Here is a 51,053-nt window from a genome sequence, read left to right on the forward strand (position 1 = left end):
AGATACATTTGTTTGCTTGCAAGAACTGCGGCTATCAATCAAATGATGACCGTATTGGAGCTATGAATCTGTATCGTATGGGAATAAACTATCTTGCTGATAGTCAAGTACCTGATACAGTTGCAGCAGAGTAAACTTTGCTGCAAGGGGTGCTGTCAACCACCCCATGATGTAACGCCACTTTAGATAGCAGTATCTATTGGGGTTAAAGGTCGGAGACGTAAGTCGTTAGTACGACTGGGCAGTTACAAGCCCATGACCTTTAGGTCGAGGGTAGTTGACAAGCTATTTGAAGGAGGGCATTATGAAACTGACGAAAATATTTGAACCAATCACGATCAGCAAGACGGAGTTTATAAACCGCCTGGTGGTCTCCGCTATGGTCACGAATTACTGTAACGAAGACGGAACGCCGACTGAATAATTCATGGTTTATCATGAACACAAGGCAAAGGGCGGATATGGGATCATCATCACAGAGGATTTTGCCGTAACAAGGACTGCGGGGGCATCGAAAACACTGGCAGGTCTTTAGGAAGATAGGCAGATAGAGCCGTTACGACAGCTTGGTGGAACGGTACGACAAGGCACGAAAGCAGTTTGATGAAGCAAACCGCCAGATATCGGAAAAGAACGCAAGGTCAGAACGGATCGAGGATTTCATCGGGAAGCTGAAAGAACAGAACGGTGTGATTGAGGAATTTGATCCGTGGCTGTGGGCCTGCATGGTGGATTTCGTCACAGTAGGCCGCCGGAAGGAGATGATTTTCACCTTTCGGGACGGTACCGAGATAGAGGTATAACTGAACATAAATCAGGCGACAGATACTCCGCTCCGGCGGGGTGTTTTTGTGTTGAGTGGCAGAGTGGAATCATTTTAATCGAAATGTTATAATGTTGAAATCTGATTGATGAGAACGGTATTGTCATGAAGGCCTTCGACAAAGTAAAGGCGGCAGAGATAACCCGGCACAGATGCTAGAAGAACTGGCATGAGGATAATTATCTCCCCAGCAAAACAGATGCGGGTCGATATAGATCTGCACAGAAACCTGACGCCGGCCTTGATCGCCTATGATGGAATCCAGTATACCTACATGGCTCCGGCCGTCTTTGAGGACGGTCAGTTTGATTATGTACAGGAGCATCTGCGAATACTTTCGGGTTTTTACGGAGTAGTAAAACCAATGGACGGCGTGGTCTCGTATCGGCTTGAAATGCAGGCTAAGGCAAGAGTCGCGGGATACAGGAATCTCTATGACTTCTGGGCCGATGATTTGTACCGGGAAGTGGTAAGCCGCTGGAGATTATGGCGTTATGAGTAAGCATAAGATGGTGGACGGACGTCTGCTTCAAATGAATAAGAGTTTCGGCCAGCTTAAGCAGAAGCAGAGAGAAAAAATTGCGGAGTGGATGTTTCAGGCCTACAAGAAGCAGGTAAAAGAAGGACTTTCAGAGGAGGATGCTCTGCAGCTCGTGTTTGATCAGATCGAAGAGGCACAGATCTGGATACCGGATTATGAGATTGTAAACCGTTATCACGCGAAAAAAAGCCACTTTCGGAACCGCCTTGTCGGCGAAAACGTGCCTCAGCACGTCTACCGGATGGAAAACATCTTGGATAATGCCATTCAGAAGATGGATGCCCTGGAAAAGAAGATCGAGGAATATGAAGCATTCCAGGCGGAGATACAGAAGCTGGAAGCTTATTATACGAGCCCGCAGTGGAAAGCGGACTTCGCGGCGGATGAAGCGGGGCAGTTCCCGGACAAGCTGAAGAGAGGTGTACTCTCGGAGGACGGTATCTGGAACATGCTGGAGCGCAACCGAGAACTGCTTGAGAGGATCGGAATACGGAGAACAGATGAGGAAGGGGACTGATCATGGCTATCACAGTTAATCTGTACTATACAGGAAAAGGCAGAAGTGCACGTAAATTTGCGGAGGAGATGGAATCCTCCGGGACTGCTGCAGCGATCCGCGCAGAGGCCGGAAATCTTCGATATGAGTACTTCCTGCCAATGAATGATCCGGAAACAGTTTTGCTGATCGACAGTTGGGAGGATCAGGCAGCGATCGATTTGCATCATGCTTCACCGATGATGGGAAAGATAGCGGCACTTCGGGAGAAATATGACCTGCATATGAGAACAGAACGCTATATCGACGCCGAGGCTCCGGACACAGAAGACCAGTTTATCAGGAAGTGATGGGATATGGAAGCGAGAAAAGGATATGGAGACAGCATTCCTTCCAGTGAGCTTCTGCCGAAAGAACGGATCATGAAGTATTATATCCTTATAAACCAGAAATACGGCATAGACACGGAGGACAGTCTTCGGACATATATCCATGATATGCTTAATAAAGCATCATGATCCATAATAATTGAATCCGGTTTATAAAATCAGAGCATAAGGCTCAGAAGAGTTAAATCTTCTGGGTCTTATTTTTTTGCTTTTTCTCTGAGAGGGGTTAAAAGTGAGTTTTGTGTTGAAGGAGTTTTAGATTCGCAACCAAATTTAACATTTCACCTATGTAAATGTTCGGTTTGGTTGGTGGAACATTTCTTTGCCTTACAATTACGATAATGTTAAAAATAATTGCAAAAGTGAGGTATTTATGAGAAGATACTACTTAGACAATATCAGATGGGTAACCGTAGTTCTGGTTGTCATTTATCATGTGCTTTACATGTATAATGGCGAAGATATTCTTGGTGGCTTAGGAAAGATTACTGCTCTTGATGTGCAATATTATGACATTTTCCTGTATGCAGTTTATCCGTGGTTTATGCTTCTGCTGTTCCTTATATCAGGAATATGCTCCAGATATTATTTGGATAATCATACCGCAAAGGAATTTGCAAAAAGCAGGACAAGAAAACTGTTGATTCCTTCTACTATAGGATTATTTGTATTTCAGTTCATCCAGGGATTTGTCAGTATGTCAATTAGCGACGCTTTCGATTCTATGCAGGAAGTACCTGGTGTAATCAAGTATTTTATCATGGCGTTAAGCGGAACCGGAGTTCTTTGGTACATACAGCTGTTATGGCTGTTTTCGATGGTGCTTTTGCTCGTTAGAAAAATCGAGAAGGATAGACTGTGGGAACTGGGAGGAAAGGCTAACATCATAGCAATACTTTTAATGGCTATAGTAATATGGGGAGCGGCGCAGATTTTTAATACTCCGGTTGTTGTGGTATATAGGTTCGGATATTACGGTGTTGCATATATGCTTGGTTATTTTGTGTTCTCACATGATGAAGTAATCGAGATGCTGAAGAAGTATTTCGTATTGCTGTTTGTACTTGCCGCAGGTGTGGGAATTTCATTTTGTGCCGTGTACTTTGGTAAAAACTATGCGGATGCTCCTATTAACAAATCAGTGCTATTTACAGGATTTGGATGGCTTATGAGCATGGCGATTCTTAGCGGTGCATCAAAGTATGCTGATAAGCAAAATGCTTTTACGGCATGGATGAGAAAAAATAATTTCGGGCTATATGTATTCCATTATCTTGGGATATCAACAGTTGCTTTGCTTCTGGGAAAACCCGGGAAGATTCCGGCAACAATGGTTTATACCATCAGTCTGATTGCCGGATTTGTGGCAGCATATGCTTTGAATGCCGTGATATCAAGGATTCCTTTCTTCAGATGGGCGGTACTCGGAATTAAGAAAGAGAGAAAAAACGATGTTTCATGACAATCTGGTAACTCTTAGAAAAATGAAAAAAATGACACAGGAAGATATTGCTGAGAAAATCGGTGTTTCTCGCCAATCTGTAGCAAAGTGGGAAACCGGAGAAACTGTTCCTGACTTGTATAAGTGTAAAATTCTTGCGGAAATATTTGAAGTGTCGCTTGATGATCTTGCTAATTATGAATCGGAGGACAGCATGGGTATGGCACTTCCGCCAAAAGGGAAACATCTTTTCGGAATGGTAACTGTAGGTGATAAAGGTCAGATTGTAATCCCTGCCAAGGCAAGAAAGATATTTGAGATTTCACCCGGAGATCAGCTTGTGGTACTTGGTGATGAAAGACAAGGTCTTGCTATCATGAAATCAGAAAGTTTCTTAGCCCTTGCTGATGTTGTTAGAAATGGAAAATATGTAGAGTAATAAATGACAGGGAAATATCAACCTAAGAGGAATCGGGAGACCGGTTCCTTTTTTTGATGCCGGGCAGGCGTACAAATCAGGTCTCAGCTTTGAAGGAAGGCGGATGGAATGGCACCTTACCGATGAATGGGGATATCCGCTTGAGGAGGAAGGACTGTACAAACCGTATTTTGGAGAGCGTTGCACGAATTGCAGAATGAGGCTTATCTGCAATGGATGCAGCAGATGTGGAAAGTGCGGAAGCAATTGAGATTATATACTGAATCACGAATCGTTATCGTGCCTGCGGGCATTGGGAAAACACTTGCAGGATCAGCTTAAAGGTGAAGCAGAAAAGCTGGGGCTTGAATCGGAGCAGGACGTTAACGATCTGATGAAATCTATCAGAGATGAGGATTGAGGATGAAGGTATTTATTGACAGCAACGTCCTGTTCTCAGCCGCACTTTTTCCCGGAAGCACACCTGCAAGAGCTCTTTACAAGGCACTAAAGAACCCAATGATGCGATTGTATGCGAGATTAATATTGATGAACTGAAGAAAGTATTTAAGAGAACCAACAATAAATTTGTGCATCGCGATATGTAAAGCTTTGGACAAACCATTGGATGAGTTGTTCTGGGAAGGATAATTGAGGAATTGAGAAGTTTGGAAGAGAGTCATAGCAAATATGGCTCTTTTCTTTTTAAAAATATTTTGAAATAGCTGTTGACAGAAATATGGTTCCGGATTTATACTGACCATGAAATTTAAAAATATTTTGAAATAGATTTTGAGTGAGCGTGAGTTATGAGCGATACTAATATTTTCAAAGTGTTAGCTGACAAGCAACGCAGAGACATACTCGTAATGCTGAAAAATGGTCGGATGAATGCCGGAGAAATCGCAGAACAGCTTGGAATAACGCCAGCGGCATTGTCTTATCACCTGAAACTGCTTAAAGGTGCTGACCTGATCATGGAATATAAGCAGAAGAACTTTATCTACTACGAGATCAATACATCCGTTTTTGATGAGTTGATCCTGTGGATAGGACAATTCGGAGGTGGTAAGTGATGAAAAAGATCATGTGGATTATTTCGTTTGTTTCTTTAGCTGGTACGGCAATCGTTTTACAGTTTATGCCGGATAATGTTCCGATGCATTATGACATGGCAGGAAATATAGATCGCTGGGGCTCGAAGTATGAGAACTTGTTATTCCCGGTCATTATTCTGGCAATGTCATTATTCTGGACCTTGTTTACGAGATATTATGAGAATAAAGCTGGCAAGTCCCAGGATGAAAAAGAAATTGCTGGTGCAAAATCAAACGCAAAAGTGCTTAGTATTGTTGGTTTGTGTATGTCTGTAATGTTTACAGTGATGCAGGGCTTTATTTTATATGGTTCATATACTGAGGCTGTGTCAGGTGCTGAAAAGCAATATGTTGATATTGGAAGAGTTGCATGCATTTTAATGGGCTTGGGATTTCTTATACTAGGCAATTTCATGACAAAAACACGCATTAATGGTACGGTTGGGGTGAGAGTGAGCTGGAGCATGTATAATGACAACACGTGGAGAAAAACGAATTTCTTTGGAGCCGTAACATTGATGTTTGAAGGAGTGTTTGCAATAGTAGCGGCTATTATTATGAGAAGCTCATTTGCTGCAGTGATGGCTACACTTGTGGTTGGAATAATAATTACGATTGCAACATTGATATATGCGCATAAAATTTACAAAGAGGAAATTGCCGCTGACAGATAAGTAAATACAAGCACTATAAATATCCGAGAGTCGTGTAACAGCGGCTCTCTTTTCATGTCCGGAGGGAGGTGGTCATTTGTAGGCAGGGTGATTTGCGGGTGCTGTGGAAGGATCATGCGGCACACAGCATTGCGCCGGAGGAACGTGAGCCGTGGCACTCCAGAGGCGTGCTTAAGATCAGCGCGAAGAACTTCTACATCTACTATCGCCCGGATGAAGTATCCGGAAGGGTCTATGTCCTGAATGTGATTTATGCAAAGCGTGATCAGCTTAAGGTCTTAAATAAAATGAATCTCTATGACTGACAAAAGGCAGCTCTCCATTCGAGGGCTGCTTTTTAATAGGCAGAAAAAACACGTGGACAAGTCTCTTATGCAGCGAAAAAATCCGCAAAAACATGTAACATAACTATTGACATGTTGAGCCCGTGCTGCTATGATAAACATGTAATTACAGATGTTACATGTTAGAATCAAATTTAAGGAGGATTCTATTATGAAGATTGCAGTTGTAGCAGCAAACGGAAAAGCCGGTAAGCTGATTGTCGAAGAAGCTGTGCGTCGTGGTATGGATGTTACAGCTATCGTAAGGGGAGAAAATAAGACTGTAGCGCCCAAGAACATTACAAAGGATCTTTTTGATCTTACCAGCGAAGATCTAAAAGGGTTTGAAGTTGTTGTGGATGCTTTTGGCAACTGGACGCCCGACGCCATTCACCTCATCCCGGAGGCTACCGTTCATATGGCTAAAGTGCTTTCCGGCAGCGATGCACGCCTGCTGGTTGTAGGTGGAGCAGGAAGCCTTTATGTTAATCCTGAGCATACCAAGACAGTTGTTGATGTGACACCATTCCCAGAAGCAGCTATGCCCGTTGTAAATGGTCATGGAAAAGCACTTGAGGAGCTTCGTAAGTTTGAAGATGTGAACTGGACTTATGTGAGTCCTGCCGGAGATTTTCAGGCTGATGGCGAAAGAACCGGAAAGTACATTCTGGGCGGTGAGGAACTGGTTCTCAACAGCAAGGGCGAAAGCGTGATCTCCTATGCCGATTATGCGGTTGCTATGGTCGATGAGATCGAATCCGGCACGCACATAAAAGAAAGAATCAGCGTTGTAAGTGAATAACGATTCTTGTTACCTGCATTGACTTTTCTCCTGTAATTTTATATATTACAAGATGGAGGCGATGCTATGCAAATCTCAAGTAAGTTCACAATAGGAGTCCATCTTCTTGCGGTTATAGATTATCTGGGCGAAGATGAAAAAGTGACCAGCAATATTCTGGCGAGCAGCATAGGTGTAAATCCCGTCATCGTCAGAAACGTCATGGGAAACCTCAAAGAAGAAGGACTTATAAGCATCAGTCAGGGCAAAAGCGGGATATCTTTAACAAAAACTCCTGATCAGATCACCTTCTATGATGTTTACAAGGCTGTAGACAGCGTAAAAGATGAAGGACTGTTTCACTTTCATGAGAATCCGAATCCGGAATGTCCGATAGGCAGAAATATTCATAAGGCGATGGATTCAAAATTGAAAAGAGTCCAGCGGTGCATGGAAGATGAAATGAGAAAGATTACCCTTGCCGATGTGATGACGGATATTCAAAATGAACTAAAGAATGAATAGTAAAAATGTTTCTAAGCCATCATGGTTTAGAGACATTTTTGCGTATGCGGGATTATGCCCCGATATCAATCGGGAGCCCGGGTTTGAGATGGTTGTCGAGTTTCAGTCATGGCTTCCTGTGAAATGGAACTTATAGAATGTAGCATTCAATCACAACTTGTAAAAGTGGTATTATGGGAAATTGCACAATATATAATGACAACGTATTGATAGTACACGAGTAAACGCATATTATATAGACAGAATAGAGATGAATATTATGCCGACTGCGAATTTGAATATCAGAACCGAGAAAGAAACGAGATAAAACACGCTGCGCGAGTTTTATCTCGCTATCGCGACGCTCGCCGCACACGAATACTTCGCATTCGGCTGCGGCTCACTGTTCGCGTAAATAAAAGACCAGGCCGACAGGATTTTTTCCAAGCTGGATCTGAACATGACCGCGGCGATCAATATGTTTCTCAGAACAACGATCAGGGAAAGAGGAAGAATAAATGACTGACGAACAGTACGCACAGGCTGAGTCCTTCTGGACTCGAAAAGATGAAACCGAAAAGAAGCTGGATGATGATGCTCTGTATAGCTGGATAGACGAGTTCTTATCATCCCATAAGGTTCTTGCCCTGGCAACTGCCACGAAGGGTTTTATTCGCTGCACGCCGCTTGAGTACAGTTGGTATGCGGGAGCACTTTGGATCTTCACCGAAGGCGGGCTGAAGTTCAAAGCCTTGAAGGAGAATAAGCATATTGCGGCAGCGGTCTTCGAGACGAGTGCTTCCTTTGGCGGACTTAGGTCACTGCAGATCGAAGGAACAGTGGAGTTAGTCGAGCCGTTCTCTGATGAATATAAGAATGTCGCGGAGTTCAGAAAGATACCGCTGCAAGCATTGAAGAAACTTAAAGAGCCTATGTGGCTTTTGAAGATCATACCGATAGAGATCACCTGCCTGAATTCAGATTTCAAGAAAGATGAATTTGGCAGCAGGCAGATATGGAAGAGGTGTAATTAATGAATGAGTATAAACCGCCATTTCACATGACGGATAAGATAACCAATCTTGTGGGAGATACCAGCGAGCAGATCGGCAGGATCAAAGTGCTATCGCATGGCGATCTGAATCCGGCATTAACACAAGGAGTTATCGAAATGACAATTCCCGACAAACCTAACAGCCGAAATCAGAGGTACAGGAGAAAGCAACTTGATCGGTGACCGACCAAATTAACGGTATACTGGGTTGAGACCTTGATCATAAACCGATCGAGCAGAAGAGAGCAGGTCGAGACGGTGGCCTATTTCCTGCATTCCGGTTTGTCGAACTGAAAACTTTATAGCTGATGAAACATATCAGTCTTTCACATCCAGTGAGAGGCTGATTTTTTATGCTCAAGGACAGGAGGTAAACGTATATGAATAAGGCATTAAGAATCGGCAGCCGCAGGATCCGAAAACTGCACCGCAGGAGCAAGCCCTGCGGTGCGTACATAGAAACGCCCTGCAAGTTTGTGGCTTGCAGGGCAAAAAATGTGTGTTTCCCGGAAATTTTATAGTCTTTCCAAGAGAAAAGATTGTGAAAAATCTTATCCAAGTATCGTCTTCAGATCCTCTTCCGGCGTGGTGATGGGGGCAATGTTGTAATGCTCCACCAGATTTATACTTCTTCGATGGCACCCACGGGGCAACCATCCTTGGCTTCCGCCGCGCACTTAAGCGCTTCTTCCGGGACTTCGGTTTGGATGGCGACGGCAACGCCTTCGTCGCCTATGGAGAACACTTCCGGGCAAGTACTAGCGCACAGGCCGCAGCCGATGCATCCGTCATTTACAGTATACTTCATTGTTTGATCCTCCCTGTTCTTGATTTTCTGCTCTGATTATACTAAAATCGAGACAACGCGTATGTTGTTGCAACAACGTAATGATGATTATTATGAATACTTTTTTTCTGACGAACACGCCGCTGTTTCATGGTATTAGCGAGAACGAACTTTCGGAACTACTTAGCTGCCTGGGCGCGAAAGAGCGCAAATTTAAAAAAGATGAAATAGTTTTCCGGGCGGGATCCTCTATCAGCGAGATTGGGCTTGTGGAATCCGGCAGCGTGAATATCGTCGTCAGTTTTTATTTACGCGAACAGTGAGCCGCAGCCGAATACTTCGCATTCGGCTGCGGCTCACTGTTCGCGTAAAAAAAGCCTGCGGGCATTCCAAAGAATACTCGCAGGCATGCAGATTGGATATTCAATTATTTTCGGTTTTCATTTCCCCAGTCACAGAGCTTGTCAAGCACTTTTACAAGGGAATGACCGCGCTCTGTCAAGGAGTATTCGACTTTGGGAGGAATCTGCGGATAGACATTGCGGATGATGAGATCGTCGGCTTCGAGTTCCTTTAGATTCTGGCTTAAAGTCTTATCAGCGACCTTCTTCAAATATCGCTGCATTTCATTGAAGCGGACTGGCTCATATTCCATCAAACAGTAAAGAATGATGGGCTTATACTTTCCTGCTATAAGAGAAAGGGTATAACTGTACCCGGTTGTCTCAAAATCTGCATCTGCTATGTCGTTTTTCATAAAAGCTTACCTCGAAGTAAGTACCTTACTTATATGTAGGTACTTGAAAATAATTTATGTACTTGTATTATATACATTGTCTTGCCGAAGAAGTCAAGAACGATGCAGGAGGTGCGCTATGGCGATGCAGGTGGTGCGCTGGATTTGAGGAAAGCGTGCATTGGTATGATCACCTTGAAAAGCATATCGGATGGAGGAGCCTCGGAAAAATTCTCTGTGGATATGTAACCCAGCCTGGTGACACAGATGGCAAAAAAGAACTTCAAGAGGCGTATGCCTTTGGTAACTTAATTCAATAACATGAAAGGTGGACAATCATAATGAAGAAAAATCTTGGTGTAGTACAGGCAGTGTATCCGATGCCGGTTTTGATGGTAGCGGCATACGACGAGAATGGAAAAGTGAACGTCATGAACGCAGCATGGGGTATGATCTGCAATGAGGACAGAATTGCTCTGTTTATTGATGAGGAGCACAAGACCACGCAGAATCTTCTGAAGACAAAGGCTTTCACTGTAGCACTTGCCGATAAGGAGCACATGGATGTTGCTGACTTCTTTGGAATTGCTACAGGCAATAAAATGAACGATAAGTTTGAACGCACCGGTTATACAGCAGTAAAGAGCAAATTCGTTAATGCCCCCATTATTGATGAATTCCCCGTTGTTATGGAATGTGAACTGGCAGAGGTGAGCGAAACCGAGAGCTTCTACTGTATCGTTGGAAAGATCATCAATACGGCTGCCGAGGAAAGAGTGTTATCTGAGAATGGAAATGTTGATCCGTCTAAGCTACAGGCACTTATTTTTGACCAATTCCAGCACGGCTATTATGTTTCCGGAGAACAGGTCGGAAAGGCGTGGAATGCCGGAGCGAGCTTAATGAAAAAATAAGCAAAAGCAAAACGAGATAAAACACGCTGCGCGAGTTTTATCTCGCTATCGCGACGCTCGCCGCACACGAATACTTCGCATTCGGCTGCGGCTCACTGTTCGCGTAAATAAAATGTCGTGTGCGCTGCCATCAGTAAAGATGTTAATGCACCCGTATTCAATTTCACTCTTTGCGGATGAAATTCTTTAAGTACAAAAGACTTTTTGATGCTGGTGCAATCACTCGGAAAGAATATGAAGCTGAGGAGGAAAACAACGATGAAGGTACTAATTGTAAATGCATCACCCAGACTTAAGGGCAACACAACGATAGCTCTTGGCGAGATGGTTAATGTGTTTGAGAAGGAAGGTGTGGAGGTGGAAGTCCTGAACATCGGGAATCAGGATATTAGAGGCTGTATAGCCTGCAACTCCTGCGGAACCAAGGGCAAGTGCGTCTTCGATGATGTGGTCAATCAGGCTGCACCGAAGTTCGAGGCGGCTGATGGGCTTGTGGTAGCAAGCCCGGTGTATTATGCGTCTGCAAATGCAACCTTGATAGCATTCTTAGACAGACTTTTCTACAGTACACACTTTGACAAGACGATGAAGGTAGGTGCTTCGGTCGTTGTGGCGAGACGAGGAGGCCTATCTGCTACGTTTGATGAGTTGAATAAGTACTTCACTATATCGGGTATGCCTGTGGCTTCCAGTGAATACTGGAACAGTATACACGGCATGGAGAAGGGTGAGGCTGCCTATGATAAGGAGGGACTTTACAATATGCGAGTTCTTGCCAGGAACATGACATTTTTGATGAAGAGTATAGCGCTTGGCAAGGCAGAGTATGGCATGCCTGAAAAGGAAGAACACGCATGGACAAACTTCATTAGAGATGACTTGAAATAAGTGATGAATGTATAAGCGTTACTTATTAAACATTTGGAAACGCCTAAAGGCACCGAAGGAAAGAGGCGCATTCTTCGGCCGCTTTTTGAATCTCTATGACAGACAAAGGGCAGCTCTCCATTCGAGAGCTGCCCTTTATCTGGTGGGCCCGGTTGGCGCACGTTACTAATCGGTGAACGTCCGGAGCCCACTCTGCAGTGGGAAGGATATAGCCGGAGGCAAGGACGCCCATCCTTGCTGGCTCTTCTTACAGTGAATACTCTACAGGATTTTTAGTGAAGGAATAAACCGTACCCTTACCGTTTACGAACCTGAAAACGGTCATCAGGTTGTCATCCACGGTATACATCTTGCTGAGGGAAGCATTGTTGGCGTCCATCATAGCCACACGAGCCTCGCGCCGGGTATCTTCCTCGACCTGGCCGCTGACACGGATCCACGTGCCTTTATACATGCCGGAGATTGCCACATTGGGGTTGGCCTTCATCTGTTTATAGACTTCCTTCTTGTTGTTGGTTACAATGTACAGCTTACCCTCGAACACACATACAGCGCCAAAGGGACGCATTTGTGGTTTATCACCTTCCTCAGTAGCCAGATAGAAAGTGCCGCAGTTCTTCAGATACTCGTAAATTTCCTTCATAATAAACTTTCCTGCCTGAAATTCACGTCATACAATCAGTACGAATCCTTGGTTAGTCTTTAATTAGATGTCTCATGGAGCAAAATGTCCGGATTGATCATCATGGCTCCAATAGGATGGTTGATCACGGGATTGATTTTTGGAAAAAAGTGTTTGTAGACTCCTGTATTGTGCTAATATATAAATATATCCAACAGAAATTGACACCACGGCACGTATGGATGCATGCATGAATCCAAGAATCCATGAATCCAAGAATCCAAGAATCCATGAATCCATGCATCCATGTATCCATATGTTCTTACATCCATGCATCCATGCGTATTGCAAATGTCAGGTTTCTGTTGTTCTATACAGGAGGAGTATAGGCACATCGAGAAGCATGTGTCTGATCGCAGCAAATGAGAGAAAACATAACCACGAATATCCCGCTTTTGGATCTTGATCAGGACATACCGGTACCCTTTGCGGTATTCACTCTGATCTATGACACCGCCGCCACTGTGGTAAATACGAGATATCTGTATGTCAATGATGCCTACTGCCGTATGGCAGGCTTTCAAAGGGAGAACCTGATCGGCCGGAACTTTCTGGACATCTATCCTGAGGGAGTCTCGTGGATGCCGTATTGTCAGGAGGCAAGGGAGAAGAAACTGCCGGTTCATGCCTGTGTGTACTCTAAGGAGATAGGTCGCTGGCTGGACTTTACCGTGGGCCCCGCCACGACAGAGAATGCCGTCGCCTTTATCTTCACTGATGTCGATGAGAGCGTGCGAAAGACCAGGAGGGTGACGAAAACCGACAGCATCATCCTGCGCATTTCCAAGCTTCTGAACAATGAAGAAGACTTTGAGGCAGGCATGAATCACGCACTGGAGGATCTGAGCCGGTACATTCACCCGGACCGGCTGTATGTTCTGGAGACGGATGGAATTACCGCAAGCAATACCTTTGAATGGTGTGCTCCGGGCGTGGAGCCGGAGATGGATACTCTTCAGAATCTGGACTATGACGGATATCTGAGCGGATGGGAGAAATATCTGGAGAAAAGCGATAGTGTCATCATCGCGGACATCGAGGAACTCAGGGCGGATGATCCCATTGACTATGAAAACCTCAGGCGTCAGGGAATCCGATGCCTTGCGGCTGCGCCGTTTTACAACAGAGGAAAGCTCATTGGATATCTCGGCGCGGACAACTATGAGAAGAGTGATCTGATCAATACGCAGCTCGTTCTGAATTCGATCTCGTATTTTATCGGTGCCAAGATCGTCAATCACCGGCTGATGGAGGATCTGAACCGGCTCAGCCACATGGATACCCTGACAAATGTCTTCAACCGCAACGCGATGATTGCCAGGATGAATGCGCTGGCAGAGCAGAACATTCCGATCGGTCTTGTGTATGCAGATGTCAATGGCCTTAAAATCATCAACGATGAGCAGGGGCATGAAGCCGGCGATCAGGCATTGCAGAGCGCCGCGGATCTTCTTGGGGAAAATTTTGGAAGAAGGCATGTCTACCGCGCAGGCGGCGATGAATTCGTTGTCATTCTTCCCGGAATCCGGGAAGACGTATTTACGGAGAAGATAGAAAAGCTGACGGCCGGATACTGCCAGACGATGCCGCATCTGCTCTCCATTGGCAGCTTTTGGTGCCCGGACAGCAGCAGAATCGAGGAAGCCCTCCGCGTTGCGGACCACCACATGTATGAGGAGAAGAAGCAGTATTACGAGCAGCAGGAATTTGACAGGAGAAATCCATATTGAAGAAGAGTGCAGCCGGGGCATACACGCGTTGTGTAATGCTCCCCTGAATGGCGGCGATTGGTCGGTGAATATGTCGCCGGGGTATACACACGTTGTGTGTAATGCTCCGGCTGAATTTGCATAAATTGACACCCGTCATTTTCAGTGATAATATATTTTATTATTTTTTGATATTCAGCATACCTATCAGCATACACACTTTTGAACTTAACAGTTTTGTAGAAATGGGTAATGAATTTAAGAAAACACAACTTCGTACCATTATTCTTTTTTCAACGCTGATCCTGGGGATCTCGTTGTATATTGTTCTGCTTCTTACAGGAAGATCAAATATTTTCATGCGGGAGAATGCTGCCAGTCTGATCAGCGCCAGCAACCGCCAGATGGAACTGAACATAGATTCCTATCTGACCAAGGTTGAGAAGGCTTCCGCGCTTCTTTTTTCCAACAGTACCAATTATACCTATAACCCCACGGATAAAAACGCGGATCCGTATACGCAGCTTCAAATTTCCAATGAAATCAATGACAATATCACAGATCTGAGCCTTCTGGACAATTATGCCGATTTTGCTATCATCTACAGTGATGATGAAGTCATCGGGTCACTGTCGAAGGTCACGAAGAATATGTACGCTGACGGCGGAATGTATGAGGCCTTCAGTAATATCCTGAAGCAGAATGATGAGCACAGTACCTGGTATTTCGGATTGAACGATGACATCGAACACATCTACTACTTCGAACGTTTCAATAAGTACAGTGTCATCCTGATTTCTTTCTACTCCCGTGAACTGAAGAATGTGTTTCAGATTCCTGAACAGCTGAATGGTATGAATGTGTCTCTGGTAAACGACGATAACCGGATCCTCTATTCGAATGATAGTGACGAAATCGGTTTAGAACTTCCGACATCCACTGTGTCGTACCTCGGCAGCCTCAGAAACGGCAGCGTGATGGCGGACAAGGCGCTGATCACCAGCGATGAATGCAGCAATGGATGGCGTGTGATCTGCACGGTGCCCGTGCGCCTGATCGTACAGGACAACAACCGTTTCATGGAGACCACCATGCTTGTCATTCTTGCCGTTGTTGGGCTGATCCTGATCTTCGGTATAATAGAAACAAGTCGGATCAATGTCACAGCGAATCATTATGTTGATTCGCTGCAGGAAGAAGCCCACCATGATCGAATGACCGGTCTGTACAACAACGAGGAATTTCACAGAATGGCAAACCGCTTTATTCAGGAAATGTCCGCAGACAAAATGATGAGTTTTACCATCTTCGATTTGGATAATTTCAAATCGATCAACGATCAGCACGGCCATCTGGAAGGAGATAATGTCCTTCGCCGCTTTTCCGGCCTTCTGTCGGAAACCTACGGATCCGAGTTTATACTCGGCAGACTCGGCGGCGATGAGTTCGGAGTTTTCGGCTGCATGGATATCGTGGATGAGGAAAGTGCCCGGGAAGAACTCAGAAGATATACCGATGCTTTGCGGTCTCGCTTCCAGGAGAGTCTAGGCAGGGATTATGCCGCCGACGGTCTTTCATTCTGCAGCGGTACCTCTATCGTGCTCAGCGACGATCAGGATTTCGAAAGGGTTTTCAGCAGGGCTGACACGCTCCTCTACACGGGAAAGAAGAACGGAAAAGGTCAGGATTATTTCGAAGACAAGGGAAGTGACACGATATGATGAAATTTGCGAAAAAGCATAACGCATTCCGTTTTATCATCGGGATTCTCCTTCTCCTGTTTTTCTTTGGCTTCAGCTATTATTATATCGTATATAAACCGGAGAGCCATACCGTCATAAAAAACATGAAAAAAAACACCGCCATCACCTTCGGCTGGTGGGGAAACGACGACAGGCATCTGTATACGCTGAAAGGTATCGATGTATTTCAGGAAAAATACCCGCAGATCGAGGTCAACTGCTCCTATAATGTCTGGAATGGGTATGAGAGACGAAATCGAATTTACATGCTCTCGGGCAAAGCGCCTGACGTGATGCAGATCAATTATAACTGGATCCGTGAGTACTCCGCTGACGGCTCCGGCTATTATGATCTGAATGCTCTCTCGGATTACATTGATCTCGACAACTACAGCAAAAAAGATCTGAGCTATGGCACATCGAACGGCGTACTGAACGCAATCCCGATCGCCTATAACGCTGTGGTCTTTTACTACAATCCGGACATTCTCAATAAATACGGATTGAAAGCTCCTGAGACCTGGGATGATCTGTTTCATGCAGCGTCCATTATGAGCAAGGACGGCTGCTATCCCCTTCACCTGAGCGATAAGCACCTATTTCTTTCTGTGATTGTGCGCTATGAGCAGACAACCGGGAAGACTCTTTTTGACCAGGACGGAAAATATACCGGAGGAACCGATGATGCGAGTAAGCTGTTGGATTTTTACAAGGATCTCTATGACAATCAGGTGATCTGCCTGAATGGTAAGAGCACAGACACGGATTTCAGCAACGGAACCTGTGCGGGCGTTGGCATCTGGGCGAGTGACGCAGACAATTACTGCAGTCAGCTGCAGGACAAAGGAATATCACCTGTGATGGCCAATCCACCCATTACCTCTGCAAATGAGGCACTTTACGGATGGTACGTGAAACCAGCCACGATGTATGCCATCAGCAAAAACACAAAGCATCCCAGGCAATCTGCTGAACTTCTGAACTTTCTGGTCAATGATAAAGATATGGTTCTGCTGCAGGGAACCGAGAAGGGAATTCCGGTCAGTGAAAAAGCGCGAAGTATCCTGCGTGAAAACGGGTCTCTGAATGATTATGACGCCGAGGCCGGAAATTATGTCTTGCGCAATCTGAATCGCTTCGAGACGATGGGACCGTCGAATGAAAATATGGATATCATAGATGCCTTCAATGACGAAGCCGCGAAATATGTGTACGGCGTCGCGGATCTGAACACCTGCTCAAAGGAACTTATTGATCAATGGAAGACCATACTTGATAGTGAAGACTGATGCGGCTGTTTTTCCGGCCGCATCTTTATTTACGCGAACAGTGCGCCGCAGCCGAATGCGAAGTATTCGTGTGCGGCGAGCGTCGCGATAGCGAGATAAAACTCGCGCAGCGTGTTTTATCTCGTTTTTGTACCCCTCGTTTGTTTTGGCTGATTCGGATCGTTCTACGCGCACGGATGATGCCGATGAAATGTCCATTTTTCTCTTCCTCTTCAGGATTCCTTTCTCCTGCAGCTTCCGGTGCGAAAAATAATTCTGACAGGCGGTATGCATAAAATAATTCTGACAAGAGGCCTTGACAGATTAAACGGGTCATGATAATGTATCTGCAACAGATACAAATACATATTTTCAAGAATAAAGCACAAAGCATAATGTGCGGAGAAAGAAGAGGTAATCATGAATACAGAGACCGCAGCAAATACCGTTACAACAAAGACGACAGGAATGACAATAAATACAGAGACAATCAAAAAGAGAATCAGCGTAAGAACCTACGAAGAGAAAAAAATTCCTGAGCAGGTCATGCAGCAGGTCCGGGAATATCTGGAGCAGGATGATAATCCGTTCGGCGTTCCGATTACATTCTCCATTCTGAATACGGAAAAGGACGGAGTTAGCAGTCCGGTGATTGTAGGCGCAGATACCTATGTGGCCGGGAAATATCAGAAACAGAAAAACGCGGAGATTGCATTCGGCTATTCCTTTGAAAAGCTTGTTCTGTATGCAACGTCTCTGGGGCTTGGAACAGTATGGCTGGCAGCAACCATTGACCGCAAGGCGTTTGAAAAAGCGATAAATCTCGGTGAGAAAGAAGTTATGCCCGCGGTGACACCGCTGGGCTACGCCGCACAGAAGCGTTCAATCCGGGAGAATCTGATGCGAAAGGGAATGAAATCCGATCATCGGCTGCCGGTTGAAGAGCTTTTCTTTGAAGGAGATTTTCAGCATCCTCTCAGGGAAGAGAATGCCGGTAAGTGGACAGGCCCTCTTGAACTGGTGCGCCTGGCACCTTCTGCGACAAACAAGCAGCCGTGGAGAGCGGTGACAGAGGAAGGCAGAGTACACTTCTACGAAGCAAAAACGAAGGGCTACGACAGAGAATCCACAGGGGATATTCAGAAGGTTGACCTGGGAATCGCCCTCTGTCATTTTGATATCGCTGCAAAGGAGGCCGGACTGGGCGGCAGATTTATACAGTCCGATCCCGGAATTGCAGCACCGGAGAATACAGAATATATCGCCACCTACGAACTGGAGAAATAAGTATGGATACAAAATTTTCATCTGCCATCCATGCGCTGATCCTGATCTCGGAATCGGAGACACCGATGAATTCAGATCAGATCGCGGCGAGCGTCGGAACAAATCCAAGCTACATCAGAAAGCTGACGACCAGGCTCAGCAAGGCGGGGATTATTGAGGGCCACCGCGGGATCAGCGGGTTCCGTCTGCGGCAGAAACCGGAGCAGATCTCCCTGCTTGACATTTACAAGGCAGTAATGGAAACAGATTCTCTCCATCTGTTCGATCTTCATCAGAATCCAAACGATGCCTGTATCGTCGGACACAATATTCGTCCGGTTCTGGGAAGTATGTTCCGGGGCATGGAGAGGGATGTGGAGAACCGGCTGCAGAGCATGACACTTGAAGACTGTATTACGGATATGAGCAGGTACATAGTGGAGCACAGTACAGAGAAATCGGAGGAATCGGTAAAATGAAGGCTGCTGTTTTGACACATTACGATAAAAAAGGTACGGACCTGGATGTCCGTGAAATTCCAACGCCGGTCCCGGAAGAAGATGAGATTCTGGTGAAGATTATCGCAGCGGCAGTCAATCCGCTGGATAATATGATCATCCGCGGCGAGGTCAAGCTGATCGTTCCCTATGCGATGCCTCTGGTGATGGGCAATGAATTTGCCGGGATCGTGGAGAAAACCGGGAAGAACGCTTCCCGGTTCCAACCCGGGGATCGTGTCTACGGGAGAATGCCGTTAAAGAAGATCGGTGCCTTTGCGGAGTATGCCGCTGTGAAAGAATCGGCAGTGGCTTCGATCCCGGAATATCTTTCCTTTGAGGAGGCGGCGACGGTCCCGCTGACGGCGCTGACAGCGATGCAGGCGTTTGACATCATGAATGTGCGTGCCGGTGAATCTGTTTTTATTTCCGGAGGGACGGGAAGTCTCGGCGCAATGGCCATACCGGTGGCCAAAAGCCTTGGACTGCACGTTTATACAAATGGAAGCGGTGACAATGAGGAGCGTGTCAAAAAGCTCGGGGCAGAGAAATTTATTGACTACAGGAAGGAAAACTATGCAGATGTTCTCTCGGATGTAGATCATGTTCTGGATACCCTCGGCGATCGTGAGCTTCCAAATGAATTCAAGGTTCTGAAGGAAGGCGGAAATCTGGTTTCTCTGCGCGGACTGCCAAACGGTCGATTTGCCCGAAGAAGCGGCATGCCGTTATTCAAGCGGATCCTTTTTCAGCTGGCAGGCAGCAGGTATGACCGCATGGCGGCAGCCAAAAAACAGACCTATGATTTTCTGTTTGTGCACGAGGACGGCAGCCAGCTGGACAGGATCGGCAGACTGTTTGACCGTGAACATCCGCTGGAGACTTCCATTGATACTGTTTTTACTTTGGATGAAGTCAATGCGGCACTCAACAAGGTGAAACAGGGAAAATCGAAGGGCAAGACGATCCTGAAGATCGGTGAACAGTAACAGGTATCAGGAAATATTATACTTGTCCGATGAATTGTGTGGTATAATCGAAATGTATCTGGGCTCTGGTGATGACTGCCGGAGCCTTTTCTATTTACGCGAACAGTGAGCCGCAGCCGAATGCGAAGTATTCGGGTGCGGCGAGCGTCGCGATAGCGAGATAAAACTCGCGCAGCGTGTTTTATCTCGTTGGTCAGGCGGGCATCCTATACGGAACTTGCTCTGGGCAGTGAACAGGCTGCTTGCCGGAAGGCTATAAACAGGCTGATTGCTGCAAGGATAAGATTGACCGGACCGTTCTGAAAAACTATAATAAAAAGCGGATGATTCCTTAAGTTCCAGCATCAGATCCCTGCACTTCAAGGACTTGAAGAACAACGAATCATTTCATTTCATGAACAACGAATCGATTATGTTTCTAGAACAAGGAGAAGAGCTTTGAGTACAATCACAGGTATGAATCATGTTGCATTGAATTGTCATGGAAAAAAGGAAATGGACGAGGTTATTGACTTTTACTGCAATGTTCTTGGCTTCCGAAAAACAGCCGGATGTTACGTGGATGGACTGGGAAATATGGCGATGATCGATACCGGGACAGGCACGATTGAGCTGTGGGACAACGCGGAGCAGAAGCGCGGAGATGGTGTGATCGGTCATCTGGCGCTGACGGTTGAGAGTGCAGATGAGGCGGTTGAGCTTTTCCGGAAGGAGGGGCTGCCGATTGATTCCGAGCCTGCGGATCTGGTGCTGGATACGGAACCGAAGATGAATATCCGGGTTGCCTTCGTCAGAGGAAAGGCCGGAGAGTCGATTGAGATTTTCCAGGAGCGATAAAAGAAGACAGGTCATATAATATCGGAAAAGAAATGAGATGACAGGCAGTTACCTGTAATTAATATAGGAGCAGACAATGATGAGTGAAAAGGAAAAAATGCTGGCGGGGGAATTGTACGATCCGTCGGATGAAGAACTGTCCGCTCTTCGGACAAAGACGCATCGTCTTTGCCTGGAGTATAACGGGCTTCCCGAGACAGATAAGAGGCGTACGGAAATTTTGCATGAGCTTGGAATTTCCGGGGGTTCCTTTTTTCTGCAGGGACCGGTTCAGTTCGATTATGGCTGCTTTACCTCTGTCGGGAAAAATTTCTATGCCAATTTCAACTTCACGTGCCTGGACTGCTGTCCGGTGACCATCGGAGACAATGTCTTTTTCGGACCTGGTGTCTCTCTTCTCACGCCCGTGCATCCATTTCGCTGGCAGGAAAGAAATCCTTACGTCAAGCAGGACGGAACAGTGACGGACAGTGAATACGCAAAGCCGATCAACATCGGCAGCAACTGCTGGCTTGCGGGTAACGTTACCGTCTGCGGAGGAGTTGCGATTGGGGAGGGATGCGTAATCGGCGCTGGAAGCGTCGTGACCAGAGATATTCCGCCGGATTCACTTGCTGCGGGTGTGCCCTGCCGGGTGATCCGGAAAATTACAGATGCAGACCGGATGAAGGCGCGTCCGGAATTCTGATATTCTCATATGGCTATTGTATAATCATATGATCAATAGTATACTCAACGATTAGATAAAAGGGGTGATCTGCGTTACCGGCGGTCTGCGCGGATGCCTCTTTCTGTAATTGTCACACGTCAAAACGTTTTCGAAGGAAGGATTTCTTCATGCTGCAAATCTCGAGCCTTTTTCGCCTGCTATATCTGGAAATCAATGTTTTCGGTTCGACTATCATGTTCGTGCTGATCCTGAAACTGATTCTGAACAGCAGAATTAAGGGGCAGATGTATTTTCGAAAGCTGCTGACGTGGCATATCGTTCTTTTTCTGTCGGATGCTTTCTCACAGTTGATGATGAATCGTAACAGGGAATACACAGATAGTCTTGCGGTTTTTTTTAAGAGCATTTACTTCATTGCGATTGTCGTGATAACGTGTGAGGTTTTTCTGTACTTTGAATCCTGTAGGGATTCTGCGATGATCCGGAATCCCGGGAAAATTGGTCTTGCCTTCCTTCCCGTATTTTTATTCATTGTACTGATCATTCTGAATCTGTTCCTGAAGATTATGTTTTATATAGATGCTGATGGAATCTATCGCAGGGGACGTGCGTATCTTCTGATCTACGCGATCTGCTTTGCCTACGTTATCGTCTCTATGATACGGTCATATCTGGATGCGTTCCGAAGAGATAATTTCGCCGTCAGAGGTATCTATATTTTTTACGGCACATACCCGCTGATTCCGCTGGCTGCTGCTTTCGTTCAGTTTTTTGTGCCGGCGATCCCGGTGCTCTGTCCGGTTCTGAGCGTCTCTGCGGTCATTATCTATGTGAATTCGATGGAGTATCTCATATATCTGGACCCGCTGACGGGGCTGAAAAACCGGAGAATGATTATCCACAACATTACATCGATGATGAAAAACATTCGGCCCGGTCAGGAGCTTTCTTTTACAATGATTGATCTGAATAATTTCAAATCCATAAATGACCGCTTTGGACATGATACCGGAGACATTGCTCTCACCATCATCGGAGATGCCATTACGACGTGCATGAAAGGCGCCAGAAACCGATCGATCCTTTACCGTTACGGAGGAGATGAATTCGCGATTATTCTCTGTTCGAATGACAGCTCCGAGATTGAACGGGATTTGATTGCAATCAGGGAAAAAACAAAAATGCTGGCGGAGGAGAGGAAGATGCCATGTCCGATTACCTTCAGTGCCGGCACATCCGTGTGGAACGGATCAGACGGACCGAAGACGTTTATCGCAGTGGCGGACCGTAAGATGTATCAAATCAAATTTTCAGCCAGGCGCGGACGGTGATTTACGGCACAGTTCGCGCAATGCAGATCAGAACGCCGGTGATTGTCGGCACAGTACATTCAGTGTGAATCAGATCATCAGGGATTCAGTAACAGGACAAAGGTTTTCGTGCGGGGTCATCAATTGCGGCTCCTGCGAATAATTACGGGTTAGAAACGGGTTAGAATAAGAAACAATATGAGTAATAAGTCATCCGGTGTATATATCATCGACAACAATTACAATGTAATCAGCTGCAACGATACGATTCTTGAGTTGTATCCGGGGCTGGAAGTAGGAAAAAAGTGCTACAAATGCCTCATGAATCTGGATGGGCCATGTCCCCCATGTCCTGTGGCAAACCATATCTACGGGCCGCAGACATATCTTGACCCGATCAGGGGCATATATGAGACGGTTGATGCCGTGAATATGACTCTTCCGGATGGAAGCGCCGGTCATGCGCTGGTTCTCAGTACTGTGGGCGAGAGTGAGACAATATCCGCAAGACTTCCACAATCCCGCGCAGAGTTGACCCGGCTTCTGGAACATGAATATTTTGATTCGCTGACGGAAGGACTATCGCGGAAGGGATTCATCCGGGAGACGGAACGGATATTCTTTCGTGATGATCCGCGCAAGTATGCGATGATCATGTTTGATCTGCGCAATTTCAAGGCGATGAACGAGACCTTCGGGATTTCATGTGGCGACCAGATCCTTCTGTATATTTTCCAGACATTGAAGAACAGCTGGCTCAGTCCGGCTGTTTCCGCGCGTCTGGAATCAGACTGGTTTATTTTTCTGGTGAAAAAGAATGTGCTGGATCTCAATCGTCTGGATGAGCTTCTGAATCTGCAGTGGACAAATGATCTGCAAAATGTACATTTGCATCTGCGCTGCGGAATCTATCCGATTGATTCGTGTGAGGAGCCCGTTACAAAGATGGTGGACCGTACAATCCTGGCGAAGGAAGCGTCAGACAAGCGTGAAACCGGAAATTTTGCAATTTTTGATCTGGAAATGCGGAAGAGATATGTGAATCGCGCCGGAATTCTGTCCAGCTTTCAGGACAGCATGCTGAGAGATGAGCTGAAGGTTTATTTTCAGCCGGTGGTTCGGTGCTCGGATGGGCGGATCAGTTCCGCGGAGGCTCTGGTGCGCTGGAAACATCCGGAGATGGGAGTGATTTCACCTGGTGACTTCATACCGGAACTGGAGAAAAACGGTCTCGTTTCACAGCTTGATCATTTTGTGCTTGGTAAGGTATATCAATTCCAGAAATTCATGCAGGAAAAGGGCCTGAAGTATGTTCCTGTTTCTATCAATCTGTCCCGGCAGGATTTTTACAATGATCAGATGATAAATGATATATTCAGCTACCGGATGCAGAGCCGGCTTCCGGGCGGTATGATTAATTACGAGGTAACGGAAACCTCCATGGCGGTTCTGAAGGAAAACTGTGTTTATTACCTTTCCCAGTTCCGGAAGAACGGGGCAAAAGTTCTGATGGATGATTTCGGAGCGGGATATTCCTCGCTTGGCATGATCGGCAATTTTCCGATTGATATCATCAAGATCGACAAGACCTTCATCGACCGGATTGAGAGCCAGCCGGTTACACGCAGTATCATTACCGCGATCATCGACGTATGCCACAAGGCAGGATTGTCGGTTGTCGCGGAAGGCGTAGACAATGTAAGCCAGGCGGAGTTCCTTCGAAAAACCGGCTGCGATTATATTCAGGGGTATTATTTTTACCGGCCGATGAGTGAGGAGAATTTCCGTGATCTGTTAATCTCCTCTCAGGAGACGCTTGACCAGATGGATTCTTCGAATTCCCAGGTGAGCGAAACTGCCGGACAGCAGGTAGACAGCTACAATCTTCTGGATCTTGTCGATCACTCCGGTCAGTTTATTCAGGTGTGTCATCCGGAGGATTACTCCATGGTCTTTGCCAATGAGATGACGCGGAACATATCTGGTCACACTGATGAACCCTATCAGGGAAGAAAGTGCTACGAGTACATGCTGGGGCTGAACGCGCCGTGCGGACATTGTCCGATGAAGCAGATGGGAGATGAGACAGAGAAGGAAATCGAGACAGATGACGGTGAGCATATCTTCCGCTTGAAGGCGCGGTTCACAACCTGGAACGGCAGAAGGGTCTTCATGGAGTACGGAAGAAACATCACAGAAACGAAAGCCGCGCAGACCAGGTATGCCGGTCAGATCCGCTCCATTCTCGAGGCGCTTCCGGACGGTCAGGGCGTTTTTCACATGGATTTGACTGCAGACAGTTGGATCAGCTCCGGCGGACACGCCCAGAATGCGCGGAACATTCAGAACATGGAAAGTGTCGACAGCCTGATTCGAAGAATTGGTTCCTTTGTGCCTACGCCGGAGGGACAGGAGAAATTCTTCCGGATTTTCTGCAGGGATGCGCAGCTGAAGGCTTATCAGAACAATCAGCATCAGATCGTACACGAGACCGAATCCTACTACGATGACAGATCAATCCGCTGGTCCAGAATCACCACCCATCTGATCGATAACCCTTCGAACGGCCATATTGAAAGTATCCTATACGGCGTGGATATTTCCAGGGAGGCAAAGCATATTCAGGAGCTGGAGATCGAGCGCCTTCACGGAAAACAGGAGAAGGAGCTTCTGCAGAAGCAGGTCAGGAAGGCGATGGAGATGTACTCAAAGGCGGACCGTGACAGACGCTATGATCATCTGACCGGTCTGTACAGCCGTCTGAGCCTGAATGAATTTCTTGAAAATGGTGAAAAGAAACCGGTGCAGGAAATCACGGCGGCGATCATGCTTGATCTTGACAATTTTAAAGACATCAACGACAGGTACGGGCACGCCGCGGGAGACAGATGTCTGCGTGCGCTCGGCAATCTTCTCCTGGATTTCGGCGTTTCGAGAAAGATTGATTTTTACCGATATGGGGGAGATGAGTTCGTGGGTCTGGTCAGAGATCCCGGGACAGATCTCTCGAAACTGTCATCCGATCTGCTGAGTGAAATTCATAAGGCTTGCGTAAAGTACGGGGACGTTGAAATACCACTGACTGCATGCATCGGCATCACGAGTGATGGAAAAGACTGCCAGGCTATGATCAACAATGCGGACAAGGCCATGTATCTGGCAAAACACCACGGAAAAAACCAGGGCTGCACGGTATAAGGCTGTGATCAGGAGAAAATAAATGAAGATTGCGCTTGCACAGATGAAGACAACAGCAGATATGGAAGATAATTTTCAAAAATCAGTGCGGCTTGCGGAGTGGGCGGCAGCAGAAGGCGCGGATCTGATCTGCTACCCGGAAATTCAGCTGTCGCCCTTCTTCCCGCAGTACCCGTCTCGGGACGCTTCCGCGTATCTTTTGTCACGGGACAGCAGATATATCCGGGAATTCTGTGATGTCTGCCGGAAAAACGGCATCTATGCGTCACCGAATTTTTATGTGGAGGAAAACGGACACCGGTATGATATGAGCTTTCTGATCGATGACGGAGGAACGATCCTTGGAACGCAGAAAATGGTACATATCGCCGAGTGTGAGCAGTTCTATGAGCAGGATTACTATACGCCTTCGGATGACGGCTTTTCCGTTTTTGACACCCGGTTTGGAAAAATCGGCATCGTGGTGTGTTTTGACCGGCACTATCCCGAGAGCATACGCACAGAGGTGCTCCGCGGCGCGGAGCTGATTCTGATCCCCACAGCGAATACGAAGGCTGAGCCGGCTGAGATGTTTCGATGGGAGATCCGGACGCAGGCGTTTCAGAATATTGTCAATATAGCAATGTGCAACCGGTGCGGCACGGAAGGACAGATGGAATTCTCCGGGGAATCCCTTGTGTCAGATTTTGACGGAAACCTGACGACACTGGCGGGAGATCAGGAAGAACTGCTGATCGCGGAGACAGACCTTGCGGGATGTGCTGCGCAACGAAAGACGCGTCCGTACCTCTCGCTTCGAAGGCCGGAGCACTATGCGTAACCCAAAAGACTGCTGGGGCATCGTTCGCTCCCGGCTGCAAAGCCGAAAGGATTTAATTGATGAAGATATTTGAATATGGAGACGGTACGGCAGAAAATATCCTTCTTCAGCCGGTGGATGATCATGATCTGGCTTTGATTGAAAATGAAATCAGGCTGATTCATGCGGATACCGGAAAGGATTTCAGGCTGACCGCCTTTCTGGTGGATGACTGGAACAGGGATCTGTCCCCATGGAAGGCACCGGCGGTATTTGGAAAGGAAGCCTTTGGCGACGGGGCGTGCGGGACACTGAAAGAAATCATAAAGTACTGTGATGACGACAGCAGAAACGATTCCGTCAGAAGAAATTATTACATCGGAGGATATTCTCTCGCCGGACTGTTTGCTCTGTGGGCGGCCTGTCAGTCGGACCGTTTCTGCGGAGCTGCCGCCGCGTCTCCCTCCGTGTGGTTTCCGGGGTTCACCGGTTACATGAGAGAGCACAAAATTCAGAGCAAATCGGTGTATCTGAGCCTTGGAGACAGGGAGGAGCGGACCCGCAATGCGGTGATGGCAGCTGTTGGAGACAGGATCCGTGAGACATATGAGATCCTTCAAAGCCAGAAGGTTTCCTGCACCCTGGAGTGGAATGAGGGAAATCACTTCCGGGATTCGGATGGGAGAACGGCGAAGGCATTTTCCTGGGTGATGACGCATCCCTGATGGCGGATACGATGCCGGCTCTTTCCGGGCATAGATAACCAGAAGAATTGAGCTTTCCGGGTTTTCCAAACCCAGACAGCCAGAAGAATTGAACTTTCCCGGTTTTCCGGGCGACTATAATGACAGCTCGCCGCACACGCCCATCTGGACGCGCACGGCGAGCTGTTCATTTACGCGAACAGTGAGCCGCAGCCGAATGCGAAGTATTCGTGTGCGGCGAGCGTCGCGATAGCGAGATAAAACTCGCGCAGCGTGTTTTATCTCGTTTATCACTCATACAGCTTCACGCCCTGGGAGGGAGCGGATAGGGCTCACCACCCATTTGACGCAGGCGGTGTGACTGCATTCAGCTTCAAACACCCGGTAAGCGGATAGGGCTTATGGCCCACTTGACGCAGGGCTGTCAGAGCGGTGGGAGAACTCAGTTCCACTCCTGGAAACCGTCAAACCAGAGCTTCAGATCCTCCATGGAGACTTCTCCGCCGACACGGCGTCCCTCCATGACTTTTGCGTCCTTGCCGACGATGTTCTGAATTCGCTCACACGTTCTACCCATGCCGCTTCCGCCGGAGGTGCAGAAGGGAATGATGATCTTTCCTGCGAAATCGGCGGAGGTCAGGAAGGTGTCTACAATACTTGGCTCTCTTCCCCACCAGATCGGGAATCCGAGGATGACCGTCTTGTACGCACTGAGATCCGGAGTCTTCTCCGCCATAGCGGGATGACAGTTCGGATCCGCCATCTCAACCGTAGATCTTGCCTGCTTGTCCTTCCAGTTCAGATCCTCCTTTGTGTAAGGCTTCTCGGGAACAATTGCGAAGATATCTGCCTTTTCCTCTTCGGCGATCTTCTCCGCAACTGCCTTGGTTGTATTACTTACGGAAAAATATGCGACTAATGTCTTGCTCATACAAAAATCCTCCTTCTCACCATCTGTAAGATGTTCTTTCTGTTTCGATTAACATAACGGCCGGGCTCCGCAGTCGGAAAACCATTGCAATTCAGCATCTATAATACTGCAGGACCTGTTTATCATTATAACGCATCGTGACATAAAGTGAAACAGATTTCAGGAAGCGCTTTTTTGTTTAATAACAGGCGCACAGCGCTGCATTTTCTGCCCGCAGAGATATGGATTTGTTGTAAAATAGCATCAGGTAATGATCATCCGGAAGGGAGGTTTTTTCATTGAAGAATTATTCGAAGGATCCGGAGAGGCAGTATCACATTCAGACCTGCAGGGGCGAGGTTGGACGCTATGTCATCATGCCCGGTGATCCGAAGCGTTGTGAAAAAATTGCGCGGTATCTGGATAAACCCGAGAAGATTGCAGAGAATCGGGAGTTTACGACATACAGCGGATATCTGGACGGTGAGAAGGTCAGTGTCACATCGACCGGAATCGGCGGGCCGTCGGCGGCGATCGCAATGGAGGAGCTGTACCGCTGCGGCGCGGATACCTTTGTGAGGACCGGCACCTGCGGAGGCATACAGACGGATGTCAAAAGCGGGGATATCGTCATCGCGACTGGAGCGGTACGGATGGAGGGGACCAGCAGGGAATACGCGCCGGTCGAATATCCTGCGGTACCGGATCTTGATGTGACCAATGCCCTGGTCAGCGCAGCACAGGAGCAGGGATTCCGATGCCATTACGGCGTTGTGCAGAGTAAGGATGCTTTTTACGGACAGCACGAGCCGGAGAAGATGCCGGCCGGTTATGAGCTGATTCAGAAATGGAATGCATGGAAGATGATGGGCTGTCTCGCGTCCGAGATGGAGTCGGCGGCGCTGTTTATCTGTGCCGGCAAGCTGCGGGCCAGGGCGGGCGCCTGCTTTCTGGTAATCGCGAATCAGGAGAGGGAGAAGCTGGGACTTGAGAATCCGGTTGTTCTGGATACGGATCAGGCGGTGCGGACCGCAGTCGGTGCCGTCCGGAATCTGATCCGGAAAGACAGGGAGAGAAGATAGCGGTCCGGATTCTTGCAGAAACAGCAAAACACCTGGATCAGCAGGAACAAGAAAAATCGGGAGGCGAACGATGATGATGGAAAAACTTGAAAAATGTCTGGCCTGTGTCCGGAGCAAGACAGATTTTGTGCCGGATACAGCTCTGGTTCTCGGCTCCGGTCTCGGGGAATACGCAGATCATGTGCGGATCTCGGAGATCATTAATTATTCGGAAATCGAAGGCTTCCCGGTTTCAACGGTCGCCGGACACAAGGGAAGATTTGTTTTCGGATGGATTCAGGATGTTCCCGTTGTGATCATGCAGGGAAGAGTACATTATTATGAGGGCTACCCGATGACGGATGTAGTACTCCCTGTCAGGCTGATGGGCCTGCTGGGGGCGAAGAAGCTGATTCTGACGAATGCGGCGGGCGGCGTCAATCCTGATTTCCGGCCCGGAGATCTGATGATGATTACGGATCAGATCGCGACGGCGGTTCCCAGCCCGCTGATCGGAGAAAATCCGGATAAGCTCGGTCCGAGATTCCCCGATATGAGCGAGATTTACAGCCGACGCATGCAGGAAATCATCCGGCTGGAAGCAGAAAATCTGGGAATCAGGCTTCGTGAGGGCGTTTATGTTCAGTTCACCGGGCCGGCATATGAGACGCCTGCCGAGGTAAGAATGTGCAGAGCCTGGGGCGGCGATGCCGTAGGAATGAGTACTGCCTGTGAGGCGGTTGCGGCAAGGCATATGGGAATGGAAATATGCGGAATTTCCTGCATCACCAACATGGCTGCCGGAATATCCGATAAGCCGCTTTCGCACAGGGAGGTGCAGGAGACGGCAGATCGGGTGGCGGATCAGTTCAGCAGGCTGATCACAGCCATCGTGAAGAAGGTGTAATAACGATCGCATTGGTAAACGACCCAAGACGAGAAAGCTCGGCAGAGGTTTTACGCGGCGTAGTGATAAAGAAAAATGAAATCCACTGCGATGCGGATAGCGCCGCATAAAGTTTTGTGTTATACTTTTACCCATCTGTTTTGGCAGACGAAGATTCATGAAGATTCATTCTGGTCTGCGGCAGATGTCTAAGACTACATGTTATGTGAAGGCGGTATAAAAGATGGACACAAAACAGCGTTCGGCATTTTCAAGCAAAATCGGCTTCGTGCTGGCGGCGGCGTCATCTGCGGTCGGTCTCGGAAATCTCTGGAGATTTCCGTATCTGGCCGCGAAGTATGGCGGCGGCATTTTTCTTTTAACCTATGTGATTCTGGCAGTGACGTTCGGTTTTGCGCTTCTTCTGGCCGAAATCGCGATCGGAAGAAAAACCAGACAGAGCTCCATCGGAGCTTTCCGAAAGCTGGGCCAGAAAAGCAACATCTGCGGAATCCTCGGCATGATTATCCCGATGATCATCACGCCGTACTACTGCACGATCGGCGGCTGGGTCACGAAATATTTTGCTGTATTTCTGACCGGTCAGAACATGGAAGCCGCGAACGACGGATTTTTCAGCAGCTACATTAGTACTACCGCGCAGCCGATCCTCTGGATGGCGGTTTTTCTGGGAATAACTGCTGTGGTTGTATTCCTCGGTGTTGACAAGGGAATCGAAAAGGCAAGCGTGATTCTGATGCCGGTTCTGCTGGCCCTGATCGTCATCATCGCGGTTTATGTGGTCACAAGGCCGGACGCTGCGGCGGGTCTTCTCTATTACCTGAAGCCGGACGTATCCAGGCTCAGCGGAAAAATGATTCTCGGTGCTCTGGGACAGCTCTTTTACTCCCTGTCCATCGCCATGGGTATCATGGTGACGTACGGCTCATATATGAAGAAGGAAGACAATCTCGAGACATCGGTATTTCAGATTGAATTCTTCGATTCTTTCGTGGCGATCCTCGCGGGTATGATCATTGTTCCGTCGGTATACATTTTCTCGGGCGGAGATGAATCCATGCTGAACGCCGGCCCCGGCCTTATGTTTATCACACTGCCGAAGGTGTTTGACGCCTTCCCGGGCGGGAGAATTATCGGTCTGATGTTTTTTGCGCTCACACTTTTCGCGGCGCTTACCTCATCGATCTCCCTTCTGGAGGCGGTTGTTTCGAATGTTATGGACCGCACGGGATGGAGACGAACGAAGACAACCGTCGTCATGACAGTATACTGCATGATCATCGGAACCGTCTGCTCTCTCGGATACGGTGCTTTTTCCTCGTTCAAGATCTTTGGAATGTCGATTCTGGATCTTCTGGATTTTGTGAGCAACAGCATCCTGATGCCTGTACTCGCGCTCCTGACCTGCATTTTTGTGGGTTACATCATCAAACCGCAGGCGGTGATCGAGGAGGTCGAGCAGAACAATGTGACCTTCCATCTGAAAAAGTTCTTTTATGTACTGATCCGGTATCTATGTCCGATCGGGATTCTTGCCATTCTGGTCAGCTCGATTCTGTCATCGATGGGCGCCATGACGATCTGAGTGATCTGTACGTGCTGAATCGGATGACTGAACTTGTAGAATATAAAAATCGTAAGTAATTGCAGGAGGGATAGAAAAATGAAATATGATTATCTGATTGTCGGAACAGGTCTGTTCGGTGCTGTTTTTGCCCATGAGGCGACGAAGAGGGGATTCCACTGTCTGGCAATTGACAGAAGAGATCACATTGGCGGAAATATTTTCACGGAAAAGATCGAGGGAATCAACGTTCACAAATACGGCGCGCATATTTTTCACACCTCGGACAAGCGTATATGGGAATATATCAGTCAGTTCGCCGAATTCAACAACTATATCAATTCCCCGATTGCCGTCTATAAGGATGAGCTCTACAACCTTCCGTTTAATATGAATACCTTCAGCCGGATGTGGAATATCCGCACGCCGCAGGAGGCAAAGGATAAAATCGCGGAGCAGATCGCGAGTCTGCACATCACCGAGCCGAAGAATCTGGAGGAGCAGGCACTTTCTCTTGTCGGAACAGATGTCTATGAGAAGCTGGTGAAGGGCTACACGGAAAAGCAGTGGGGACGTCCCTGCACCGAGCTTCCCGCCTTCATCATCCGCCGGCTCCCGTGCCGCTTCACCTACAACAACAACTATTTCAACGACCGTTTCCAGGGCATTCCCATGGGAGGCTATACGCAGATCATCGAGAAGATGCTTGAGGGAAGTGATGTCATGACCGGAACGGATTATTTCGAGTTCCGGAAGAGCAACCCGGATATCGCGGCGAAGACCGTGTTCACCGGAATGATCGATGAATATTTTGATTACTGCTACGGACCGCTTCAGTACCGGAGTGTCCGCTTTGAGACAGAAGTTCTGGACGAGGAGAATTACCAGGGCAACGCGGTGGTGAATTATACGGACCGGGATGTACCCTATACCAGAATTATTGAGCACAAGCATTTTGAATTCGGGACACAGCCGAAGACCGTCATCTCCCGTGAATACTCCTCCGAGTGGAAGGTAGGCATGGAGCCGTACTACCCGGTGAACAATGAGGAGAACAACAGTCTGTATCAGAAGTACCGGACACTGGCGGACAAGGAGACCGGCGTGATCTTCGGCGGCCGGCTGGGACAGTACAAGTATTACGACATGGATAAGGTCATTGCCGCGGCTCTCGAGGCAGTCGGAAAGGAATTTGCGTAAAACGCAGATGAGGAATTTCGCAGAAATAAAGACAGGAATTGATTCATGAATGACATATTGAGCAGTTTAAACGCCCCGCAGCGGGAGGCGGTCACAACGACGGAAGGGCCGCTTCTGATTCTGGCGGGCGCAGGCTCCGGAAAAACACGGACGCTGACCTGTCGGGTCGCGTACCTCATTTCCCAGAGACAGGTGAGTCCGTGGAATATCATGGCGATCACCTTCACGAACAAGGCGGCGGGAGAGATGCGGGAGCGCGTCGATCAGCTGGTGACGGCCGGATCCGAGAGCATCTGGATTTCCACCTTTCATTCTACCTGCTGCAGGATTTTGAGGAGATACATCAATCTTATCGGCTACGAGAATAACTTCACCATCTATGACACGGATGACAGCAGACAGGTCATGAAGGAGGTAATCCGCCTGCTGGAGCTGGATCCGAAGGTCTATAAGGAGAAGGCGATTCTTCGTCAGATTTCCTCGGCAAAAAACGAGATGATCGGACCGGAGGAATATGAGAAAAATGCGTCCGGATGGGTCGAAAAGCAGTATGCGAGATGCTATTATGCCTACCAGAAGCGGCTGAAGGAGAATAACGCGCTGGATTTTGATGATCTTCTGGTACTGACCGTCGAGCTGTTCCGCCGGGAGCCGGATGTCCTGTCCTATTATCAGGAAAAATTCCGGTACATCATGATCGACGAGTACCAGGATACCAATACCGTTCAGTTCCTTTTTGTGAAGCTTCTGGCCTCGCGGTACCGCAACCTCTGTGTAGTCGGTGACGATGACCAGTCCATCTATAAGTTCCGGGGAGCAAACATACGCAATATTCTCAACTTTGAAAAGGAATATCCCGGCGCGAAGGTGATCCGACTGGAGCAGAACTACCGGTCTACGCAGAACATCCTGAATGCGGCGAACGAAGTAATCGCTCACAACGTCGGCCGAAAGAAGAAAAAGCTCTGGACCGAGAACACAGAGGGATCAAAGATCCATTTTCGTGAGTTTGACGACGGATATCAGGAGGCAGAGTATATTGCCCGCGACATCAGCAGCAAGTGCAGCCGGGATGGAATGGCGTATCATGATTTTGCGGTCCTGTACCGGACAAACGCAATGTCCCGTATCTTCGAGGAAAAATTTATCGCCCGGAATATCCCGTACAAGATTGTCGGTGCCATCAATTTCTATGCCCGCAGGGAGATCAAGGATCTGCTCTCTTATCTGAAGACGGTAGACAACGGCAGCGATGACCTCGCCGTCGAACGGATCATCAACATTCCGAAGCGGGGAATCGGGCAGACCTCCATCGGTAAGGTGGAGCAGTACGCGCAGGAGAAGAACATCGGCTTCTACGATGCTCTTCTGGAGGTGGACCGGATCCCAGGCATGTCACGTGCCGCGGGAAAGATCCGCGGATTCACAAACCTGATTGAAAAATACCGGAGCCTGAACGCGGACGGCTACACTGTCCGCGAAATTCTTGAGCTGATCATCTCGGAGACGGGTTATGTCGCGGAGCTGGAGGCGCAGGGAGACGATGAGGCAAAGGCCCGCATCGAGAACATCAATGAATTGATTTCCAAGACGGAGGATTACACAACTTCAGCGGAGACACCCTCGCTCTCGGATTTTCTGCAGCAGGTCTCACTCGTGGCAGACATCGACAGCGTAGAGGAGGACAGCGATTATGTGCTCCTGATGACGCTGCACAGCGCGAAGGGGCTGGAATTTGATAATGTCTACATGGCCGGAATGGAGGAAAATACTTTCCCGAGCTACCTTTCGATCAGTGAACATGACACGGAGGAAATGGAAGAGGAGCGCCGCCTGTGCTATGTAGGAATCACACGGGCCAGAAAGGATCTTACGATGACGGCGGTCCGCATGCGGATGGTGAGAGGCGAGCCGCAGTTCCTGAAGGCATCGCGATTCGTGAGGGAAATCCCGCGGGAATATATCGAGCTGGAGCGGGAGACGACAGACACCCGGAATTTCCTGAATCCTCCGAAGCTGTCCTTTGATGATATCATGGGCATGGGCAGACAGGAAAGCGGATATGACCGGACAGGAGGCGGAGCGTCCGGAAACGGATATGGCTTGTCAGGCGGCAGGGGATCCGAATATGGATATGGCATTTCAGGCGGAGTGTCCGGTAGCGGATACGGCGCATCCGGAGCAGAGAAAAACCGGTTCGGTGCATCCGGCTACGGCAGCTCCGGTTATGGCAGCTCCGGATACCGGAATCCGTCCGTATCCCGTCCGGGCGGAAAGAACGCGAAGGGCCGGTTCCGCCTGGAAGAATTCCGGGTATCAAAGCCGGATCATCTGGATTATCAGACCGGAGACACGGTCAGACATGTGAAGTTCGGAATCGGAACAGTGAAAGAGATCAAGGACGGACCGAGAGACTACGAGGTGACGGTCGATTTTGAAAACTTCGGCATCAAGAGGATGTTTGCATCCTTCGCCAAATTGAAGAAAGTAAAGGCGGATATCTGATATCCGCCTTTGTCATTTACGCGAACAGTGAGCCGCAGCCGAATGCGAAGTATTCGTGTGCGGCGAGCGACGCGATAGCGAGATAAAACTCGCGCAGCGTGTTTTATCTCGCTTCTGAATTTGCAGGATCATGTGTTTCATGAGATTCATGTGATCCATGGGATTCATTTGTTTCATGGAACTAAATCCTGTATGGAATTTGTTTTTTGATTTGTTTTAAGCATTCAAGAATATACAGCAGGTCAGGAAAACAGCTGCTGGCTGTCTGCCTGGATCATTCACCGCCCGGACGGAGCAAAGCCGTCAGCCTCTGTCTGAGGTTCCGCAGCTTCTGCCGGCTGGTAAATCAGACGATAGAGAATAATGCTCATGAAAACTCCTCCGGCGACATCGTATACGGAATGCTGTTTCAGAAACACCGTGGAGAGAATGATCAGAAATGCCAGCGTAAAGGTTCCGATCCGGAGGCCCTTGTAATTCTTCAGCATCTTGCAGTTATTGACTGCCAGGGCAGCGGAGAGGGAATTATATACGTGGATACTCGGAAAAACATTGGTGGGAGTATCCATCTGATACAGCCTGGCGACCATCCGGCTGAAGATGTTGTGATTCGGAAGCGCTGCGGGACGAATATCCAATCCGTTCGGATAGATCGCGGAGACAATCAGGAAAATGGTCATCCCCGAGAACAGATAGAGGAGGAAGCGGTGATATTCCGTTACATCCCGGTTGATTGCGGTGAAAAATCCGAACACAAGAAACATGAATACAAACCAGGAAAAATAGAACACAACAAAATATTCATTAAAAGGTATATACCGGTCGAGCGGGCAGTAGATCAGATGATAGCTTCCCGGATTCCGGATGGCTTTCTCAAGATAACGAAATACAAGAGAATAGAAGACCGCATAGGCGGGAAGAATCCAGAACTGTTTTCTGGATCGGAAAAACGCCGCTACAGATGTCAGCATAAAAAATCCTCCTTAATCATTCAGGGCATTGAGGTATCCCGGTTCTTCAATCATTGATTTTACCCTCAATTTTCATCATGCAATTTCAGCCGGCAGAAATTTTTCAAAAATGATTCCGTCATAGGCATGTCTGCATTTCCGGAATTCCTCGGAAGTCCTCACCGTCCAGGCAAAAACAGGAATCCGGAACAGGTTCTGATTCAGATAAAAACCAAAGGCATCAGACGTGCGGAAGTTATAAGCCACAAAGTCAGGCCTGCTGAGTGCATTGACCAGAAGTGACGAGGATAGAAGGGCGATCAGCGGATTCAGCCTGTCTTTTGCCGTGTATTTACCGGAAAGCTGTCCGACAATCGCGTCAGGATCCAGCTGCTTGTATTTCCTTAGACCAAGCGGATTGAAGGATTCAATCAGGCAGGAACCCTGATAATCCTTGAGAAGATCATACACATAGCGGCAGATCTCCGTGCTGACCGAAGGAAGCTTCAGCTCTATCAGAAGCGGGACCCTTCCATTTACCAGGCGCAGGACATCTTCCAGCAGCGGCATATGATGTTCCGTGAAGGAAAGAGAAAGCTTCATGAGATCTTCCGCATTCATACGTTCACAGGTTCCCCGGACATGACAGACACGCATCAGGGAGTCATCGTGAAAAACGACGAGTTTCTTGTCTTTCGTCAGATGCACGTCAAGCTCAATCGCGTATCCCTGGTCAGCGGCCCGCGCAAATGCGGGCAGCGAATTCTCCGGGATGTTCTGCGTCATATCCCACAGGCCGCGGTGGGCAAAATCCCATCTTGCCAGATCCAGCGTTTTCTGTTTTCTCTTTCCATCGATTCTCGGATGAATACCCCAAAGATAGAACAGAAACAATCCAACCACTATGCCGAGTGCAAGCAGAACTGCATGTATTACCATATTCCAACTCCCAAATCTGTACTTTTCAACGTCACGTATTTCAACGATTTCAACGTCACGTATCAGGACTCTGATTGACAAGCTATATTTTGCTTCGAAAGACCCGTTCTGTAAAGATGAAATAATAAAATTTTATTAAGTTTTAACACGCCGTAAGCAAGAAATCCCTCACCACTATAGGTGGCGGGATGAATTGCGATAAACACGGCGTTTTTGACTTTGGTGTCTTGCTATGTTATAATCTGATTATAAATAGGTCAGTCGTACTTATCATAGGGGTTATAAATACAATGCAATTAGACACAAATAATCATTCGGTATTCATGCTGCACTATCATCTTATCATGTGCGTAAAATACCGGAATAAGGTAATCGATGACGAGATTTCTATACGTCTGAAAGAAATATTTGTGAGGATCGCTCCTACATATAACATAACATTGGAAGAATGGAATCATGATGTGGATCATGTTCATATTCTTTTTAGAGGACAGCCAAATACAGAAATCAGTAAATTTATCAATGCCTATAAATCTGCAAGCAGCCGTATCATAAAGAAAGAATTTCCTATGATATGTAAATCCCTTTGGAAAGAGATGTTTTGGTCACAAAGTTTTTGTTTGCTGACTACAGGAGGAGCTGCTGTAGACATTATCAGGCAATACATTCAATCTCAGGGTAAGAAAGATGGCAAACAGGGCAATTAAGTATCGGATATATCCTACAACGGAACAAAAGATCATGTTTGCAAAAACCTTTGGCTGCTGCCGTAAGGTTTATAATCTCATGCTCGCAGATAAGGTGGAAGGGTATAAAGCAACTGGTAAATTCCCAACGGTTACACCGGCAAAGTATAAGAAAGATTATCCATATCTCAAGGAAGTCGATAGTCTTGCTCTCGCCAATAAGCAGCTGGATCTGCAGGCAGCTTTTCGCAATGCTTTTAGCAAAACCCGTAAGAAGAAAAATGATTTTCCAAAGTTCAAATCCAAAAAACATAGCCGAAAATCTTATACGACAAACAACCAGAAAGGTACGGTTGCGATTATAGACAACAGGTATATCAAACTTCCAAAGGTTGGTAAAATCAAAGCTGTGATCCACCGTATTCCTGATAACAGATGGATCATAAAATCCGCTACGATTTCCCAGGAATCAGATGGAAAATTCTATACCGCTGTTCTTTTTGAATTTGAGCTGGTCGAAAACGGTTATATAGCCGACAAGACAAATGCGATCGGACTTGATTATGCGTCGGATGGCTTATATGTAGACAATAATGGTATTGTCGGCTCAAGCCACAAATACTATCGTGAAAGTCACAGAAAACTGGCAAAAGAACAGCGTAAGCTATCACGAAAAGCAGGCTCTAAAAAGAATGAGATAAAGTCAAATAATTATCTCAAACAACTCCGTAAAGTGAATAATGTTCATAGACATATTGCTAATCAGCGGCTGGATCATCTACACAAAATATCTACTAAGATAGCCAATCAGTATGATGTTGTTTGTGTGGAGACATTGAATATGCGATCTATGGCAAATCATGGGTTCGGTAACGGAAAAGCCACTCTCGACAATGGATATGGAATGTTTCTTTCGATGCTTGAATACAAGCTGTCTGATAGAAATAAGTATCTTGTCAAAGTAGATAAGTGGTTTCCTTCCTCGCAGCGATGTCATTGTTGCGGTAAGATCCATCCGGAGATGAAAAATTTGCAGACACGTATCATAAAATGCGATTGTGGGCTCACTATGAGCCGTGACCAGAATGCAGCAATCAATATCCTGCATGAGGGATTACGATTACTTGCTGAAACAGCCTAAACAAAATATATAGTAGGGATGGAATAGCCCGAACTTATACGCCTGTAGACATTGTGTAAGACATTGAGTTACGTATCATCGTAGCCAACGCAGTAGTGGTTGAAGCAGGAAGCTCCGACTTCTATAAGTCGGAGTAGTTCACCGTGTTGGTGAGAAGAAGATGAATTTTTTATGAAAAAAATTGGCCCGCAGATCGCCTGTTTTTGATTTTACTTGTCGGGAAAACTGTGTTATTCTGTATCTGAATATGCGGATCGGCCTTCAGGGACGGGAAAATCCGGCTTTATGAAGACCTTCCATACAGATGCCGTAACAGTCTATACTTTCAGAAATAGGAAAGGACAGCAAGAATGAGCCAGGTAAGACGTGTATATGTTGAGAAGAAACCGGAGTTTGCCGGTCAGGCAAAGGAATTAAGCCACGAGATCCGTCATTATATGGGCGTTTCCGGTGTGAACGATGTCAGAATCCTTATCCGGTATGATGTCGAGAACATCAGCGACGAGGTATTCGAAAAGGCATGCCATGTCGTATTTGCCGAGCCGCCGGTTGATACTCTGTACAAGGAGGATTTTCCGAAGGCGGAGAACGCACATGTATTCTCTGTGGAATACCTCCCAGGCCAGTTCGACCAGAGAGCCGATTCCGCCGTGCAATGTGTACAGTTCCTGAAGGGCGATGAACAGCCGATTATCCGCACTGCCACCACTTATGTCATTGACGGAGATGTGAGCGACAAGGACATGGAGGTGATCAAGGGACACTGCATCAATCCGGTTGATTCCCGTGAAAGTGCCGCCGAGAAGCCGGAAACCCTCGTGATGAGCTTTGAAGAGCCGGCAGACGTGAAGGTATTTGACGGATTTATCGAGATGGACGAGAACGCGCTGCAGGATCTCTATCAGTCCCTCAACCTGGCCATGACCTTTAAGGATTTCAAATTCATTCAGGATTATTTCGCAAACGATGAGAAGAGAAACCCGACCGTTACCGAGATTCGCGTGCTGGATACCTACTGGTCTGATCATTGCCGTCACACCACATTCTCGACCGAGCTGAAGAACATCGCGTTCGGTGACGGTGATTACAGGGCTCCGATTGAGGACAGCTACAACCGGTATCGTCATGATTTTGACGTCCTTTATAAAGGAAGAAACGGAAAATATATCTGCCTGATGGATCTGGCATGCCTTGCAGCAAAGAAGCTGAAGGCGGATGGAAAGCTGACCGATCAGGAGGAATCAGATGAGATCAATGCCTGCAGCATCATCGTTCCGGTCGATGTAGACGGAAAGTATGAGGAGTGGCTCATCAATTTCAAGAATGAGACGCACAACCATCCGACAGAGATTGAACCCTTCGGCGGCGCTGCGACCTGTCTGGGCGGCGCGATCCGTGATCCGCTTTCCGGAAGAACCTATGTGTATCAGGCGATGCGCGTCACTGGAGCAGCGGACCCAACCGTTCCTGTTTCCGAAACCATGAAGGGCAAACTCCCGCAGAAGACGCTGACGAGACAGGCTGCGCACGGCTACAGCTCCTACGGAAACCAGATCGGCCTTGCGACCGGCTATGTCAAGGAAATCTACCACCCGAATTACGTGGCGAAGCGTATGGAGATCGGCGCGGTGATGGGCGCGGCTCCGAGAAGAGCGGTGCAGAGGCTGAATTCGGACCCGGGCGACATCATCATTCTGCTCGGAGGCAGAACCGGCCGTGACGGAATCGGCGGAGCGACGGGATCCTCCAAGATTCATACCACACAGTCCCTTGAGACCTGCGGCGCAGAGGTCCAGAAAGGTAATGCGCCGACAGAGCGTAAGCTGCAGAGAATGTTCCGCCGCCCGGAGGTCAGTCACATCATCAAGAAGTGCAACGACTTTGGCGCAGGCGGTGTTTCCGTTGCCATCGGTGAACTTGCTCCCGGACTCCGGATCGACCTGGATAAGGTTCCGAAGAAGTATGCGGGTCTTGACGGCACAGAGCTGGCAATCTCCGAATCCCAGGAGCGGATGGCAGTGGTAGTATCTCCAAAGGATGCGGATCAGTTCCTGAAGTACGCACACGAAGAGAATCTCGAGGCGGTTAAGGTCGCTGTCGTTACAGAAGAGCCGCGCCTTGTGATGAACTGGAGAGGAAAGACCATCACGGATCTGTCCCGCGCCTTCCTGGATACCAACGGCGCGCATCAGGAGACCGATGTAAAGGTCGATATTCCGAATAAAGCAGACAGCGTTCTTAAGAGAAGCGGAGACATTGACGACGTAAAGGTAAAATGGCTGGATTCTCTCAAGGATCTGAATGCATGCTCTCAGAAGGGGCTGGTTGAGATGTTCGATTCCTCGATCGGCGCTGCGAGCGTTCTGATGCCTTACGGAGGAAAATATCAGCTGACCGAGACGCAGAGCATGATCGCCAAGGTTCCGGTTCCGGATCTGAAGACCAATACCGTCACCATGATGGCCTATGGCTTCGATCCCTATGTGTCAAGCTGGAGCCCGTATCACGGAGCAGTTTACGCTGTGACACAGTCCATCGCGAAAATTGTCGCGGCAGGCGGTGATTTCCACAAAATTCATTTCACCTTCCAGGAATACTTCCGCAGAATGACCGAGGATCCGGAGCGGTGGAGCCAGCCGTTCGCGGCTCTTCTCGGCGCGTATGAGGCACAGATCGAGTACGGTCTTGCTTCCATCGGCGGCAAGGACAGCATGTCCGGTACCTTCAATGACATCGATGTTCCGCCGACGCTTGTATCCTTCGCGGTAGATGTCGCGGAACTGAAGGATGTGATCACACCGGAGCTGAAGACCCCGGGAGACAAACTGGTCTGGATCCGCATACCGAAGAATCAGTATGAGCTGCCGGTCTATGATCAGGTTATGGATCTGTACAGCAGGGTACATGAAGACACAGAGGCAGGACGGGTCAAAGCTGCCTACGTTGTCGAGAGAAGCGGAATTGCTGTCGCGGTAAGCAAGATGGCCTTTGGCAATAAGCTCGGCGTTACCATTGATCACAGTGTGGATGCGAGAGACCTCTTCAGTCCGTATCTCGGAGACCTTATCCTTGAGGTACCTTCCGATCAGGTCGGCAAGCTTGCTTCAACTTACACGGTCATCGGTGAGGTAAATGGAGACGGTGTGTTCCGTTACTGCAATACGGCTATTTCCATGGACGACGCTCTGAACGCGTGGAACGGGACATTGAGCGGCGTGTTCAAGACCGTTTCCGGCGTTCCCGCAAAGGATACCGGCGTTGAGGACAAGGGATTATTTAAAGCAGACAGCATCTATGTGTGCGGCCACAAGCTCGCGCAGCCGACCGTATTCATCCCTGTATTCCCGGGAACCAACTGCGAGTACGACAGCGCGAGAGTCTTCGAGGCGGCCGGAGCCAGAACCATCACAAAGGTATTCCGCAATCTGAGCGCAACAGATATCGTGGATTCTGTGGAGGAGTTCCGCAAGGCGATTGAACAGTCCCAGATCATCATGTTCCCGGGTGGTTTCTCTGCCGGCGATGAGCCGGATGGATCTGCCAAGTTCTTCGCGACGGCTTTCCAGAACGCAAGCATAAAGGAAGCGGTAAATGACCTCCTGCAGAAGAGAGACGGACTTGCTCTGGGCATTTGCAACGGCTTCCAGGCACTGATCAAGCTCGGTCTTGTACCGAACGGCGAGATTACGGGTCAGAAGGAGGACTCGCCGACGCTGACCTTCAACACCATTCATCGGCATATTTCCAAGATGGCTTATGTCAAGGTTGTGTCCAATAAATCCCCATGGCTTGCCGGAACAGAGCTGGGAGGCATTTACACGATGCCTGCTTCTCACGGAGAAGGAAGATTCGCGGCGAACTCCGAGTGGATCCGCAGACTTCAGGAGAATGGTCAGATTGCCACCAGATACTGTGATCTCGATGGGAACTTCACCGATGATGAATACTGGAACATCAACGGCTCCTACTTCAACATTGAGGGAATCACCAGCCCGGACGGACGCGTATACGGCAAGATGTGCCATGCGGAACGCCGCGGAGACGGGGTATCCGTCAACATCTACGGTGAAAAAGACATGAAGCTTTTTGAATCCGGTGTAAATTACTTCAGATAATACACTTTGGAATTTTTGAATTTCATCAGATGGTTTCAGGTTTGAAATTTCATCGGGTGATTTTGGATCAGAGGCTTCCGTTTCGGAAGCCTCTTTGTTTACGCGAACAGTGAGCCGCAGCCGAATGCGAAGTATTCGTGTGCGGCGAGCGCCGCGATAGCGAGATAAAACTCGCGCAGCGTGTTTTATCTCGTTTGACATACGGCAATGTTTTTCTATACAACGTATAAACGATTGATTTGGAGGAAATAACGAATGGACAGTGGTCCCTGGATATGGTACGTTATCCTGACGATCCTGATGATTGCGCTTTCGGCAGTATTTACCGCCTGTGAGACGGCCGTACTTGCGCTGACAGACACACAGATTGATGAATTGAAGGAAGAAGAAAATGCGGCGGTTCCCTATCTTCAGAAATTGAAAGGAAATTCCGGAAGATTTCTCACCTCGATTCACACACTGAATATGCTCTGTATCGTGGGGAGCTCAGCTGCGCTGACCGCAGTCTGTCTGGATAAGCTCTGCGGAGCACTGGGAATAAGCGCAGGCGATGGCGCTGCCCGGGCAGCCGTCACAGTGATCTGTGTCCTTGTGTTTACTGCCATTCTGATGATTCTCACCAGTATTCTTCCAAGAGCATTTGCCGGAAGAAAAACAGCCAGGACCGCATGTGATCTGGCCGGATGGTATCGCTTCTTCGGCGTGATTTTTTTCCCGCTTACTGAAATTATTTCTAGTATCTCAAACGGAATCCTCAGGCTCAACGGGATCGATCCGGCGAGTCAGAGAATGAACGTGACGGAGGACGAAATCAAGATGATGGTAGACCGGGGAACCATGCACGGCAACATCAATTCGGATGAGCAGGAGATGATCCGCAATGTCTTCGAGTTCGATGACATCTCTGTCGATGAGATCTGCACACACAGAAAGGATGTCGCCTGCCTGTACGAGGAGGATCCGCTCGAGGAGTGGGAGAAAACCATTCATGAGAGCCGTCACGACCAGTTCCCGGTTGTACGGGAAACTCCGGACAATGTACTTGGCGTTCTGGATGCGAAGGATTATTTCCGCCTTCGCGGCGCAACACAAGAGGAGATTATGGCCTGCGCGGTCGATCCTGCCTATTTCGTACCCGGTTCTGTCAAGGCGGATGTTATGTTTCAGCACATGAAGACCACAGGCAATTACTTTGCCATCGTTCTGGACGAATATGGCGGAATGGACGGCGTGATCACCATGAAGGATCTGCTCGAGGTTCTCGTAGGGGATCTTACGGAAGACGATGAGACGGATGAGCCGGACGACATCATCAAGATTTCTCCGACAACCTGGCGAATTCAGGGAGGCGCATCCCTCGACGAGGTAAATCAGGCCCTTGGCAGAAATCTTCCCGACGAGGACTACGACACCTTCGGAGGCTATATTCTTGGCCGCCTCGGTTACGTCCCCGAGGACGGAAGCCATTTCGAGCTGGATACGGACGCCATGCATATCCGCGTGTACCGTATTCAGGATCACAGGATCGAGAATACCCTTGTGACGCTGCTGCCGGAACGGATGGAAGACACCGAGGATGCTTCCGGAGAGGAAGAGAAAAGTCCACAGACAAAGCAGAAATGAGAAGGTTTCAGACAGGACTTCCGTGCAAAGCGGAAACGAGAACGAGAAGTTCCCAGACTTGAAATTCTCTGCGGATTCATCTATACTGTTTTAGAATGCTTGCGGCATCCTATCGTTTGGGGCGGATCCGAAGACAGCCGCGCGGCATTTAGAAAACAGAAGGATGGTATTTTGAAATGGCCTTATTACAGGATTGGCAGGCAATTGCCTACAATAGAGAGACAGATAAGAATGAACTTCAGAAGTTCTGGCAGGATTATTTCCTCGTTGAGAAGGGAATATATGAGAAGCTTCTGACGAACCCGAATGAGGTAGTAAAGGGTACGGTCAAGGAGCTTGCGGATAGATACAAGATCGACGTTATGACGATGACCGGATTTCTGGACGGAATCAACGACTCTCTGAAGGTGCCGAATCCGATTGAAACCATGACAGAGGATACCGAGGTAAACCTCGGCTTCGACAAGGAGAAGCTCTACAAGAATATGGTTGACGCAAAGGCAGACTGGTTATACAACCTGCCGGAGTGGGACCTGATTTTTTCCGCGGAGAAGAAGAAGGCACTTTACCTCGAACAGAAGAAGTCCGGAACGATTGTGAAGCCGAAGAAAATCGGCCGAAACGATCCCTGCCCTTGCGGAAGCGGCAAGAAATACAAATACTGTCACGGCAGAAATAAATAATCCGAAATGATCAGCCCGGGAAAAAGCATCCCCGGGCTTTTTTCAAATCAAGTTCGGAAAACCTGATGAGAAAAGAAGAGAAAAAGAGATAACAATATGAAAAATCAGTTTACATCTAATGCGCGCACAGCTCTTTCCCTCGCGAAGAAAATGGCGGCGGACAACAGTCAGTCCTACATTGGAACCGAACATATCCTTTTCGGGCTTGTCAGGACGAAGAACTGCACTGCGGCGGCTGTGCTCAAAAGTTTTGGAGTGACAGAAGAAATTCTGAACAAATTCATCAGCTCCATGATCGTGCCGGCGGCAGACTCGCCGGTGTGCTACAAGCCGGAATTTACGGTAAAAGCACAGAAGATACTCGATGAGGCAGTCCGGATTGCCGGCAAAGAGGGCCACAGGCTGGCCGGGACCACACATATCATGATGGCGATTCTTAGGGATTCTGATTCCGTCGCCTACAAGCTGCTTCATTCCACGGAAATTGTGAATATGCAGAAGCTCTATCTGGCTCTGATGAAAACCGCCGGGCTGACGGAGGAACAGATGCAGAGCGAAGTCGACGATATCCGTTCCGAATCCGGTGAGCAGAGCGGCAAAACACCGACGCTGGATCGATACAGCAGAGATCTTACGGCCATGGCGCGTGAGCGCCTGCTGGATCCTGTGATTGGAAGAGAGCGGGAAATCACCCGCGTCATCGAGATCCTCAGCCGCAGGAAAAAGAACAACCCGTGCCTGATTGGTGAACCGGGGGTGGGAAAAACCGCAATTGTAGAGGGACTTGCCCAGCGAATCGCAGAGGGAAATGTACCGGATGTCATGGCGGACAAACGCCTGGTCACACTGGACCTTTCTTCCATGGTTGCAGGTTCCAAGTACAGAGGTGAATTTGAGGAACGGATCAAGAAGGTGATCGGAGAAGTAACCGCGGACCGGAACGTTCTTCTCTTCATCGATGAAATCCATACGATTATTGGCGCAGGAGGGGCAGAAGGAGCTCTGGACGCATCGAATATTTTGAAACCGTCCCTTGCAAGGGGAGAGATCCAGCTGATTGGCGCGACTACAACGGAGGAATACCGCAAGCGCATTGAAAAGGATGCCGCGCTGGAACGAAGATTTCAGCCTGTTACGGTGGATGAGCCATCTCCGGAGCAGACACTTCAGATCCTTCGGGAAATCCGTCCGCTTTATGAAGAACATCACGGCGTAAAGATACAGGACGAGGCACTGGAAGCGGCCGTGCGCCTCAGCACCCGTTATATCAATGACCGTTTTCAGCCGGACAAGGCCATCGATCTTATCGATGAGGCATCCTCGAGCGTCCAGCTGGGGGACTTCAGACGGGCGGCAGAAACTGCCGACAGCAGAACAGGCTCCGCGAATGAACCGGGGACTGCGTCAGACGCAGCCGGGGCCGGGGTCGGGTCAGAGTCTTTGGACGAACTCGAGCAGAGCGTACAAAAGCTCACCCGGAACACTGCAGATCGCGCGTCTGTGGAAGACCGCATCCTTGAGATGCGCCGGATCAAGGAAGATTTTATCCGGAAAAACGATTTTGCAAGCGCCTCCCGGGTTCAGAAACTGCAGAATACACTGGAGAGCTGTCTGGAAAAAAGTGAGAAGAAGGGTTCCGGAAGAAGAAAACAGGTAACCGCAGAGGACGTCGCAAAAACGGTATCCATGTGGACCAGAATTCCGGTTTCAAAAATCGCGGAATCGGAATCAAGAAAACTGGCGAGACTCGAGAGTATTCTGCATAAACGTGTCATCGGTCAGGATGAGGCAGTGTCTGCCGTTTCGCGGGCAATTCGCAGAGGCCGGGTCGGCCTGAAGGATCCGAATCGCCCGATCGGCTCGTTCCTGTTCCTGGGTCCGACCGGTGTCGGCAAGACGGAACTGTCCAAGGCGTTGGCGGAAGCAATCTTCGGAAGTGAGGACGCCATGATCCGTGTGGATATGTCTGAGTACATGGAAAAGCACAGCGTATCCAAGCTGATCGGGTCACCGCCCGGTTATGTCGGGTACGATGAGGGCGGACAGCTCTCTGAAAAAGTGCGCCGTCATCCGTACAGTGTCATCCTCTTCGATGAGATCGAAAAAGCACATCCAGATGTCTTCAACATTCTTCTTCAGGTGCTGGACGACGGACACATCACCGACGCGCAGGGAAGAAATGTGAGCTTCAAGGAGACCATTATCATCATGACCTCTAATGCCGGCGCAAACCGGATTGTACAGCCGAAGCATCTTGGATTTTTATCAGAGGACAACGAAGAACGGAATTACAGCGATATGAAGGATCAGGTCATGGATGAGATCCGTCAGATGTTCCGCCCGGAGTTTCTGAACCGTATCGATGAGATTCTGGTGTTCCACTCCCTCGGCAAGAAGGAGATGCATCGGATTGTCGATATTCTCCTGGGAGATCTGATTCGGCGCTGCAGCGATCAGATGAACATTCGTCTGACTGTCACCGCGTCGGCAAAGGATAGCCTCATCGAGAAAAGCTATAACAGCAAATACGGAGCAAGACCGCTCAGACGCGCCATCCAGACCAGGATCGAGGATCCACTCGCGGAAGAGATTCTAAAAGGCTCGATCCGGAGCGGAGACCATGTCTCGGTGAGCTGCCGTGATGACAAGATTATCTTCCGGACACAGAAAAAATGATTGCCGAAGGGCAGCGAACTGCCGGTACATCACAATTTCACAATCCTGCCTGTTGAGAAAAAAACACGAATATCGTATAATATTTGCAAAGATTAAATGGTGGGCACGTCATCCGCGCGAGAAGGGAAGGCGGACCGCCGAACGTATCTGCCAGTCAGATACACGAATATTCATCAAAAGCAGAAGGAGTATAAAAAAATGGCTGTCGTTAAGGAACTGCTTCGCGCAGAAAATGACGGAACACTGAGCTTTGGCAATTATGAGCTGGATGCAAAGAAAAAGCTGGGAGATTTCGAATTCAAGGGCAATTTGTACAAGGTAAAAACCTACCGCGAAATCACAAAACTGGAATGCAACGAGACCTTCGTATACGAATCGGTTCCCGGCACTGCGGTAAGAAATCTCAAGATCACAGATCAGGAGATCTCCTTCTCTGTGGAAGGACCGGAAGACGCAGAGATCACGGTTGGCGCCGCTGAGAATACAGAATATCAGGTTCTTCTCGACGATGTGAATGTGGGACACATGACCACGAATATGGGTGGAAAGCTCTCCTTCAGTGTTGAACTCAGCGAAGGAAAATCCGTAAACGTGAAGATTGTGAAAGTCTGAACCAACTCGAAGTAAAGCGGAATTGATATGAACTAAAACCAGGCTCCGGAGTATTCCGGAGCTTTTTTCAGGAGATTTTACATGAGCAAAGACAAAAAGAGCGCTTATTTCTGCCAGAACTGCGGATATGAATCCGCAAAATGGATGGGTCAGTGTCCCTCCTGCCACCAGTGGAACACGTTTGTGGAAGAACTCGTTTCGACAAAGAAATCCGGTACGAGAAGCACCGGGCTGTCATCTGCAGGAAATAGCGGGCGCTTGAAACCGAAATCACTTTCGGAGATTGATGTCTCATCCGGGCAGAGGACCCGGACAGATATTGGTGAGATGGACCGTGTACTTGGCGGGGGTATCGTAAAAGGATCGCTGATTCTGATCGGCGGAGACCCGGGTATTGGAAAATCTACCCTGCTTCTTCAAGTGTGTCAGCATCTCACCGCAAAGGGCGTCCGGGTGCTCTATGTGTCGGGAGAAGAGTCCCTGCAGCAAATCAAACTGAGATCTATGCGCATCGGAAGCTTCAGCGACAATCTGAAGCTGCTGTGTGAAACGAACCTGACCGACATTGAGGGAGTCATTGAACATGAGAAACCGGACATGGTAGTCATTGACTCCATTCAGACGATGTTCAACGAGGACATTCAGTCATCGCCCGGAAATGTCTCTCAGGTCCGGGAATCGACCGGCGTGCTGCTCCGCATTGCGAAGACCATGCTGATTCCGATTTTTATCGTCGGGCATATGACAAAGGAAGGAAATGTCGCCGGACCCAGAGTTCTGGAGCACATGGTAGACACCGTGCTGTATTTTGAAGGGGACAGAAGTCAGTCCTATCGGATCCTCCGCGCGGCAAAGAACCGTTTCGGCTCGACAAACGAAATCGGCGTATTTGAGATGCGCGCAGAGGGGCTCAAAGAGGTGGCGAACCCTTCGCAGTACATGCTGGACGGCAGACCGACTGACGCATCCGGCTCTGTCGTCGCCTGTTCAATGGAAGGTACTCGCCCCATCATGATTGAGATTCAGGCTCTGGTGTGCCGCAGCAATTTCGGATTTCCGAGACGAACCGCAAACGGAACGGATTATAATCGCGTAAATCTCCTTATGGCCGTCCTGGAAAAAAGAGTACACATCAATCTGTCACAAAGCGATGCCTATGTGAATATCACCGGCGGAGTGAAAATGACAGAACCTGCTGTAGATTTGGGCATTCTTCTCGCGATCGCGTCGAGCGCAAGAGATGTTGCCATCCCCGCAGACACGGTAGTCTTCGGCGAAGTCGGCCTCTCCGGAGAAATCCGTTCCGTGGCAATGGCAGAACAAAGAGTCCGTGAAGCCCAGAAGCTGGGATTTCGGACCGTCATTCTTCCAAAATCCTGTATGCGCGCTCTGTCGGGAATCCGGGAAAGCTCACCGATCAATCTGATACCGGTATCCAACATCGGGGAAGCCATCGGGTACCTCAATGCACTGAAAAAAGCATGAAAATATGATAGGAGATTCTTGATTTGCGTCGCCCGGGTTTTAGAAGGGTTAAATTCCACCCCGAGATGGAATTTAGTTTTGCAATTGAGAAGAGGCTAAAAAAAGTGAAAAAAGTTGTTGACACACACCTGCAATGATGATATAGTATTCATCGTTGCAGCGATGCAGCAAACAAATTCAACCAAAATTAATTGAGCTGAAAGTTTTTCAACACAATGGATTTGGTTATTTGGAACGAATGAACATTGACAACTGAACAGTAAAACACATCCTCGAAAATTCAAATGAAGTTTTATAAAATTTTTGTTTGAACGATCGAAAGTATTCAACGGGTTATCGAACTGTTCACAGGGAGATAACGAATTGATTACGATCCTTTAAAACAGTAAAAAGGGATGAATTAGCCAAGTGTTAATTCTGAACGAATCAATCTTTTTTATGAGAGTTTGATCCTGGCTC

49 protein-coding genes and 3 pseudogenes are annotated in these 51,053 nt (G+C 48.2%); 45 read left to right on the forward strand and 7 right to left on the reverse strand.

The window, feature by feature from the left end; translation table 11 throughout:
- The 17 genes and pseudogenes from ACTQZS_RS12755 to ACTQZS_RS12835 all read left to right on the forward strand — a co-directional run.
- A pseudogene (locus ACTQZS_RS12755) lies at nt 1-134 on the forward strand (RNA-guided endonuclease TnpB family protein); the annotation flags it as partial.
- A 432-nt stretch (nt 135-566) separates the two neighbouring features.
- The gene (locus ACTQZS_RS12760) at nt 567-803 is read left to right on the forward strand and encodes a hypothetical protein (RefSeq protein WP_441476145.1); all 237 of its coding nucleotides are present in this window, start codon (nt 567-569) and stop codon (nt 801-803) included.
- Between the two features lie 189 nt (nt 804-992).
- A pseudogene (gene yaaA, locus ACTQZS_RS12765) lies at nt 993-1,310 on the forward strand (peroxide stress protein YaaA); the annotation flags it as partial.
- 7 nt (nt 1,311-1,317) lie between these two features.
- Nucleotides 1,318-1,881 (forward strand): DUF4298 domain-containing protein, encoded by a 564-nt coding sequence (locus tag ACTQZS_RS12770; RefSeq protein ID WP_441101003.1) that lies wholly within the window; start codon nt 1,318-1,320, stop codon nt 1,879-1,881.
- Between the two features lie 2 nt (nt 1,882-1,883).
- Entirely contained in the window at nt 1,884-2,210 is a 327-nt protein-coding gene (locus ACTQZS_RS12775; RefSeq protein WP_441476146.1) for a putative quinol monooxygenase, read from the forward strand.
- 6 nt (nt 2,211-2,216) lie between these two features.
- Nucleotides 2,217-2,378, forward strand: a complete 162-nt coding sequence (locus ACTQZS_RS12780; protein WP_441476147.1) for a hypothetical protein — start codon at nt 2,217-2,219, stop codon at nt 2,376-2,378.
- Nucleotides 2,379-2,622: 244 nt separating this feature from the next.
- Nucleotides 2,623-3,711, forward strand: a complete 1,089-nt coding sequence (locus ACTQZS_RS12785; protein ID WP_441476148.1) for an acyltransferase family protein — start codon at nt 2,623-2,625, stop codon at nt 3,709-3,711.
- Nucleotides 3,701-4,129: a helix-turn-helix domain-containing protein gene (locus tag ACTQZS_RS12790; protein ID WP_441476149.1), complete on the forward strand. Its 429-nt coding sequence runs from the start codon at nt 3,701-3,703 to the stop codon at nt 4,127-4,129. Before ACTQZS_RS12785 ends, ACTQZS_RS12790 begins: the two co-directional genes overlap by 11 nt.
- Nucleotides 4,130-4,531: 402 nt before the next feature.
- The gene (locus ACTQZS_RS12795) at nt 4,532-4,666 is read left to right on the forward strand and encodes a hypothetical protein (protein WP_441476150.1); all 135 of its coding nucleotides are present in this window, start codon (nt 4,532-4,534) and stop codon (nt 4,664-4,666) included.
- 18 nt (nt 4,667-4,684) lie between these two features.
- A pseudogene (locus tag ACTQZS_RS12800) lies at nt 4,685-4,759 on the forward strand (helix-turn-helix transcriptional regulator); the annotation flags it as partial.
- A gap of 158 nt (nt 4,760-4,917) precedes the next feature.
- The gene (locus ACTQZS_RS12805) at nt 4,918-5,184 is read left to right on the forward strand and encodes an autorepressor SdpR family transcription factor (protein WP_441101005.1); all 267 of its coding nucleotides are present in this window, start codon (nt 4,918-4,920) and stop codon (nt 5,182-5,184) included.
- The gene (locus ACTQZS_RS12810) at nt 5,184-5,879 is read left to right on the forward strand and encodes a DUF1648 domain-containing protein (RefSeq protein ID WP_441476151.1); all 696 of its coding nucleotides are present in this window, start codon (nt 5,184-5,186) and stop codon (nt 5,877-5,879) included. Before ACTQZS_RS12805 ends, ACTQZS_RS12810 begins: the two co-directional genes overlap by 1 nt.
- Nucleotides 5,880-5,977: 98 nt before the next feature.
- Nucleotides 5,978-6,184: a hypothetical protein gene (locus tag ACTQZS_RS12815; RefSeq protein ID WP_441476152.1), complete on the forward strand. Its 207-nt coding sequence runs from the start codon at nt 5,978-5,980 to the stop codon at nt 6,182-6,184.
- Nucleotides 6,185-6,374: 190 nt separating this feature from the next.
- Nucleotides 6,375-7,004, forward strand: coding sequence for an NAD(P)-dependent oxidoreductase (locus ACTQZS_RS12820; protein WP_441476153.1), 630 nt, complete (start codon nt 6,375-6,377; stop codon nt 7,002-7,004).
- Between the two features lie 66 nt (nt 7,005-7,070).
- Entirely contained in the window at nt 7,071-7,508 is a 438-nt protein-coding gene (locus ACTQZS_RS12825) for an Rrf2 family transcriptional regulator (RefSeq protein WP_441476154.1), read from the forward strand.
- 497 nt (nt 7,509-8,005) lie between these two features.
- A complete protein-coding gene (locus ACTQZS_RS12830; protein ID WP_441476155.1) occupies nt 8,006-8,521 on the forward strand; it encodes a pyridoxamine 5'-phosphate oxidase family protein in 516 nt (171 codons plus the stop codon).
- Complete coding sequence (locus ACTQZS_RS12835) at nt 8,521-8,724, forward strand: Fic family protein (protein ID WP_441476156.1); 204 nt, start codon at nt 8,521-8,523, stop codon at nt 8,722-8,724. The genes ACTQZS_RS12830 and ACTQZS_RS12835 overlap by 1 nt, the downstream gene beginning before the upstream one ends.
- Nucleotides 8,725-9,163: 439 nt before the next feature.
- Here the strand turns inward: ACTQZS_RS12835 and ACTQZS_RS12840 are convergent, their stop codons facing one another.
- On the reverse strand, nt 9,164-9,349 hold the full coding sequence (locus tag ACTQZS_RS12840; RefSeq protein ID WP_441476157.1) for a ferredoxin: 186 nt from the start codon (nt 9,347-9,349) through the stop codon (nt 9,164-9,166).
- A 92-nt stretch (nt 9,350-9,441) separates the two neighbouring features.
- Here ACTQZS_RS12840 and ACTQZS_RS12845 point away from each other — a divergent pair, with 92 nt between their 5' ends.
- Nucleotides 9,442-9,651, forward strand: coding sequence for a hypothetical protein (locus ACTQZS_RS12845; protein WP_441476158.1), 210 nt, complete (start codon nt 9,442-9,444; stop codon nt 9,649-9,651).
- 104 nt (nt 9,652-9,755) lie between these two features.
- Here the strand turns inward: ACTQZS_RS12845 and ACTQZS_RS12850 are convergent, their stop codons facing one another.
- Nucleotides 9,756-10,085: a winged helix-turn-helix transcriptional regulator gene (locus ACTQZS_RS12850; RefSeq protein WP_154573566.1), complete on the reverse strand. Its 330-nt coding sequence runs from the start codon at nt 10,083-10,085 to the stop codon at nt 9,756-9,758.
- A 320-nt stretch (nt 10,086-10,405) separates the two neighbouring features.
- Here ACTQZS_RS12850 and ACTQZS_RS12855 point away from each other — a divergent pair, with 320 nt between their 5' ends.
- The gene (locus ACTQZS_RS12855; RefSeq protein WP_441476159.1) at nt 10,406-10,978 is read left to right on the forward strand and encodes a flavin reductase family protein; all 573 of its coding nucleotides are present in this window, start codon (nt 10,406-10,408) and stop codon (nt 10,976-10,978) included.
- A 258-nt stretch (nt 10,979-11,236) separates the two neighbouring features.
- A complete protein-coding gene (locus ACTQZS_RS12860) occupies nt 11,237-11,866 on the forward strand; it encodes a flavodoxin family protein (RefSeq protein WP_441476160.1) in 630 nt (209 codons plus the stop codon).
- Nucleotides 11,867-12,113: 247 nt separating this feature from the next.
- On the opposite strand, the gene ACTQZS_RS12865 is transcribed toward ACTQZS_RS12860, so the two are convergent.
- A complete protein-coding gene (locus ACTQZS_RS12865) occupies nt 12,114-12,509 on the reverse strand; it encodes a pyridoxamine 5'-phosphate oxidase family protein (RefSeq protein WP_441476161.1) in 396 nt (131 codons plus the stop codon).
- Nucleotides 12,510-12,910: 401 nt separating this feature from the next.
- On the opposite strand from ACTQZS_RS12865, the gene ACTQZS_RS12870 reads away from it, so the two are divergent.
- From ACTQZS_RS12870 to ACTQZS_RS12880, 3 genes are all read left to right on the forward strand, one after another.
- Nucleotides 12,911-14,278: a diguanylate cyclase domain-containing protein gene (locus ACTQZS_RS12870; protein WP_441476162.1), complete on the forward strand. Its 1,368-nt coding sequence runs from the start codon at nt 12,911-12,913 to the stop codon at nt 14,276-14,278.
- Between the two features lie 224 nt (nt 14,279-14,502).
- Nucleotides 14,503-15,978, forward strand: a complete 1,476-nt coding sequence (locus ACTQZS_RS12875; RefSeq protein ID WP_441476163.1) for a GGDEF domain-containing protein — start codon at nt 14,503-14,505, stop codon at nt 15,976-15,978.
- The gene (locus ACTQZS_RS12880; protein WP_441476164.1) at nt 15,975-17,288 is read left to right on the forward strand and encodes an ABC transporter substrate-binding protein; all 1,314 of its coding nucleotides are present in this window, start codon (nt 15,975-15,977) and stop codon (nt 17,286-17,288) included. The genes ACTQZS_RS12875 and ACTQZS_RS12880 overlap by 4 nt, the downstream gene beginning before the upstream one ends.
- A 25-nt stretch (nt 17,289-17,313) precedes the next feature.
- Here ACTQZS_RS12880 and ACTQZS_RS12885 read toward each other — a convergent pair whose 3' ends face one another.
- Nucleotides 17,314-17,604 (reverse strand): hypothetical protein, encoded by a 291-nt coding sequence (locus ACTQZS_RS12885; protein ID WP_441476165.1) that lies wholly within the window; start codon nt 17,602-17,604, stop codon nt 17,314-17,316.
- Nucleotides 17,605-17,687: 83 nt separating this feature from the next.
- On the opposite strand from ACTQZS_RS12885, the gene ACTQZS_RS12890 reads away from it, so the two are divergent.
- The 9 genes from ACTQZS_RS12890 (at nt 17,688) to ACTQZS_RS12930 (ending at nt 27,558) form a co-directional block, all read left to right on the forward strand.
- Complete coding sequence (locus ACTQZS_RS12890) at nt 17,688-18,554, forward strand: nitroreductase family protein (protein WP_441476166.1); 867 nt, start codon at nt 17,688-17,690, stop codon at nt 18,552-18,554.
- 2 nt (nt 18,555-18,556) lie between these two features.
- Complete coding sequence (locus ACTQZS_RS12895; protein WP_441476167.1) at nt 18,557-19,012, forward strand: Rrf2 family transcriptional regulator; 456 nt, start codon at nt 18,557-18,559, stop codon at nt 19,010-19,012.
- Nucleotides 19,009-20,019, forward strand: coding sequence for an NADP-dependent oxidoreductase (locus ACTQZS_RS12900; protein ID WP_441476168.1), 1,011 nt, complete (start codon nt 19,009-19,011; stop codon nt 20,017-20,019). Before ACTQZS_RS12895 ends, ACTQZS_RS12900 begins: the two co-directional genes overlap by 4 nt.
- 438 nt (nt 20,020-20,457) lie before the next feature.
- Nucleotides 20,458-20,856 (forward strand): VOC family protein, encoded by a 399-nt coding sequence (locus tag ACTQZS_RS12905; RefSeq protein ID WP_441101030.1) that lies wholly within the window; start codon nt 20,458-20,460, stop codon nt 20,854-20,856.
- Nucleotides 20,857-20,935: 79 nt separating this feature from the next.
- Complete coding sequence (locus tag ACTQZS_RS12910; protein WP_441476187.1) at nt 20,936-21,544, forward strand: sugar O-acetyltransferase; 609 nt, start codon at nt 20,936-20,938, stop codon at nt 21,542-21,544.
- Nucleotides 21,545-21,693: 149 nt separating this feature from the next.
- Nucleotides 21,694-22,857, forward strand: coding sequence for a GGDEF domain-containing protein (locus ACTQZS_RS12915; RefSeq protein WP_441476169.1), 1,164 nt, complete (start codon nt 21,694-21,696; stop codon nt 22,855-22,857).
- Between the two features lie 177 nt (nt 22,858-23,034).
- A complete protein-coding gene (locus ACTQZS_RS12920; RefSeq protein ID WP_441476170.1) occupies nt 23,035-26,034 on the forward strand; it encodes an EAL domain-containing protein in 3,000 nt (999 codons plus the stop codon).
- Nucleotides 26,035-26,056: 22 nt separating this feature from the next.
- Nucleotides 26,057-26,854, forward strand: a complete 798-nt coding sequence (locus ACTQZS_RS12925) for a carbon-nitrogen hydrolase family protein (RefSeq protein WP_441476171.1) — start codon at nt 26,057-26,059, stop codon at nt 26,852-26,854.
- A 59-nt stretch (nt 26,855-26,913) separates the two neighbouring features.
- Nucleotides 26,914-27,558, forward strand: coding sequence for an esterase (locus ACTQZS_RS12930; protein ID WP_441476172.1), 645 nt, complete (start codon nt 26,914-26,916; stop codon nt 27,556-27,558).
- A 421-nt stretch (nt 27,559-27,979) separates the two neighbouring features.
- On the opposite strand, the gene ACTQZS_RS12935 is transcribed toward ACTQZS_RS12930, so the two are convergent.
- Nucleotides 27,980-28,468 carry a flavodoxin gene (locus ACTQZS_RS12935; RefSeq protein WP_441101036.1) on the reverse strand — a complete coding sequence of 163 codons (489 nt, stop codon included), beginning with the start codon at nt 28,466-28,468 and terminating at the stop codon, nt 27,980-27,982.
- A gap of 278 nt (nt 28,469-28,746) precedes the next feature.
- Between ACTQZS_RS12935 and udp the strand changes: the two genes are divergently transcribed.
- From udp to pcrA, 5 genes are all read left to right on the forward strand, one after another.
- Nucleotides 28,747-29,529, forward strand: a complete 783-nt coding sequence (udp, locus tag ACTQZS_RS12940) for a uridine phosphorylase (protein ID WP_441476173.1) — start codon at nt 28,747-28,749, stop codon at nt 29,527-29,529.
- 73 nt (nt 29,530-29,602) lie between these two features.
- On the forward strand, nt 29,603-30,415 hold the full coding sequence (locus ACTQZS_RS12945; RefSeq protein WP_441476188.1) for a purine-nucleoside phosphorylase: 813 nt from the start codon (nt 29,603-29,605) through the stop codon (nt 30,413-30,415).
- Nucleotides 30,416-30,638: 223 nt separating this feature from the next.
- Complete coding sequence (locus tag ACTQZS_RS12950) at nt 30,639-32,000, forward strand: sodium-dependent transporter (protein ID WP_441476174.1); 1,362 nt, start codon at nt 30,639-30,641, stop codon at nt 31,998-32,000.
- A gap of 78 nt (nt 32,001-32,078) precedes the next feature.
- Nucleotides 32,079-33,179, forward strand: a complete 1,101-nt coding sequence (gene glf, locus ACTQZS_RS12955) for a UDP-galactopyranose mutase (protein ID WP_441476175.1) — start codon at nt 32,079-32,081, stop codon at nt 33,177-33,179.
- Between the two features lie 45 nt (nt 33,180-33,224).
- A complete protein-coding gene (gene pcrA / locus ACTQZS_RS12960; protein ID WP_441476176.1) occupies nt 33,225-35,684 on the forward strand; it encodes a DNA helicase PcrA in 2,460 nt (819 codons plus the stop codon).
- Between the two features lie 278 nt (nt 35,685-35,962).
- Here pcrA and ACTQZS_RS12965 read toward each other — a convergent pair whose 3' ends face one another.
- Together ACTQZS_RS12965 and ACTQZS_RS12970 are read right to left on the reverse strand one after the other, a co-directional pair.
- Nucleotides 35,963-36,655 (reverse strand): phosphatase PAP2 family protein, encoded by a 693-nt coding sequence (locus ACTQZS_RS12965; RefSeq protein WP_441476177.1) that lies wholly within the window; start codon nt 36,653-36,655, stop codon nt 35,963-35,965.
- A 75-nt stretch (nt 36,656-36,730) separates the two neighbouring features.
- Nucleotides 36,731-37,573: a glycerophosphodiester phosphodiesterase family protein gene (locus ACTQZS_RS12970; RefSeq protein ID WP_441476178.1), complete on the reverse strand. Its 843-nt coding sequence runs from the start codon at nt 37,571-37,573 to the stop codon at nt 36,731-36,733.
- Between the two features lie 290 nt (nt 37,574-37,863).
- Here ACTQZS_RS12970 and tnpA point away from each other — a divergent pair, with 290 nt between their 5' ends.
- The 8 genes from tnpA to radA all read left to right on the forward strand — a co-directional run bounded on the left by tnpA (nt 37,864) and on the right by radA (nt 50,594).
- Complete coding sequence (tnpA, locus tag ACTQZS_RS12975; RefSeq protein WP_441476179.1) at nt 37,864-38,280, forward strand: IS200/IS605 family transposase; 417 nt, start codon at nt 37,864-37,866, stop codon at nt 38,278-38,280.
- Nucleotides 38,261-39,400 (forward strand): RNA-guided endonuclease TnpB family protein, encoded by a 1,140-nt coding sequence (locus ACTQZS_RS12980; RefSeq protein ID WP_441476180.1) that lies wholly within the window; start codon nt 38,261-38,263, stop codon nt 39,398-39,400. The genes tnpA and ACTQZS_RS12980 overlap by 20 nt, the downstream gene beginning before the upstream one ends.
- Before the next feature lie 350 nt (nt 39,401-39,750).
- Nucleotides 39,751-43,515, forward strand: a complete 3,765-nt coding sequence (locus ACTQZS_RS12985) for a phosphoribosylformylglycinamidine synthase (protein WP_441476181.1) — start codon at nt 39,751-39,753, stop codon at nt 43,513-43,515.
- Nucleotides 43,516-43,770: 255 nt separating this feature from the next.
- A complete protein-coding gene (locus ACTQZS_RS12990) occupies nt 43,771-45,138 on the forward strand; it encodes a hemolysin family protein (RefSeq protein WP_441476182.1) in 1,368 nt (455 codons plus the stop codon).
- A gap of 176 nt (nt 45,139-45,314) precedes the next feature.
- The gene (locus ACTQZS_RS12995) at nt 45,315-45,821 is read left to right on the forward strand and encodes an SEC-C metal-binding domain-containing protein (protein WP_441476183.1); all 507 of its coding nucleotides are present in this window, start codon (nt 45,315-45,317) and stop codon (nt 45,819-45,821) included.
- A gap of 96 nt (nt 45,822-45,917) precedes the next feature.
- Nucleotides 45,918-48,497 carry an ATP-dependent Clp protease ATP-binding subunit gene (locus tag ACTQZS_RS13000; protein WP_441476184.1) on the forward strand — a complete coding sequence of 860 codons (2,580 nt, stop codon included), beginning with the start codon at nt 45,918-45,920 and terminating at the stop codon, nt 48,495-48,497.
- Nucleotides 48,498-48,695: 198 nt separating this feature from the next.
- Nucleotides 48,696-49,109 carry an endosialidase gene (locus tag ACTQZS_RS13005; RefSeq protein WP_441476185.1) on the forward strand — a complete coding sequence of 138 codons (414 nt, stop codon included), beginning with the start codon at nt 48,696-48,698 and terminating at the stop codon, nt 49,107-49,109.
- A gap of 81 nt (nt 49,110-49,190) precedes the next feature.
- Entirely contained in the window at nt 49,191-50,594 is a 1,404-nt protein-coding gene (radA, locus tag ACTQZS_RS13010) for a DNA repair protein RadA (protein ID WP_441476186.1), read from the forward strand.
- Nucleotides 50,595-51,053: the final 459 nt, after the last annotated feature.

Source organism: Bilifractor sp. LCP19S3_H10 (genome assembly GCF_052119185.1).
In the GTDB taxonomy this organism is placed as follows: Bacteria; Bacillota; Clostridia; order Lachnospirales; family Lachnospiraceae; genus Bilifractor.

Bases quoted from the DNA above. Each gene is read 5' to 3' on its own strand.
- ACTQZS_RS12795 (WP_441476150.1), top strand. From the start codon at position 4,532: ATGAAGGTATTTATTGACAGCAACGTCCTGTTCTCAGCCGCACTTTTT.
- ACTQZS_RS12785 (WP_441476148.1), top strand. From the start codon at position 2,623: ATGAGAAGATACTACTTAGACAATATCAGATGGGTAACCGTAGTTCTG.
- ACTQZS_RS12900 (WP_441476168.1), top strand. From the start codon at position 19,009: ATGAAGGCTGCTGTTTTGACACATTACGATAAAAAAGGTACGGACCTG.
- ACTQZS_RS12935 (WP_441101036.1), bottom strand. From the start codon at position 28,468: ATGAGCAAGACATTAGTCGCATATTTTTCCGTAAGTAATACAACCAAG.
- ACTQZS_RS12950 (WP_441476174.1), top strand. From the start codon at position 30,639: ATGGACACAAAACAGCGTTCGGCATTTTCAAGCAAAATCGGCTTCGTG.
- ACTQZS_RS12820 (WP_441476153.1), top strand. From the start codon at position 6,375: ATGAAGATTGCAGTTGTAGCAGCAAACGGAAAAGCCGGTAAGCTGATT.
- ACTQZS_RS12930 (WP_441476172.1), top strand. From the start codon at position 26,914: ATGAAGATATTTGAATATGGAGACGGTACGGCAGAAAATATCCTTCTT.
- ACTQZS_RS12810 (WP_441476151.1), top strand. From the start codon at position 5,184: ATGAAAAAGATCATGTGGATTATTTCGTTTGTTTCTTTAGCTGGTACG.
- ACTQZS_RS12915 (WP_441476169.1), top strand. From the start codon at position 21,694: ATGCTGCAAATCTCGAGCCTTTTTCGCCTGCTATATCTGGAAATCAAT.
- ACTQZS_RS12990 (WP_441476182.1), top strand. From the start codon at position 43,771: ATGGACAGTGGTCCCTGGATATGGTACGTTATCCTGACGATCCTGATG.
- pcrA (WP_441476176.1), top strand. From the start codon at position 33,225: ATGAATGACATATTGAGCAGTTTAAACGCCCCGCAGCGGGAGGCGGTC.
- ACTQZS_RS12965 (WP_441476177.1), bottom strand. From the start codon at position 36,655: ATGCTGACATCTGTAGCGGCGTTTTTCCGATCCAGAAAACAGTTCTGG.
- ACTQZS_RS12880 (WP_441476164.1), top strand. From the start codon at position 15,975: ATGATGAAATTTGCGAAAAAGCATAACGCATTCCGTTTTATCATCGGG.
- ACTQZS_RS12825 (WP_441476154.1), top strand. From the start codon at position 7,071: ATGCAAATCTCAAGTAAGTTCACAATAGGAGTCCATCTTCTTGCGGTT.
- ACTQZS_RS12875 (WP_441476163.1), top strand. From the start codon at position 14,503: ATGGGTAATGAATTTAAGAAAACACAACTTCGTACCATTATTCTTTTT.
- ACTQZS_RS12995 (WP_441476183.1), top strand. From the start codon at position 45,315: ATGGCCTTATTACAGGATTGGCAGGCAATTGCCTACAATAGAGAGACA.
- ACTQZS_RS12775 (WP_441476146.1), top strand. From the start codon at position 1,884: ATGGCTATCACAGTTAATCTGTACTATACAGGAAAAGGCAGAAGTGCA.
- radA (WP_441476186.1), top strand. From the start codon at position 49,191: ATGAGCAAAGACAAAAAGAGCGCTTATTTCTGCCAGAACTGCGGATAT.
- ACTQZS_RS12845 (WP_441476158.1), top strand. From the start codon at position 9,442: ATGAATACTTTTTTTCTGACGAACACGCCGCTGTTTCATGGTATTAGC.
- ACTQZS_RS12790 (WP_441476149.1), top strand. From the start codon at position 3,701: ATGTTTCATGACAATCTGGTAACTCTTAGAAAAATGAAAAAAATGACA.
- ACTQZS_RS12805 (WP_441101005.1), top strand. From the start codon at position 4,918: ATGAGCGATACTAATATTTTCAAAGTGTTAGCTGACAAGCAACGCAGA.
- ACTQZS_RS12830 (WP_441476155.1), top strand. From the start codon at position 8,006: ATGACTGACGAACAGTACGCACAGGCTGAGTCCTTCTGGACTCGAAAA.
- ACTQZS_RS12980 (WP_441476180.1), top strand. From the start codon at position 38,261: ATGGCAAACAGGGCAATTAAGTATCGGATATATCCTACAACGGAACAA.
- ACTQZS_RS12920 (WP_441476170.1), top strand. From the start codon at position 23,035: ATGAGTAATAAGTCATCCGGTGTATATATCATCGACAACAATTACAAT.
- ACTQZS_RS12850 (WP_154573566.1), bottom strand. From the start codon at position 10,085: ATGAAAAACGACATAGCAGATGCAGATTTTGAGACAACCGGGTACAGT.
- ACTQZS_RS12895 (WP_441476167.1), top strand. From the start codon at position 18,557: ATGGATACAAAATTTTCATCTGCCATCCATGCGCTGATCCTGATCTCG.
- ACTQZS_RS12780 (WP_441476147.1), top strand. From the start codon at position 2,217: ATGGAAGCGAGAAAAGGATATGGAGACAGCATTCCTTCCAGTGAGCTT.
- ACTQZS_RS12855 (WP_441476159.1), top strand. From the start codon at position 10,406: ATGAAGAAAAATCTTGGTGTAGTACAGGCAGTGTATCCGATGCCGGTT.
- ACTQZS_RS12925 (WP_441476171.1), top strand. From the start codon at position 26,057: ATGAAGATTGCGCTTGCACAGATGAAGACAACAGCAGATATGGAAGAT.
- ACTQZS_RS12985 (WP_441476181.1), top strand. From the start codon at position 39,751: ATGAGCCAGGTAAGACGTGTATATGTTGAGAAGAAACCGGAGTTTGCC.
- ACTQZS_RS13000 (WP_441476184.1), top strand. From the start codon at position 45,918: ATGAAAAATCAGTTTACATCTAATGCGCGCACAGCTCTTTCCCTCGCG.
- ACTQZS_RS12865 (WP_441476161.1), bottom strand. From the start codon at position 12,509: ATGAAGGAAATTTACGAGTATCTGAAGAACTGCGGCACTTTCTATCTG.
- ACTQZS_RS12870 (WP_441476162.1), top strand. From the start codon at position 12,911: ATGAGAGAAAACATAACCACGAATATCCCGCTTTTGGATCTTGATCAG.
- ACTQZS_RS12970 (WP_441476178.1), bottom strand. From the start codon at position 37,573: ATGGTAATACATGCAGTTCTGCTTGCACTCGGCATAGTGGTTGGATTG.
- ACTQZS_RS13005 (WP_441476185.1), top strand. From the start codon at position 48,696: ATGGCTGTCGTTAAGGAACTGCTTCGCGCAGAAAATGACGGAACACTG.
- ACTQZS_RS12835 (WP_441476156.1), top strand. From the start codon at position 8,521: ATGAATGAGTATAAACCGCCATTTCACATGACGGATAAGATAACCAAT.
- glf (WP_441476175.1), top strand. From the start codon at position 32,079: ATGAAATATGATTATCTGATTGTCGGAACAGGTCTGTTCGGTGCTGTT.
- ACTQZS_RS12890 (WP_441476166.1), top strand. From the start codon at position 17,688: ATGAATACAGAGACCGCAGCAAATACCGTTACAACAAAGACGACAGGA.
- ACTQZS_RS12840 (WP_441476157.1), bottom strand. From the start codon at position 9,349: ATGAAGTATACTGTAAATGACGGATGCATCGGCTGCGGCCTGTGCGCT.
- ACTQZS_RS12885 (WP_441476165.1), bottom strand. From the start codon at position 17,604: ATGACCCGTTTAATCTGTCAAGGCCTCTTGTCAGAATTATTTTATGCA.
- ACTQZS_RS12770 (WP_441101003.1), top strand. From the start codon at position 1,318: ATGAGTAAGCATAAGATGGTGGACGGACGTCTGCTTCAAATGAATAAG.
- ACTQZS_RS12910 (WP_441476187.1), top strand. From the start codon at position 20,936: ATGAGTGAAAAGGAAAAAATGCTGGCGGGGGAATTGTACGATCCGTCG.
- tnpA (WP_441476179.1), top strand. From the start codon at position 37,864: ATGCAATTAGACACAAATAATCATTCGGTATTCATGCTGCACTATCAT.
- ACTQZS_RS12860 (WP_441476160.1), top strand. From the start codon at position 11,237: ATGAAGGTACTAATTGTAAATGCATCACCCAGACTTAAGGGCAACACA.
- ACTQZS_RS12945 (WP_441476188.1), top strand. From the start codon at position 29,603: ATGATGGAAAAACTTGAAAAATGTCTGGCCTGTGTCCGGAGCAAGACA.